This window comes from Paraburkholderia largidicola (genome assembly GCF_013426895.1).
Classification (GTDB): Bacteria; Pseudomonadota; Gammaproteobacteria; order Burkholderiales; family Burkholderiaceae; genus Paraburkholderia; species Paraburkholderia largidicola.
In genome coordinates this window covers 1,373,398-1,428,526 of sequence record NZ_AP023175.1, presented here as the reverse complement: position 1 = coordinate 1,428,526, position 55,129 = coordinate 1,373,398, and the positions used below count along the sequence as shown (strand labels likewise).

The 55,129-nt window shown below is 62.7% G+C and carries 56 protein-coding genes and 1 tRNA gene (2 of these 57 running past the window's edge); 37 read left to right on the top strand and 20 right to left on the bottom strand.

Going from position 1 to position 55,129, the window contains the following annotated elements:
• From PPGU16_RS23040 to PPGU16_RS22995, 10 genes are all read left to right on the top strand, one after another.
• Positions 1-926, top strand: partial view of a circularly permuted type 2 ATP-grasp protein gene (locus tag PPGU16_RS23040; protein WP_180722727.1) — the 3' end only. It extends 1,687 nt beyond the left edge of the window; only the last 926 of its 2,613 coding nucleotides appear in the window; its start codon lies off the left edge, out of view; it ends in the stop codon at positions 924-926.
• A complete protein-coding gene (locus PPGU16_RS23035; RefSeq protein WP_180722726.1) occupies positions 923-1,813 on the top strand; it encodes a transglutaminase family protein in 891 nt (296 codons plus the stop codon). Before PPGU16_RS23040 ends, PPGU16_RS23035 begins: the two co-directional genes overlap by 4 nt.
• Before the next feature lie 74 nt (positions 1,814-1,887).
• Positions 1,888-2,310, top strand: a complete 423-nt coding sequence (locus tag PPGU16_RS23030) for a MarR family winged helix-turn-helix transcriptional regulator (RefSeq protein ID WP_007747272.1) — start codon at positions 1,888-1,890, stop codon at positions 2,308-2,310.
• 60 nt (positions 2,311-2,370) lie between these two features.
• Positions 2,371-2,814 carry a MarR family winged helix-turn-helix transcriptional regulator gene (locus PPGU16_RS23025; protein WP_180722725.1) on the top strand — a complete coding sequence of 148 codons (444 nt, stop codon included), beginning with the start codon at positions 2,371-2,373 and terminating at the stop codon, positions 2,812-2,814.
• Positions 2,815-2,894: 80 nt separating this feature from the next.
• Positions 2,895-4,010: an HlyD family secretion protein gene (locus PPGU16_RS23020; RefSeq protein WP_180722724.1), complete on the top strand. Its 1,116-nt coding sequence runs from the start codon at positions 2,895-2,897 to the stop codon at positions 4,008-4,010.
• Between the two features lie 21 nt (positions 4,011-4,031).
• Positions 4,032-5,612 carry a DHA2 family efflux MFS transporter permease subunit gene (locus tag PPGU16_RS23015; RefSeq protein WP_180722723.1) on the top strand — a complete coding sequence of 527 codons (1,581 nt, stop codon included), beginning with the start codon at positions 4,032-4,034 and terminating at the stop codon, positions 5,610-5,612.
• 58 nt (positions 5,613-5,670) lie between these two features.
• Entirely contained in the window at positions 5,671-7,131 is a 1,461-nt protein-coding gene (locus PPGU16_RS23010) for an efflux transporter outer membrane subunit (protein WP_180722722.1), read from the top strand.
• A 76-nt stretch (positions 7,132-7,207) separates the two neighbouring features.
• Positions 7,208-8,392, top strand: a complete 1,185-nt coding sequence (locus PPGU16_RS23005) for a thiolase family protein (protein ID WP_180722721.1) — start codon at positions 7,208-7,210, stop codon at positions 8,390-8,392.
• 124 nt (positions 8,393-8,516) lie between these two features.
• A complete protein-coding gene (gene panE / locus PPGU16_RS23000; RefSeq protein ID WP_180722720.1) occupies positions 8,517-9,455 on the top strand; it encodes a 2-dehydropantoate 2-reductase in 939 nt (312 codons plus the stop codon).
• 70 nt (positions 9,456-9,525) lie between these two features.
• A complete protein-coding gene (locus PPGU16_RS22995; RefSeq protein ID WP_054932832.1) occupies positions 9,526-9,825 on the top strand; it encodes a hypothetical protein in 300 nt (99 codons plus the stop codon).
• A gap of 789 nt (positions 9,826-10,614) precedes the next feature.
• Here the strand turns inward: PPGU16_RS22995 and tsaD are convergent.
• A complete protein-coding gene (tsaD, locus tag PPGU16_RS22990; protein WP_180722719.1) occupies positions 10,615-11,640 on the bottom strand; it encodes a tRNA (adenosine(37)-N6)-threonylcarbamoyltransferase complex transferase subunit TsaD in 1,026 nt (341 codons plus the stop codon).
• A 123-nt stretch (positions 11,641-11,763) separates the two neighbouring features.
• On the opposite strand from tsaD, the gene PPGU16_RS22985 reads away from it, so the two are divergent.
• The 4 genes from PPGU16_RS22985 to dnaG all read left to right on the top strand — a co-directional run bounded on the left by PPGU16_RS22985 (position 11,764) and on the right by dnaG (position 16,063).
• Entirely contained in the window at positions 11,764-12,981 is a 1,218-nt protein-coding gene (locus tag PPGU16_RS22985; RefSeq protein WP_180722718.1) for a BaiN/RdsA family NAD(P)/FAD-dependent oxidoreductase, read from the top strand.
• 108 nt (positions 12,982-13,089) lie between these two features.
• Positions 13,090-13,302, top strand: coding sequence for a 30S ribosomal protein S21 (gene rpsU, locus PPGU16_RS22980; RefSeq protein ID WP_035997875.1), 213 nt, complete (start codon positions 13,090-13,092; stop codon positions 13,300-13,302).
• Between the two features lie 321 nt (positions 13,303-13,623).
• Positions 13,624-14,070 carry a GatB/YqeY domain-containing protein gene (locus PPGU16_RS22975; protein WP_180722717.1) on the top strand — a complete coding sequence of 149 codons (447 nt, stop codon included), beginning with the start codon at positions 13,624-13,626 and terminating at the stop codon, positions 14,068-14,070.
• Between the two features lie 106 nt (positions 14,071-14,176).
• Positions 14,177-16,063 carry a DNA primase gene (gene dnaG / locus PPGU16_RS22970; RefSeq protein ID WP_180722716.1) on the top strand — a complete coding sequence of 629 codons (1,887 nt, stop codon included), beginning with the start codon at positions 14,177-14,179 and terminating at the stop codon, positions 16,061-16,063.
• A gap of 31 nt (positions 16,064-16,094) precedes the next feature.
• Here dnaG and PPGU16_RS42705 read toward each other — a convergent pair whose 3' ends face one another.
• The gene (locus PPGU16_RS42705; RefSeq protein WP_224030608.1) at positions 16,095-16,442 is read right to left on the bottom strand and encodes an RNA polymerase subunit sigma; all 348 of its coding nucleotides are present in this window, start codon (positions 16,440-16,442) and stop codon (positions 16,095-16,097) included.
• A 61-nt stretch (positions 16,443-16,503) separates the two neighbouring features.
• Between PPGU16_RS42705 and rpoD the strand changes: the two genes are divergently transcribed.
• The 4 genes from rpoD to PPGU16_RS22950 all read left to right on the top strand — a co-directional run bounded on the left by rpoD (position 16,504) and on the right by PPGU16_RS22950 (position 21,890).
• Positions 16,504-18,549 (top strand): RNA polymerase sigma factor RpoD, encoded by a 2,046-nt coding sequence (gene rpoD / locus PPGU16_RS22965; RefSeq protein ID WP_224030607.1) that lies wholly within the window; start codon positions 16,504-16,506, stop codon positions 18,547-18,549.
• A gap of 182 nt (positions 18,550-18,731) precedes the next feature.
• Positions 18,732-18,819, top strand: a tRNA-Ile gene (locus PPGU16_RS22960).
• An 84-nt stretch (positions 18,820-18,903) separates the two neighbouring features.
• A complete protein-coding gene (locus tag PPGU16_RS22955) occupies positions 18,904-19,917 on the top strand; it encodes an AraC family transcriptional regulator (protein ID WP_180722714.1) in 1,014 nt (337 codons plus the stop codon).
• Between the two features lie 182 nt (positions 19,918-20,099).
• Positions 20,100-21,890, top strand: coding sequence for an acyl-CoA dehydrogenase (locus PPGU16_RS22950; RefSeq protein WP_180722713.1), 1,791 nt, complete (start codon positions 20,100-20,102; stop codon positions 21,888-21,890).
• A gap of 113 nt (positions 21,891-22,003) precedes the next feature.
• On the opposite strand, the gene PPGU16_RS22945 is transcribed toward PPGU16_RS22950, so the two are convergent.
• Positions 22,004-22,345, bottom strand: a complete 342-nt coding sequence (locus PPGU16_RS22945; RefSeq protein ID WP_180722712.1) for a helix-turn-helix domain-containing protein — start codon at positions 22,343-22,345, stop codon at positions 22,004-22,006.
• Between the two features lie 99 nt (positions 22,346-22,444).
• Between PPGU16_RS22945 and PPGU16_RS22940 the strand changes: the two genes are divergently transcribed.
• The 3 genes from PPGU16_RS22940 (at position 22,445) to PPGU16_RS22930 (ending at position 24,071) form a co-directional block, all read left to right on the top strand.
• On the top strand, positions 22,445-23,242 hold the full coding sequence (locus tag PPGU16_RS22940; protein WP_180722711.1) for a hypothetical protein: 798 nt from the start codon (positions 22,445-22,447) through the stop codon (positions 23,240-23,242).
• Between the two features lie 259 nt (positions 23,243-23,501).
• A complete protein-coding gene (locus PPGU16_RS22935; RefSeq protein ID WP_007732479.1) occupies positions 23,502-23,732 on the top strand; it encodes a hypothetical protein in 231 nt (76 codons plus the stop codon).
• 81 nt (positions 23,733-23,813) lie between these two features.
• Positions 23,814-24,071, top strand: coding sequence for an H-NS family nucleoid-associated regulatory protein (locus PPGU16_RS22930; protein ID WP_180722710.1), 258 nt, complete (start codon positions 23,814-23,816; stop codon positions 24,069-24,071).
• A gap of 13 nt (positions 24,072-24,084) precedes the next feature.
• On the opposite strand, the gene PPGU16_RS22925 is transcribed toward PPGU16_RS22930, so the two are convergent.
• Both PPGU16_RS22925 and PPGU16_RS22920 read right to left on the bottom strand, forming a co-directional pair.
• Positions 24,085-24,834, bottom strand: coding sequence for a response regulator (locus PPGU16_RS22925; RefSeq protein ID WP_180722709.1), 750 nt, complete (start codon positions 24,832-24,834; stop codon positions 24,085-24,087).
• Complete coding sequence (locus tag PPGU16_RS22920; protein WP_180722708.1) at positions 24,827-26,344, bottom strand: ATP-binding protein; 1,518 nt, start codon at positions 26,342-26,344, stop codon at positions 24,827-24,829. Before PPGU16_RS22920 ends, PPGU16_RS22925 begins: the two co-directional genes overlap by 8 nt.
• A 249-nt stretch (positions 26,345-26,593) precedes the next feature.
• Here PPGU16_RS22920 and PPGU16_RS22915 point away from each other — a divergent pair, with 249 nt between their 5' ends.
• Entirely contained in the window at positions 26,594-27,415 is an 822-nt protein-coding gene (locus PPGU16_RS22915; RefSeq protein ID WP_180722707.1) for a response regulator, read from the top strand.
• Positions 27,416-27,499: 84 nt separating this feature from the next.
• Here PPGU16_RS22915 and bamA read toward each other — a convergent pair whose 3' ends face one another.
• Positions 27,500-29,809 (bottom strand): outer membrane protein assembly factor BamA, encoded by a 2,310-nt coding sequence (bamA, locus tag PPGU16_RS22910; RefSeq protein ID WP_180722706.1) that lies wholly within the window; start codon positions 29,807-29,809, stop codon positions 27,500-27,502.
• A 266-nt stretch (positions 29,810-30,075) separates the two neighbouring features.
• Between bamA and PPGU16_RS22905 the strand changes: the two genes are divergently transcribed.
• The 7 genes from PPGU16_RS22905 (at position 30,076) to PPGU16_RS22875 (ending at position 37,221) form a co-directional block, all read left to right on the top strand.
• Positions 30,076-30,255 (top strand): hypothetical protein, encoded by a 180-nt coding sequence (locus PPGU16_RS22905; RefSeq protein WP_180722705.1) that lies wholly within the window; start codon positions 30,076-30,078, stop codon positions 30,253-30,255.
• Positions 30,248-30,652 carry a hypothetical protein gene (locus PPGU16_RS22900; protein ID WP_180722704.1) on the top strand — a complete coding sequence of 135 codons (405 nt, stop codon included), beginning with the start codon at positions 30,248-30,250 and terminating at the stop codon, positions 30,650-30,652. Before PPGU16_RS22905 ends, PPGU16_RS22900 begins: the two co-directional genes overlap by 8 nt.
• A 140-nt stretch (positions 30,653-30,792) precedes the next feature.
• Positions 30,793-33,051, top strand: a complete 2,259-nt coding sequence (locus PPGU16_RS22895; protein WP_180725186.1) for an LPS-assembly protein LptD — start codon at positions 30,793-30,795, stop codon at positions 33,049-33,051.
• Positions 33,052-33,159: 108 nt separating this feature from the next.
• The gene (locus PPGU16_RS22890; protein ID WP_180722703.1) at positions 33,160-34,014 is read left to right on the top strand and encodes a hypothetical protein; all 855 of its coding nucleotides are present in this window, start codon (positions 33,160-33,162) and stop codon (positions 34,012-34,014) included.
• Positions 34,015-34,254: 240 nt separating this feature from the next.
• Complete coding sequence (locus PPGU16_RS22885) at positions 34,255-35,157, top strand: glycosyltransferase family 9 protein (RefSeq protein WP_180722702.1); 903 nt, start codon at positions 34,255-34,257, stop codon at positions 35,155-35,157.
• A 1-nt stretch (position 35,158) separates the two neighbouring features.
• Complete coding sequence (locus PPGU16_RS22880; RefSeq protein ID WP_180722701.1) at positions 35,159-36,076, top strand: glycosyltransferase family 9 protein; 918 nt, start codon at positions 35,159-35,161, stop codon at positions 36,074-36,076.
• A 71-nt stretch (positions 36,077-36,147) separates the two neighbouring features.
• Positions 36,148-37,221: a glycosyltransferase gene (locus tag PPGU16_RS22875; protein WP_180722700.1), complete on the top strand. Its 1,074-nt coding sequence runs from the start codon at positions 36,148-36,150 to the stop codon at positions 37,219-37,221.
• A gap of 19 nt (positions 37,222-37,240) precedes the next feature.
• Here PPGU16_RS22875 and PPGU16_RS22870 read toward each other — a convergent pair whose 3' ends face one another.
• On the bottom strand, positions 37,241-38,575 hold the full coding sequence (locus PPGU16_RS22870; protein WP_180722699.1) for an MFS transporter: 1,335 nt from the start codon (positions 38,573-38,575) through the stop codon (positions 37,241-37,243).
• A gap of 242 nt (positions 38,576-38,817) precedes the next feature.
• Between PPGU16_RS22870 and PPGU16_RS22865 the strand changes: the two genes are divergently transcribed.
• Together PPGU16_RS22865 and PPGU16_RS22860 are read left to right on the top strand one after the other, a co-directional pair.
• A complete protein-coding gene (locus PPGU16_RS22865; protein WP_180722698.1) occupies positions 38,818-39,708 on the top strand; it encodes an alpha/beta fold hydrolase in 891 nt (296 codons plus the stop codon).
• Between the two features lie 85 nt (positions 39,709-39,793).
• Positions 39,794-40,681, top strand: coding sequence for a ketopantoate reductase family protein (locus PPGU16_RS22860; protein WP_180722697.1), 888 nt, complete (start codon positions 39,794-39,796; stop codon positions 40,679-40,681).
• 51 nt (positions 40,682-40,732) lie between these two features.
• On the opposite strand, the gene PPGU16_RS22855 is transcribed toward PPGU16_RS22860, so the two are convergent.
• The 3 genes from PPGU16_RS22855 to PPGU16_RS22845 all read right to left on the bottom strand — a co-directional run bounded on the left by PPGU16_RS22855 (position 40,733) and on the right by PPGU16_RS22845 (position 42,597).
• Positions 40,733-41,488: an acetoacetate decarboxylase gene (locus PPGU16_RS22855; RefSeq protein WP_180722696.1), complete on the bottom strand. Its 756-nt coding sequence runs from the start codon at positions 41,486-41,488 to the stop codon at positions 40,733-40,735.
• Between the two features lie 116 nt (positions 41,489-41,604).
• Positions 41,605-41,955: a VOC family protein gene (locus PPGU16_RS22850; protein ID WP_180722695.1), complete on the bottom strand. Its 351-nt coding sequence runs from the start codon at positions 41,953-41,955 to the stop codon at positions 41,605-41,607.
• Between the two features lie 21 nt (positions 41,956-41,976).
• Entirely contained in the window at positions 41,977-42,597 is a 621-nt protein-coding gene (locus PPGU16_RS22845) for a glutathione binding-like protein (protein WP_180722694.1), read from the bottom strand.
• 73 nt (positions 42,598-42,670) lie between these two features.
• Here PPGU16_RS22845 and PPGU16_RS22840 point away from each other — a divergent pair, with 73 nt between their 5' ends.
• Complete coding sequence (locus PPGU16_RS22840; RefSeq protein WP_180722693.1) at positions 42,671-43,354, top strand: TetR/AcrR family transcriptional regulator; 684 nt, start codon at positions 42,671-42,673, stop codon at positions 43,352-43,354.
• Between the two features lie 94 nt (positions 43,355-43,448).
• Positions 43,449-43,787, top strand: a complete 339-nt coding sequence (locus PPGU16_RS22835; RefSeq protein WP_180722692.1) for a DUF4148 domain-containing protein — start codon at positions 43,449-43,451, stop codon at positions 43,785-43,787.
• A 70-nt stretch (positions 43,788-43,857) separates the two neighbouring features.
• Here the strand turns inward: PPGU16_RS22835 and PPGU16_RS22830 are convergent, their stop codons facing one another.
• A complete protein-coding gene (locus tag PPGU16_RS22830; protein WP_180722691.1) occupies positions 43,858-44,925 on the bottom strand; it encodes a hypothetical protein in 1,068 nt (355 codons plus the stop codon).
• Positions 44,926-45,092: 167 nt separating this feature from the next.
• Between PPGU16_RS22830 and PPGU16_RS22825 the strand changes: the two genes are divergently transcribed.
• Together PPGU16_RS22825 and PPGU16_RS22820 are read left to right on the top strand one after the other, a co-directional pair.
• A complete protein-coding gene (locus PPGU16_RS22825) occupies positions 45,093-45,281 on the top strand; it encodes a hypothetical protein (protein ID WP_180722690.1) in 189 nt (62 codons plus the stop codon).
• A 37-nt stretch (positions 45,282-45,318) separates the two neighbouring features.
• On the top strand, positions 45,319-45,495 hold the full coding sequence (locus tag PPGU16_RS22820) for a hypothetical protein (RefSeq protein ID WP_180722689.1): 177 nt from the start codon (positions 45,319-45,321) through the stop codon (positions 45,493-45,495).
• A 114-nt stretch (positions 45,496-45,609) separates the two neighbouring features.
• Here PPGU16_RS22820 and PPGU16_RS22815 read toward each other — a convergent pair whose 3' ends face one another.
• Both PPGU16_RS22815 and PPGU16_RS22810 read right to left on the bottom strand, forming a co-directional pair.
• The gene (locus PPGU16_RS22815; RefSeq protein WP_180722688.1) at positions 45,610-46,128 is read right to left on the bottom strand and encodes a phasin family protein; all 519 of its coding nucleotides are present in this window, start codon (positions 46,126-46,128) and stop codon (positions 45,610-45,612) included.
• A gap of 130 nt (positions 46,129-46,258) precedes the next feature.
• Entirely contained in the window at positions 46,259-46,510 is a 252-nt protein-coding gene (locus tag PPGU16_RS22810) for a hypothetical protein (protein ID WP_243460604.1), read from the bottom strand.
• 709 nt (positions 46,511-47,219) lie between these two features.
• On the opposite strand from PPGU16_RS22810, the gene PPGU16_RS22805 reads away from it, so the two are divergent.
• A complete protein-coding gene (locus PPGU16_RS22805) occupies positions 47,220-48,137 on the top strand; it encodes a LysR family transcriptional regulator (RefSeq protein WP_180722687.1) in 918 nt (305 codons plus the stop codon).
• Positions 48,138-48,191: 54 nt separating this feature from the next.
• Here the strand turns inward: PPGU16_RS22805 and PPGU16_RS22800 are convergent, their stop codons facing one another.
• On the bottom strand, positions 48,192-49,019 hold the full coding sequence (locus PPGU16_RS22800) for an SDR family oxidoreductase (RefSeq protein WP_180722686.1): 828 nt from the start codon (positions 49,017-49,019) through the stop codon (positions 48,192-48,194).
• A 110-nt stretch (positions 49,020-49,129) separates the two neighbouring features.
• Here PPGU16_RS22800 and PPGU16_RS22795 point away from each other — a divergent pair, with 110 nt between their 5' ends.
• On the top strand, positions 49,130-50,167 hold the full coding sequence (locus PPGU16_RS22795) for a LacI family DNA-binding transcriptional regulator (RefSeq protein ID WP_180722685.1): 1,038 nt from the start codon (positions 49,130-49,132) through the stop codon (positions 50,165-50,167).
• Here PPGU16_RS22795 and PPGU16_RS22790 read toward each other — a convergent pair.
• From PPGU16_RS22790 to PPGU16_RS22770, 6 genes are all read right to left on the bottom strand, one after another.
• Positions 50,164-51,027, bottom strand: coding sequence for a sugar phosphate isomerase/epimerase family protein (locus tag PPGU16_RS22790; protein WP_180722684.1), 864 nt, complete (start codon positions 51,025-51,027; stop codon positions 50,164-50,166). The genes PPGU16_RS22795 and PPGU16_RS22790 overlap by 4 nt on opposite strands.
• Entirely contained in the window at positions 51,024-52,271 is a 1,248-nt protein-coding gene (locus PPGU16_RS22785; RefSeq protein WP_180722683.1) for an NAD(P)/FAD-dependent oxidoreductase, read from the bottom strand. Before PPGU16_RS22785 ends, PPGU16_RS22790 begins: the two co-directional genes overlap by 4 nt.
• Positions 52,268-52,615 (bottom strand): Rieske 2Fe-2S domain-containing protein, encoded by a 348-nt coding sequence (locus tag PPGU16_RS22780; protein ID WP_180722682.1) that lies wholly within the window; start codon positions 52,613-52,615, stop codon positions 52,268-52,270. The genes PPGU16_RS22785 and PPGU16_RS22780 overlap by 4 nt, the downstream gene beginning before the upstream one ends.
• 41 nt (positions 52,616-52,656) lie before the next feature.
• Positions 52,657-53,691 (bottom strand): fatty acid desaturase, encoded by a 1,035-nt coding sequence (locus PPGU16_RS22775; RefSeq protein WP_180722681.1) that lies wholly within the window; start codon positions 53,689-53,691, stop codon positions 52,657-52,659.
• Between the two features lie 167 nt (positions 53,692-53,858).
• Complete coding sequence (locus PPGU16_RS43100) at positions 53,859-53,993, bottom strand: hypothetical protein (RefSeq protein ID WP_007731897.1); 135 nt, start codon at positions 53,991-53,993, stop codon at positions 53,859-53,861.
• A gap of 180 nt (positions 53,994-54,173) precedes the next feature.
• Positions 54,174-55,129 carry the 3' portion of a porin gene (locus tag PPGU16_RS22770; RefSeq protein ID WP_180722680.1) on the bottom strand. 181 nt of this gene lie beyond the right edge of the window, so 956 of the gene's 1,137 nt are visible here — the last part of the coding sequence; its start codon lies beyond the right edge, outside the window — the gene reads right to left on this strand; the stop codon is at positions 54,174-54,176.

Below are 55,129 nucleotides of genomic sequence, written 5' to 3'. Positions count from 1 at the left end.
TGGAAAGCAACGGCGCGGACACCATGTTCGGCACGCTCGCCGAACTCGCGCTGCAATTCGGCCTCGTGCAACCGGGCGATATCGTCGCAGGCCAGTCGCTGCGAGCATTCGAGCGCACGCTGGTCGCGAATCTGCACGAGAACACGGGCGCGTACAGCATCGGCCAGAATCTCGCGAGCCAGGCGCGCGCGAGCGGCGAGATTCGCGGGCGGCTCTCGAACGATCACTGGCGCATCACGCTCGCCGCGCGCAACGACTTCCGCGACGCGCTGCATGACCTGACGCCGGCGGCCGCCGTCTCGTCGAATGCGTCGTCGCGCGGCAAGGCGCGCTACAACCGCGTGTCGCTGATGAACGCGCTCGAACATCTTTCCACGCAACTTGCGGCGATCAGCGGCGCGCAAGGCGACCGCATGACGCGCGACGAAGCGTGGCGCCTGATGTTCGCGGGCCGGCATATCGAGCGCGTGTGGGCGATGACGTCGATACTGCGCGTCGTGGCGACGCAGCGCCAGCTGGCGACGCCCGCCGCCTTCGACCTGCTGCTGCAACTGTTCGACAGCACGCTCACGTATCGCTCGCTGTATCCGGGGCGCCTCGAAGTGCCTGCGCTGATCGATCTGCTCGTGATCGAGCCGACCAATCCGCGCGGACTGTACGGCGTGTACGCACGGCTGTGCTCGAAGCTCGACGATATCTCGATGGCGGCGGGCAACACGCGTCACCGGCGGTTCAACGACCTGCTGCCGGACGTGAGCACGCTGCCCTCGCTGGAGCAGTTGTGCACGACGGACGACAGCGGCCTGTACGCGGAACTGATCGCGCTGTGCGACCGCCTCGGGATGAGCATGACGGCAGCGGCGAATGAAATCAGCGCGCGCTATTTTAGCCACGCGAACACGCTGGCCGCGCAGGTGTCGTCATGAAAGACGCGCAGACGTTGCTGTCCGTGTCGCATCGCACGACCTATCACTATTCGACGCTCGTCGAAACCGCGCAGCATCTCGCGACGATCCGCCCGCTCGCATGTGCGTGGCAGCGGGTGGTCGCGCATACGGAGCGCATCGAGCCGTCGCCTTCGTATCTGCATAGCCGCATCGACGCGTTCGGCAATGACGTGCTGTATTTCGCGCTCGATGCGCCGCACGAACGTCTGCAAATGGTCAGCGAAACGACCGTGCAGCTCACGCCGCGGTGGCGCGATCTCGATCCCGGCGCCACGCCCGTGTGGGAAGACGTCGCGGACTCGCTGCGGTTTCGCGCGGGCGGCGTGTGTCATCCGCAGGTCGAGTTCTGTTTCGGGTCGCCCAATGTCGCGCTCAAGCCTTCGTTGCGCGACTACGCGCTGCGCAGCTTCCGCCCCGGCACGCCGATCGTCGCGGGTGCGATCGATCTGATGCATCGCATTTACGCGGATTTCGACTACAAGCCGTCGGCGACGATGTTCGATACGCCCGCCGAACGTGCGTTCGATATGAAAAGCGGCGTCTGCCAGGACTTCGCGCAGGTGATGATCGGCTGCCTGCGCGCGCTCGGGCTGCCCGCGCGCTATGTGAGCGGCTATCTGCGCAACGATCCGCCGCCGGGTCAGCCGCGCCTGATCGGCGCGGATGCGTCGCATGCGTGGGTGTCGGTGCATTGCCCGCAAAGCGGCTGGATCGATCTGGACCCGACCAACGACGTGCTCGCCGACATGGACCACGTGACGCTCGCAATCGGCCGCGACTATAGCGACGTGTCGCTGCTACGCGGCATGATTCTTGGCGGCGGCGCGCATCGCGTCGAGGTCGCCGTCAGCGTGCTGGCGTTATGAGCAACAATGAATTTCAGTCAGCGCACCGCATCGCGATTTGACAGCGTGCATACGCACATATAGACTTCCTTCCCATGAGCAAGCCTATTTCTCACGACGATTGCAACTGTTTCGCGCTGCGGCAGGCGGCGCGTTTCGTCACGCAGATCTACGAACGCCATCTCGGCCAGGTTGGCCTGACGGCGGCGCAGTTCACGATCGTCGCGAAGCTCGCCCGCAAGCCTGGCCTGACCATGGTGGAGCTGGCCGACACGATGGTGATGGAACGCACCACGCTCGTGCGCGCGCTGAAGCCGTTGCAGCGCGATGGTCTTGTGCTCAGCGAGCCGTCCGAGCATGACGGCCGCACTTATCAGTTCAGCCTGTCGAAAGCGGGCAAGGAAACGTTCGAGCAAGCCGCCATCGCGTGGCGCGCCGCGCAGGACGAATTCGAAAGCAAGTTCGGCCGCAGCCGCGCCAAGGCCTTGCGCGCCGAGCTGTTCAATCTGACCTCGTAATCCCGTTGTTTCTTGCGCGTGGCATCGCGCGTTCGACGAAATCGATTTCATGGTGTGCATATGCACGTAGAGACTGACACTGAAGAAATACAGGTTTCACCCGACGACGACTGCTTTGCGATCCGGCAAGCGGCGCGCTATGTGACGCAGCTTTACGACCGTCATCTCGGGCAGGTGGGCCTCAAGACCACGCAGTTTTCGATCATGTGCCGGCTGCGCCGCCGTAAGTGGATGACGATGAAGGAACTGGCTGATTCGATGGTGATGGAACGCACCACGCTGGTCCGCGCGATCCAGCCGCTGCAGCGCGACGGTCTCGTGTTCACGGAAGCGTCGCGCAGCAATCGCCGCGTGTTGACGGTGATGCTGACGACGGCAGGCGAAGAACGGTTGCAGGCGGCGCGTGACCACTGGTTCGCGGCGCAGGAAGAATTCGAGCAACGTTTCGGACCGCAGCGCGCAGCGAACCTGCGGGATGAGTTGTTCGACATGACGAAGCGCTAACGCTCACGATTTCAGGCAACAAAGCGGGCGCTTCCAGGCGCTTTTTTTCAACGTTTCCCAGTGCATACGCACATTAGGCCATGTCTACAACTCCTTCTATTGCTCCGCCGAGCGTCGCCGGCGCCGCGAAACAGACGCGCAGCATTCCGTGGATGCTGCTGGCGGTGATCACCGTCGTCGTCGTCGTGGCGGCGGCCGCATCGTACTGGTTCTTCGTGGGCCGCTTTGTCGAAACCACGGACGATGCCTACGTGGGCGGCGACGTCACGGTGCTCGCGCCGAAGGTGAACGGCTTCGTCAACGACGTGCTGGTGCAGGACAACCAGTATGTGAAAGCGGGGCAGGTGCTGATCCGCCTCGATGCACGCGATTACGATGCGCGCCTCGCGCAGGCCAATGCCGAAGTCGCGAGCGCGGAAGCGGCCGTGACGGAGCTCGAAGCGAAGAAGTCGCTGCAACTCGCGACGATCAACGAGCAATCCGCCGAAGTGCGCGCGTCGGGTGCGGAACTCACGCGCAGCGCATCGGATTCGGTGCGTTACCGGCAACTCGTAAAGGACGATGCGGTGTCGAACCAGGTCGTCGAACGCGCGGATGCGGACCTCGCGAAAGCGCATGCCGCCGTGGATCGCAGCAGCGCCGCGCTGACGGCGGCACAGCGTCAGCTGCCCGTGCTCGATGCGCAGATCAACGATGCGCACGCCCGCGTCGCGACGGCCCTGGCGGCGCAACGTGTCGCCGCGCTCAACGTCGAGTACACGACGATCCGTTCGCCCATCGACGGCTATGTCGGCAACCGCACGGCGCGTGTCGGCGTGCTGGCCAATGTGGGCGTGTCGCTGCTGACGGTGGTGCCCGCCAGCGGGTTGTGGATCGACGCGAACTTCAAGGAAGACCAGTTGAAGAAGATGAAGGTCGGTGACACCGTCGATGTCGATCTCGATGCATCGAGCCGTCGCATCGAAGGGGTGGTCGAGAGTCTTGCGCCGGCGACGGGCGCGACCTTCAGCGTGTTGCCCGCGGAAAACGCGACGGGCAACTTCACGAAGATCGTGCAGCGCGTGCCTGTGCGGGTGCGACTGTCGGTGCCGAAAGAGATGCAGGGCGTGCTGCGCCCTGGCCTCTCCGCGACGGTCAAGGTGCATCTGCGCTCCGACGCAGACGCAAGCCACGACGCAGCCCGCTCGGCTTCCTAACCCACGGACGCCGCGACCATCATGAGCAAGACGACATCCGCCCCCGTGAACCCGGCCGATCTGCCGACCGCAACCAAAGTCTTCGCGTTCTCACTGCTGTGCCTCGGCTTCTTCATGGCGACGCTCGATATCCAGATCGTGGCGTCGTCGCTGAAGGATATTGGCGGCGGCCTGTCGGCGAGCCAGGATGAACTCTCCTGGGTGCAGACCGCGTACCTGATCGCCGAGATCATGGTGATCCCGATGTCCGGCTGGCTCACGCGTGTGTTCTCGACACGCTGGGTGTTCGCGGCTTCCGCGCTCGGCTTCACCATCACGAGCATGCTGTGCGGGCTCGCGTGGGACATCAACTCGATGATCCTGTTTCGCGGCCTGCAAGGCGCAGCCGGCGCGGCGATGATTCCGACCGTGTTCACGACGGCCTTCATGCTGTTTCCCGGCAAGCAGCGGATCATCGCCGCGACGACGATCGGCGCGCTCGCATCGCTCGCACCGACGATCGGCCCCGTGATCGGCGGCTGGATTACGGATCAATGGTCGTGGCACTGGCTGTTCTATCTGAACCTCGTGCCGGGCGTGCTCGTGACGGTGCTCGTGCCGCGCTATGTCAACGTCGATCATGCCGATGTCTCGCTGCTCAAGACGGGCGACTATCTGGGCATCCTGCTGATGTCGGGCTTTCTCGGCTGCCTCGAATACGTGCTCGAAGAAGGGCCGCGCAAAAACTGGTTCGGCGACACGACGATTCTTTTCTGCGCATGGATTTGCGCGATCTGCGGCTTCCTGTTTCTCGTGCATGCGTTCACGGCGAAAGAACCGATCGTCGATCTGCGGGCGCTTGCGATCCGCAACTTCGGTATCGGCAGTCTGTTGTCGTTCATCACGGGTATCGGCTTGTTCTGCACGGTGTTTCTGACGCCGGTGTTTCTGTCCCGCGTGCGGGGTTTCGATTCGCTGCAGATCGGTATCGCGCTGCTGTCGGTCGGGTGCGCGCAACTGGTGGCGCTGACAGCGTACTCGTTCCTTGCACGCAAGGTCGATATGCGGTTGCTGATGGTGTTCGGCCTGCTGTGCTTCGGCGTCGGCTGCTATCTGTATGTGCCGCTGACAAACCAGTGGGGCTGGCAGGAACTGCTGATTCCGCAAGTGCTGCGCGGCGTCGGCCAGCAGTTCTGCGTGCCGCCCATCGTGACGATGGCGCTCGGTTCGCTGCCGCCTTCGCGGCTCAAGTCGGCAAGCGGTCTCTTCAATCTGATGCGTAACCTGGGCGGCGCTATCGGTATTGCCGTGTGCAGCACGATGCTCAACGACCGCCTGAACCTGCATTACGAACGGCTCGACGAACACGTGACGGCTGGCCGTCCGGTCATCGAAGCGATGCTGCGCAATCAGGCCGCGCACTTCTCGGCCGTCGGCGGCGACATGCTCAACGGTGCGTCGGCGGGTCTTGCATCGCTGCATGCACTGCTGATGCGCGAAGCGCTCGTGCTGACGTTCTCGGACACGTTTCTCGCGGTCTCGCTGTGCTTCGCGGTGGGCCTGATCAGCGTGCTGTTCTCGCGGCCTTTCGGTCTTACCGCGCCGCCGCCCGACGCGCACTGAACCCGCGCACTGAATCACGCGAAAGACATCAACACATTCGATGATTGGAAGACCCGAAATGAAAACGATCGTAGCCAAAGCGCTCGCCGTTGCCGCCGCCTTGACGCTCGCCGCGTGCGCCGTGCAGCCCGAGACGCACGCGGACCTGCCGCAGACGGTGAAGACCGTCGCCCCGGACGCGTGGAGTGTCGACGCGCCGAAAGACACCGTGGATGCCGACCAATGGTGGTCGCAATTCGGCGACCCGACCATGCACAAGCTCGTCGACATCGTGCTCAACGACAACCTCGACGTGAAAGCTGCCGTCGAGCGCGTGAAGCAGGCGCAGGAGGTCACGAAGCAGCAGCGCGCGGCGCTCGCGCCGCAACTCGATGCGGGCGCGACGGCCGCGTATGAGCGGCAGAACACGCCGCCGCCGCTCGGCTATGTGAAGCAGGCGGGCGTCGGCTTGACGGCTTCGTGGCAGCCCGATGTATTCGGCGGCGAACGTCTCGCGGTGCTCGCGGCGCAGGCGCAGGTGTCGGGTCGTCAATCGGCGCTGAACGAATTGCGGCTCGCGCTGGCGGCGAACGCAGCCGCTGCGTATATCGACTTGCGCTGGGCGCAATCGCAATTGCAGATCGTCAACGACAACGAGGAAATCCGCGCTCGCGCGCTGAAGCTCACGCAGCAGCGCCTGAAATACGGGCTGTCGACGCAACTCGACGTGGCGCGCGCGCAGAACCAGTTGCAGGATCTGCAGGCACAGTTGCCGAAGATCCGCTCGGACATTCAGCACGATATGAGCCTGATTGCCGTGTATTCGGGACGCACACCGGAAAGCGTCGACACGCTGCTGCTCAGCGACGCGAAGCCGATTCCCGTGCCCGCGCAAAGCGTGCCGCAGACGCTGCCGTCCGAAGCGCTGCTGCGCCGCCCCGATGTGCGCACCGCCTACGCGACCGTCGAGCAACGCGCGGCCGAAGTGGGGGTCGCGCGCGCGGACCGCTATCCGAAGTTCAATCTGAGCCTGAGCGACGGCATTCTCGCGTCGTCGTATCTCGGCCTGCCGACGCTGACGGACAACCTCTTCAGTGCGGCGTTGAACGCGACGAGCCCGATCTTCAACGCAGGCCGCATTACCGCGCACATCGAACAGAACGAGAGCCGCATGCGCGAATCGCAACTCGGCTTGCAACAGACGATGCTGAGCGCGCTGAAGGAAATCGAGGACACGCGCAGCGATCTCGTCAACGGCGACGCACAGGTCGAGAAACTCGGCGGCGCGCTCGGCGCGTCGGGTCAGGCGCTGAAGCTTTCCACCGAGCTGTACAAGGGCGGTGCGTCGAGCTTCCTCGATGTGCTCGATGCGCAAGAGGCCTATCTGCGTGACGCGGAATCGTTGAACCAGGCGAAGCGTGAGCACGCGCAGGCGGCCGTCGCGCTGTATCGATCGCTGGGTGGCGGCTGGGACGTGCCGGCCAATAGCGATGTCGCGAAGACGAAGGCGAAGTCGTCGACGGATGTCGCGGCCAATTAAAGCGAAGTGAAGCTGAATGAAAGTGCCTCGTTGGTGCGAGGCACGCAAGCGTAGTCCTTCAACCTGAGGAATAGCGATGAATGCTCGCGATATTGTGATTGCCCATCCCGTCCGCACGCCGATTGGCGCATTCGGCGGGTCGTTGAAAGAAGTGCCTGCCGTGCAACTGGGCGCGGCTGTCGTGCGCGAGACGTTGCGGCGCGGCTGGCTCGATGCGAAGGCGTTGTCGTCGGTGGTGATGGGCAACGTCGTGCAGGCGGGGAACAAGATGAACCCTGCGCGCCAGGCAGCGATTGGCGGTGGCGTGCCCGTGTCGGTGCCCGCGCTGACGGTGAACCGCGTGTGCGGATCGGGCGCGCAGGCGATCGTGTCGGCGGCGCAGGAGATCGCGCTCGGACTCGGCGACGTGGCCGTCGCGGGCGGAATGGAGAACATGGACCGCGCGCCGTATCTGCTCGAAAGCGGACGCTGGGGCAGCCGCATGGGTAATGCGCAGGTGCACGACAGCATGCTGCGCGACGGCCTCCTCGACGCGTTTTCGAACGAGCACTCCGGCTGGCATACGGAAGACCTCGTGAGCAAGGCCGAACTGACGCGCGCCGCGCAGGACGAATGGGCGGCGCGCTCGCAGCAGCGCTTTGCTGCCGCACAAGAGCGCGGTGTGTTCGACGCGGAAGTGGTTGCGATTGAAATCGCCGGGCGCAAGGGCGCCGTGCAGTTTGCGCGCGACGAGCAGCCGCGTCCCGACACGACGATCGAGACGCTCGCGAAGCTGCGCCCCGCGTTTCGCCCTGAAGGCACGATCACGGCGGGCAACGCGCCGGGCCTCAATAGCGGTGCAGCGGCGATGATCGTCGCAGGGCGCGACTATGCAGAGGCGCATGGCATCGAAGCGTCTGCGCGTCTGGTCTCGTTCGGCATCGCGGCTGTGGAGCCGGGCATGTTTGGACTCGGCCCTGTGCCTGCCGTGCAGATCGCGCTCGAACGCGCGGGCTGGAAACTCGGCGACGTCGAGCGTGTCGAGATCAACGAGGCGTTTGCCGCCGTGCCGCTCGCCGTCGCGCAGAAGCTCGGGCTCGCGCACGACATCATCAATGTGGAAGGCGGCGCGATTGCGCACGGTCATCCCATCGGCGCAACGGGCGCGATTCTGACGACACGCCTCATTCACTCGATGCGTCGCGACGGTCTCAAGCGCGGCATCGTGACGTTGTGCATCGGCGGCGGGCAGGGCATTGCGCTCGCGCTGGAAATCGTCTGACGCCGATTTCGTTGCCGTACTGATGCCCGCAGCGGGACCCGCAAGCCCGCTGCGGGCATCGTCGATTTGCGACATACTTGCTGGCGCATGGCGCAGGCCACGCAAACGGATCAATGGAGGAGCAATGCGAATTCTCGTAGTGGGCGCGGGTGCTGTAGGCGGGTACTTCGGCGGACGTCTTGCGCAGGCGGGCCGCGATGTCACGTTTCTCGTGCGCGAAAAACGCGCCGAAGAACTGCGGCACTTCGGGCTCGTCATCAAGAGTCCGCGCGGCGATGTGACCTTGCGCGACGTGAAGACCGTACTCGCGAATCAGATCGCGCAGCCGTACGACCTCGTGCTGCTGAGCTGCAAGGCGTACAACCTGGACGACGCGATCGAATCGTTCGCCTCTGCTGTCGGCGAATCGACGATGATCCTGCCCGTGCTGAACGGCATGCGCCATATCGATGTGCTCAAGCAGCGATTCGGCGCGTCGAAGGTATTGGGCGGCCAGTGCGTGATCGCCGCGACGCTCAATCGCGAGCGCGAGATCGTGCATCTGAACGACATGCACTCGATCGGGTTCGGCGAACTCGGTGGAGGTATCAGCGAGCGCGTGCAAGCCGTTGCATCGACATTCGATGGCGCGGGTTTCGACTCGACGGCGTCCGACAACATCCTTCAGCAGATGTGGGAGAAGTGGGTGTTTCTCGCGACGCTTGCGGCCAACACCTGTCTGCATCGCGCTGCGATCGGCGACATTCTGAAGACACCGGACGGACGGCGCGTGATCGAAGGCATACTGGCCGAATGCAAGGCCGTCGCGGCGGCGAACGGCTATGCCATTGGCGAGGCGTCCAATGCGCGTGCGCAGACCATTCTGTTTGCGGACGGCTCGGCGTTGACGGCGTCGATGCTGCGCGATATCGAAGGGCAGTCGCGGATCGAGGCCGATCATATCGTCGGCGATCTGATTGCGCGTGGCGGCGACGCGCAGAAAGAGGGCGTACTGTCGTTGCTGCGTATCGCGTACAGCCATTTGAAAGCCTACGAGGCGAGGTTGGCGCGGCTATCCGCGTGACGACACCGAGGGGCCAGAACGCCGCGAAGCTGAAGTAGAATCGACGGCACTGAATCACGCGAGGTGGATCATGCCCACTCCCCAGGGATCGGTGGCGGCGCTCTGCACGGCTTCGGCGACGACGTTCTCGATCGGCATTATCTTTCTCGGCTATTGGGGCCTGCAGGAAGGAGGCGACTGGACGCTTGCGGACAAGTTCGTTGCGGGGCTAGCGATTGTTGGGTTTGCGTTTCTCGGGCTCGTGCCGTGGGTGGCGACCAGTCCCGTCGAGCCCGATACGAATGATAAGAAAGTGCGCTCCGCGCGGGGTATGTTTTTGGTGGGGATGATTGCGGTTTGGTTGTCGATTGTGGTGTCTGTAGTGTTTTGATTTTTTTTGTTGTCTGCGACGCTGGGTGGTTCGCTTGTTTTTGCGCTGGCATCCGCGTTTTGCTTCTGGTTTGCTAGTGTTGCCCCTGTGCGGGGCGGCACCTACTTTTCTTTGCCGCCGCAAAGAAAAGTAGGCAAAAGAAAGCGGCTCACACCGCCAGTGCTAGTTCCTGCCTGAGGGCCCCCACAGGTTCTTACACTTCACACGGCAACCACGTGACCCACGTTCGTTGCCAGCGCTCTTGCGGTGCGCCTCACCCGCTTCACGCTCCCCCACTACAGCACGCCGTGCCAGACAGTCCACAGCCGCCCAGGTGGCAAACTGTGTGCAGGTTGTCGCGTCGTATAGCCTAGGGCTCTTACAGCTTGGGGCGCGTGCGGTATCGGTCCGGAGTGAGGCGTGTGGAGTACTTGGGCCTACACACAGTTTGCCACCTGGGCGGCACATACCATTCGCTGCCGCTTGCCCGAGTACGGGTATTCGAAGGGGGTGAGGCGTTCATTCGAAGCGTTGGCGACGAGCACCAGCCAGGGCGCTGCCGTGTGAAGGGTGGGGACGTTGGGGGTCCGTGGATAGGCACACGTGCTGGCGGTGTTAGCCGCTTTCTTTTGCCTACTTTTCTTTGCGGCGGCAAAGAAAAGTAGGTGCCGCCCCGCACAGGGGCGACGCCTGAAGCACGCTAACAAAACGCGGATGCCAGCGCAAACACAAGCAAACCAAACCAAACCAAACCAAACAAGCCACGCCGAAGGCATCAATCCAAACCGCCGTCGGCAGACAAAAAAAACCTCACCGCGCCAGCGAACCCAAATCCCACCGTGGCTTAACGGTAAAAGCATAGTCATTCCCAGCCTGCGCGGGCCAGCGCTCGAGACGAAGCGCACCAGCAAGCGCAATCATCGCCCCGTTATCGGTGCACAGCGAGAGATCCGGATAGTGCACATGAAAGCCGCGCTTCTCCGCGGCCGCAGAGAGTGCCTCGCGCAATTGCCGGTTCGCGCCAACACCACCCGCGACAACCAGCCGCTTGAGCCTGGTCTTCTTCAGCGCCGCGAGCGATTTAGCGGCCAGCACATCGACGGCAGCGTCGACAAAACCACGCGCCAGATCAGCCTTAGCCTGCTCGCACACATTGCTGCCAAGCTTCTTCACATGCGTCAGCACAGCCGTCTTCAACCCGCTGAAGCTGAAATCGAGATCACCGGAATGCAGCATCGGCCGCGGCAGTACGACAGCGCCCGGCGTGCCGAACTCCGCAAGCCGCGACACTTCCGGCCCGCCCGGATAACCGAGCCCAAGCAGCTTCGCGGTCTTGTCGAAGGCTTCGCCGGCGGCGTCGTCGAGCGTCTCGCCTAGCGTCTCGTAGACGCCCACATCCGTGACCCGCATCAATTGCGTATGACCGCCCGACACGAGCAACGCGACAAACGGAAACGGCGGCGGCTCATCGACCAGCAACGGCGACAGCAAATGCCCTTCCAGATGATGGATGCCGATGGTCGGCTTGTTCCACGCCATCGCCAGCGCATTGGCGATACTCGCGCCGACCAGCAGCGCGCCCGCCAGCCCCGGACCCTGCGTGTAGGCAATCGCGTCGATCTCGCCGCGCGCGGCGCCCGAGCGCTCCAGCACCTCTTCGAGCAGCGGCAGCGCGCGCCGGATGTGGTCGCGCGAAGCCAGCTCCGGCACCACGCCACCATATTCGCGATGCATCGCGATCTGCGAATGCAGCGCATGCGCGAGCAGCCCACGCTCCGTGTCGTAGAGCGCGAGTCCGGTTTCGTCGCAGGAGCTTTCTATGCCGAGAACGAGCATGATTTCGACCGTCGATCGGGCGCCTGACGTGCCGCCCGAAACATCAAAAAGGAACCTGAAAGTATAGCAGCGCGAGCACGGCGCCGCCGGCCGCCCCAGGTGCGGCGGTTACAATGCAGCCCCATGGAATCCTTCGATATCGCCGTAATCGGCGCGGGCGCGGCGGGCATGATGTGCGCATCGGTGGCGGGGCAGCTCGGCCGGCGCGTCGTGCTGATCGACCACGCGGCGCGGCTCGCCGAGAAAATTCGCATCTCGGGCGGCGGCCGCTGCAACTTCACGAATCTGTACGCCGGACCGAACAATTATCTGTCGGCGAATCCGCATTTCTGCCGTTCCGCGCTGGCGCGCTACACGCCGCGCGATTTCATGGCGCTGCTCAAGCAGTACCGGGTGACGTGGCACGAGAAGCACAAGGGACAACTCTTCTGCGACCAGTCGAGCGACGCCGTCATCGACGTGCTCAAGAGCGAATGCGATGCGGGCAACATCGCATGGCGCCGGCCGCTCGCTGTCGAGCAGGTGCGTCACGCCGATTCCGACGGCTTCACGCTCGACACCCGCTCCGGGCCGATCCGCGCCCGCGCGCTGGTGATCGCGACAGGCGGTCTGTCGATTCCGAAAATCGGCGCAACCGATTTCGGCTACCGGATCGCGAAGCAGTTCGGCCACAAGCTGATCGACATGCGCCCGGCGCTCGTACCGCTCACGTTCGCTCCCGCCGACTGGCAACCGTTTGCGGAACTGTCGGGCGTGTCACTCGAAGTGCATCTGGCGACGGGCGCGAAGAAAGCGGGCGGCGAGTTCGTCGAGGACCTGCTGCTCACGCATCGCGGTTTGTCGGGCCCCGGCGTGCTACAGATTTCGAGCTACTGGCAGCCGGGCGAGCCGGTGCACGTCAATCTGCTGCCCGAGCAGGACGCCGTCGCCGCGCTGCTCGAGGCGAAAAGCGCGACGAAGCGCCAGATCGGCAACCTGCTCGCCGAATGGGTGCCCGCTCGGCTTGCACATGTCTGGTTGCAGACTCACGGCGTACCCGCTGACGCACGGCTTGCCGATCTGCCCGACAAGTCGCTGCGCCGGATCGGCGAGGCGCTGTCACGTTGGACGCTCACGCCGAACGGCACGGAAGGCTACAAGAAGGCCGAGGTGACGCGCGGCGGTGTCGATACGCGCGAACTGTCGTCGGCGACGATGATGAGCGCGCGCGTGCCGGGCCTCTATTTCATCGGCGAGGCCGTCGATGTGACGGGCTGGCTCGGCGGCTATAACTTCCAGTGGGCGTGGGCATCGGGCGTGGCGGCCGGGCAGGCGGCAGCGGAATTCGCGGCTGTCGGGTAGCCCTTAAAATCGGGCGCTGACGCCCGCCAAATGGGGCTTGACACCTTTATGCGATTGTGCGAAACAGCTGCTATACTTTCCCATCTTGCCAAGCTCCGTTATTGAAAGATGACGACGATCCGCTTAAAAGAAAACGAGCCTTTTGAAGTTGCGATGCGCCGCTTCAAGCGCACGATAGAAAAGAACGGGCTGTTGACCGAACTTCGTGCGCGCGAGTTTTACGAGAAGCCGACATCCGAGCGCAAACGGAAGAAAGCAGCGGCGGTGAAGCGCCATTTCAAGCGCCTGCGCAGCCAGCAGCTGCCCAAGAAGTTTTACTGATTCAACGTGAAGTCGCGGCTCTCGCCCGGTCTCTTGAGCGATAGCGAAAGCGGCGGCTCACACAAGGTGACGGCGCGGGAGCATGCCGGCGCTTGCGGTAACTGGCTGCACATGTGGCCGCTCATGTGGCCGCATAGGGGTCCGGTCTCGCCGGAAGGCGCGACGGGCCGCTTCGGTCAACGCTCCGCAAGGCCGTATCCAGGTGCACGGTTCACCGCGTATTTGGCACTAACCCGCTTGAGGAACGATCCCAAGCGGGTTTTTGCGCTCTGCACCGCGTCTTCACCCGTATTTCAAACCCTCCACGCATTCAGGTGAAAGATGAGTCTCAAAGTCCGAATCAACGACGACATGAAAGCAGCGATGCGCGCGCGCGAAACCGAGCGTCTCGGCACGATCCGTCTGCTGCTCGCCGCCATCAAGCAGCGTGAAGTCGACGATCGCGTGGAACTCGATGACGCCGCCGTGACAGCCGTCGTCGACAAGATGATCAAGCAGCGCAAGGACTCGATCTCCCAGTTCGAAACGGCCGGTCGCACCGATCTCGTCGACAAGGAGAAGGCCGAGCTGGACGTGCTGAGCGCCTATATGCCCGCGCAGCTGTCGGACGCGGAAGTGGCAGCCGAAGTGCAGGCCGCCGTCGCGCAGGTCGGCGCCGCTGGTCCGCAGGACATGGGCAAGGTGATGGGCGTGCTCAAGCCGAAGCTCGCCGGCAAGGCCGACATGACGGCCGTGTCCGCGCAGGTCAAGGCCGCGCTGTCGAAGTAAGCTCCTGATCGTTTTCCGCCGTGCGCGCCCTCCGTTCCGGCGCGGCGCGCATGGCTGGGTGCTTCGCGCACCCTTGCCTCATCCTTTTTAAGGCCGCGTCTGCATTGTGATCCCGCATTCCTTTCTGCAAGACCTGCTGAACCGCGTCGATATCGTCGACGTGGTCGGCCGGTATGTGCAGCTGAAAAAAGGCGGCGCGAACTTCATGGGACTCTGCCCGTTCCACAACGAGAAGAGCCCTTCGTTCACCGTTAGTCCGACTAAGCAGTTCTATCATTGTTTCGGCTGTGGCGCGCACGGCACGGCCATCGGTTTCCTGATGGAGCACGCGGCGCTTTCCTTTCCGGAAGCCGTCAACGAACTGGCGCAATCCGTTGGTCTGACCGTGCCGCAAGAACCGTCGCCGATGCGCGGCGGCGTGGGAGCCGGCGGCTCCAGTGGCGGAGAAGGCTATGCGCCCGCCGTCTCGAAGGCGGTGACGACGGCGCTGTCCGACCTGATGTCGACGGCCAGCGACTTCTACAAGGCGCAGCTGCGCGGCGCGCCGAACGCCATCCAGTACCTGAAGAAGCGTGGCCTGACGGGCGAGATCGCCAAGCGCTTCGGCCTCGGCTACGCGCCCGACGGCTGGCAGAACCTCGAAACGGCCTTCCCCAACTATCGGGACGACGCGCTCGTCGAGGCGGGCCTCGTGATCGTCAGCGAGAAGGCCGATGCGCAGGGTCAGAACCGCCGCTACGACCGCTTCCGCGAGCGGGTGATGTTCCCGATCCGCAACGTGAAAGGCCAGGTCATCGGTTTTGGCGGACGCGTGCTGGACGGTGGCGAGCCCAAGTATTTGAATTCGCCCGAAACGCCTTTATTTAACAAAGGCAGCGAGCTGTACGGCCTGTTCGAGGCGCGGCTTGCGATCCGCGAACAGCGTTACGTGCTGGTCGTCGAAGGGTATATGGACGTGGTTGCGCTGGCCCAGCTGGGTTTCGAGAACGCGGTTGCGACGCTCGGCACCGCCTGCACGCCGATTCATGTGCAGAAACTGATGCGGCAGACGGATACGGTGGTATTCAGCTTCGACGGCGATTCGGCCGGCCGGCGCGCCGCGCGCCGCGCGCTCGACGCCTGCCTGCCGCATGCCGCCGACAACCGCACCATCCGCTTCCTGTTCCTGCCCGCCGAGCACGATCCCGACAGCTATGTCCGCGAATTCGGCACGGAGGCCTTCGCGGACCAGGTGCGCCGCGCGATGCCGTTGTCGCAGTTCCTGCTCAATGAAGTGCTGGCAGGCAAGGAACTGGACCAGCCGGAAGGCCGCGCGCGGGCGCTGTTCGACGCCAAGCCGCTGCTGCAGATGCTGCCCGCCAACGCGTTGCGCGCGCAGATCATGCATATGTTCGCCGACCGGCTCGATGTGCCGTTCGAGGAAGTGGCCGCGTTATGCGAAGTCGACGCGCGGATCGCCGCCGTAGCACGCAGCGCGCCTGCCCGCAAAGACCGGCGCAGCGTGACGGGGATCGAGCAGCGGGCGCTGCGCAATCTGGTCATGCACCCGCGCATCGTCGCGGTGCTTGGCGAAGAAGAAGAGCAGGCGCTGCTGACGGTCACGCGGCACGGCGAACTGTTCGAGGAAGTGACGACGCATGCCCGTGGACTGGGCGACACGGCCGAGTTCCAGTTGCTGTCGGACCTGTTGCGAAACGGGGCTAACGCCCCCACCTTCGAGGAAATCTTCCGGGAAATTCTGGACTATGATGAAAACGTTCGGGATCTGCTGTTGAAGAATCCCGAAGACGCGACGGTCGCCGAGGAGCGCCGTGAACACGAGCGCCTCGCCGGGGAAGAATTGAAAGCGGCCATTCTGAAGATGCGTTATGACGCTTATAGCGAACGGCTGGATCAATTGTCGCGTCAGTCGAGGCACACCCCGGAGGAGTTGCTGGAGTATCAGGAATTGAGCAGGACGTGCGCTGACATGAAGCGTCAGCGCGGGCAGTGAAAGGGAAGCGCTGAAAGGCCGAATGCTATAATTAAAAGATTTCAGCGGTTTTGTTTTTCTCCAGGCAAAGGCGATATAAGGCGATTGCAATGGTAAAGACTACAGGCGGAAAAAAGGCGACAGGCAGCGGCTCGGACGAGCCGAAAACGACCACCAGGGTCAGCGCAGCCAGGTCGGCTCCTTCCGCACCGAAAAAGTCTGCCGAAACCGCTGCTACGCCGGTTGTCCGGAAAAAAGCCTCGACCGCTCCGGTCGCGCGAGCGGCATCGGTGACATCGAAGTCGGTGACATCGGTCGCGAAGCGGCAGGGCGTCAGCAGCGAAAGGGAAGCGGATGTCGCGCAGGACGATGCGGCTCCCCGCGAGTCTTTGGTATCCACGGTTCAACCGGCTGTCGTCCAGCAGCCGGAAGTCGAGACTACAGCCGGTATGGCGAACTCCATGACGAAAAAGCTGAACGAAGTATCCGTCGATGACGACGCATCCCCGAGCGAAGAAGCAGCCGCCACACCCGCTGCGGGCAAGGTCGAAAAGGTCAAGGCACGCGACCGCCGCGCAAAGGAGAAGGCGCTGCTCAAGGACGCGTTCGCGTCTTCGCAGCCCGGCACCGTCGAGGAGCTCGAAGAGCGCCGCTCGAAGCTGCGCGCGCTGATCAAGCTCGGCAAGGAGCGTGGCTTCCTGACCTATGGCGAGATCAACGACCACCTCCCGGACAACTTCACGGAAACCGAGGCGATCGAAGGCATCATCAGCACGTTCAACGACATGGGTGTCGCCGTCTACGAACAGGCTCCCGATGCCGAAACGCTGCTGCTGAACGACAACGCGCCCAACGCTTCGTCGGACGACGAAGTGGAAGAGGAAGCCGAAGTCGCGCTGTCCACTGTCGATTCCGAATTCGGCCGCACGACCGACCCGGTGCGCATGTACATGCGCGAAATGGGTACGGTCGAGCTGCTCACGCGCGAAGGCGAAATCGAAATCGCCAAGCGCATCGAAGACGGCCTGAAGCACATGGTGATGGCCATCTCCGCCTGCCCGACCACGATCGCCGACATTCTCGCGATGGCCGAGCGCGTCGCGAATGAAGAGATCCGCATCGACGAACTGGTGGACGGCCTGATCGACGCGAACGCCGAAGATACCGACGGCTTCTCCGAACAGGAAGCCGAAGCGATCGAGAACGAGGAAGAAGAAGAGGAAGAGGCGGACGAGGAAGAAGAGGAAGACGACGATGGCGCCGCGCAAGCGACGGCCAACGCCGCCCAGCTCGAAGAACTGAAGCGCATGTCGCTCGAAAAATTCGCGATGATCAGCGAATGGTTCGACAAGATGCGCCGCGCGTTCGAAAAGGAAGGCTACAAGTCGAAGTCCTACCTGAAGGCGCAGGAAACCATTCAGGAAGAGCTGATGATGATCCGCTTCACCGCGCGTACGGTCGAGCGGCTGTGCGACACGCTGCGTGCGCAGGTGGACGAAGTGCGTCAGGTCGAGCGTCAGATCCTGCACACCGTGGTCGACAAGTGCGGCATGCCGCGTGCCGAGTTCATCGCGCGTTTTCCGGGCAATGAAACGGACCTCGAATGGGCCGACAAGATCGTCGGCGAGAATCACGCGTACAGCGCGATCCTGTCGCGTAACGTACCGGCCATCCGCGAGCAGCAGCAACGTCTGCTCGACTTGCAGGCGCGCGTCGTGCTGCCGCTGAAGGACCTGAAGGAAACCAACCGTCAGATGGCGGCGGGCGAACTGAAGGCGCGTCAGGCGAAGCGCGAAATGACCGAGGCGAACCTGCGTCTCGTGATCTCGATTGCGAAGAAGTACACGAACCGTGGCCTGCAATTCCTGGATCTGATTCAGGAAGGCAACATCGGGCTGATGAAGGCCGTGGACAAGTTCGAATATCGCCGCGGCTACAAGTTCTCGACCTACGCGACGTGGTGGATCCGTCAGGCCATCACGCGTTCGATCGCGGACCAGGCGCGCACCATTCGTATCCCGGTTCACATGATCGAGACGATCAACAAGATGAACCGCATCTCGCGTCAGATTCTGCAGGAAACCGGTCTCGAGCCGGATCCCGCGACGCTGGCCGAGAAGATGGAGATGCCGGAAGACAAGATCCGCAAGATCATGAAGATCGCGAAGGAGCCGATCTCGATGGAAACGCCGATCGGCGACGACGACGATTCCCATCTGGGCGACTTCATCGAGGACACGAACACGGTTGCGCCGTCGGACGCCGCGCTGCACGCCAGCATGCGCGATGTCGTGAAGGACGTGCTCGATTCGCTGACGCCGCGCGAAGCGAAGGTGCTGCGCATGCGTTTCGGTATCGAAATGAGCACGGACCACACGCTCGAAGAAGTGGGCAAGCAGTTCGACGTGACGCGTGAGCGGATCCGCCAGATCGAGGCAAAGGCGCTGCGCAAGCTGCGTCACCCGAGCCGCTCGGACAAGCTGAAGTCGTTCCTCGAAGGAAACTGATCGAGCCTGCTTGCTGGCCGCGTGACGTAGCAGATCATCAGGGCTTCCCGATCGTTTTGTTCAGCGAAGCGATCCCGGAAGCCCTGTTTTCGTGTAGTATGTCGGCCAATCGACAGACAGGCCCGGCCTTCGGACCGGGTCTTTTTGTTGGTTCTCTCCAGCTTCCGTCGCGAAGCATCGTTGGGCCGGACGCCGTGCTGGTTGCAGGCAGCGGACTCATAATCCGCCTCCGAAAGGACACCGTGGGTTCGACTCCCACCCGGCCCACCAAAACCGCCAAGGCGTGCTTCGCTGCAATGCAGACCGACAGCGCACGCCATCACGCATGAAGTGGCCACCGAGACCGGATCACGAATGCAAGCGCCCAGCGCCACTGTCCCCATCTCCCTCGTTAACGGCTTTCTCGCCGCCGCCGACGCGCAGCCCGACGTCATGCAGCGCTATCTCGAGCAAGCGGGGATCACGCCCGAACTGCGCAGCGCAGCCGGCGCACGGGTGACGGAAGAGCAGTTCTCCACGCTCTACCGCACGCTCGCCATCAAACTCGACGACGAAATGCCCGGCATCTTCAGTCGTCCGTTTCGCAGCGGCACGCTGAAGTTTCTTTGCCTCAGTCTGCTCGACGCACCCAACCTCGAAACCGCGCTGCACCGCTTCGGCCAGTTCTTTCATATCGTGCTCGACGACTTTCACATCGGGTCTCGCCGTGACGACCTGATGGCGCAGGTCGAACTGCGTCCAAACCCTGCGTACGGCAGCATCGGCCCGCTCGGTCAGGAACTGATGCTCAAGCTCGCGCACGGCGTGTCTTCGTGGCTGATCGGGCAGAAAATCCCGCTGCTGCAGGTCGATTTCGCATGTCCGCAACCGCCGCATGCGTTCGACCACCGCTACTTCTTCTCCGGTCCCGTCCGCTTCGGCTGCGACGCCACGCTGATGCGATTCAGCGCGGCCTTTCTCGACATGCCGATCCGCCAGAGCAAGCGCAATCTGCGCAAATTTCTCGCCCGTTCGCCGGGCGAGTGGATCTTCGAAACGTTCAGCGAGCAGCGAGTCAGCCATCGCGTGCGGCAGTATCTCGCGCAAGAACTGCCGGACCTGCCGACCATCGACCAGGCCGCCAAAAGCCTGCATTGCTCGGTGCGCACGCTGTGCCGGCGTCTGTCGTCGGAAGAGACGACGTTTCAGTTGCTCAAGGACGAGTTGCGGCGCGATATCGCGATCCAGCGCCTCACCGATACGCACGACACGATCGCCGTCATCGCCGGCGATATCGGATTCGACGATCCCAGCGCCTTTCACCGCGCATTTCGCCACTGGACGGGCAGTACACCGGGCACCTATCGACGGCCCTTGCAGGCTGGGTAACCCAGGGTGGGTGGGGAATACCCCCCATCCGGCGTGGCCAGATTTGTCAGTACCCGGGCCGGTTTGGACAGTCGAATCGCGGGATATACCGTTAGGATCGACAGGTATCGTCACCGCTTGGCCTTCGCTTCTATCGGGCGCCGTGGCAGTGATCCATTGAACGCCTGATTGGAAGATCGACCATGAGTTACATCGCCCCGGTTAAAGACATGCTTTTCGTGCTCGAGGAATTGAGCGGCATCGACGACATTGCGAAGCTGCCCGGCTTTGAGGAAGCAGGTCTCGAAACCGCACAAGCTGTGCTCGAAGAATCCGCGAAGCTGTGCGGCGAAGTGCTGGCGCCGCTGAACGTCGAAGGCGACCGCAACCCGAGCAGCTGGAAAGACGGCCACGTGACGGCGACGCCTGGTTTCGCCGATGCGTTCCGCCAGTTCGCCGCAGGCGGCTGGCAGGGCGTGCAGCATCCCGTCGAATACGAAGGCCAGGGCCTGCCGAAGCTGATCGCGACGGCGTGTATCGAGATGCTGAACGCGTCGAACCTGTCGTTCGCGCTGTGTCCGCTGTTGACGGACGGCGCGATCGAGGCGCTGCTTACCGCTGGCAGCGAGGCGCAGAAAAAGACCTATGTGCCGAAGCTGATTTCGGGCGAATGGACGGGCACGATGAATCTCACCGAGCCGCAAGCGGGCTCGGATCTCGCGTTGGTGCGCACGCGCGCCGAGCCGCAGGGCGATGGCTCGTTCAAGCTGTCCGGCACGAAGATTTTCATCACGTGGGGCGAGCACGACATGGCGGACAACATCGTCCATCTGGTGCTCGCACGCACGCCGGATGCGCCTGAAGGCGTGAAAGGCATTTCGCTGTTCGTCGTGCCGAAGTTCCTCGTCAACCAGGACGGCTCGCTCGGCGAGCGCAACGACGTGCACTGCGTGTCGATCGAACACAAGCTCGGGATCAAGGCGAGCCCGACGGCCGTGCTGCAGTTCGGCGACCACGGCGGCGCGATCGGTCATCTGATCGGCGAAGAGAATCGCGGCCTCGAATACATGTTCATCATGATGAACGCGGCGCGGTTTGCGGTGGGCATGCAGGGCGTGGCCATATCGGATCGGGCTTACCAGAAAGCCGTCGCGTACGCGAAAGACCGCGTGCAGAGCCGGCCAGTGGATGGTTCCGCAAAGCAGTCCGTGTCGATCATTCACCATCCGGACGTGCGCCGCATGCTGTCGACGATGCGCGCACTCACCGAAGGCTCGCGCGCACTGGCGTATGTCGCGGCGTCGCATAGCGATCTCGCGCACCGGCATCCCGACGAAGCGAAGCGTGCGGAGCATCAGGCGATCTATGAATACCTGGTGCCGATCGTGAAGGGCTGGAGCACGGAGCTTTCCGTCGATGTGACGAGCCTCGGCGTGCAGGTGCATGGCGGTATGGGCTTCATCGAAGAGACGGGCGCGGCACAGTACTATCGCGACGCCCGCATCCTGCCGATCTACGAAGGTACGACGGCCATTCAGGCGAACGATCTGGTCGGGCGCAAGACGGTGCGCGACGGCGGCGCAGTGGCAAAAGCCCTGCTTGCCCAGATCGCGCAGACAGTCGAAGCACTGAAACAGCACAAGGGCGCAGCGTTCCAGTCAATGCAAAAACATCTGTCGTTTGGACATGATGCGTTGCAGTCGGCCGTGGCGTTCGTCGTCGCGAACACGAAGAGCGATCCCAATGCGGTGTTCGCAGGCAGCGTGCCGTATCTGAAGCTTGCGGGCATCGTGCTGGGCGGCTGGCAGATGGCGCGCGCGATGCTGGCCGCGCAACAGAAACACGCGCAGGACCCGTCGTTCTACGGCGCGAAAATCGCGACCGCGCAGTTCTTCGCGGAACATCTGCTGCCGCAGGCGGTGGCGCTGGAAGCGTCGATTACCAGCGCGAAGGGCGGCGAGGGCGTGCTCGCGCTGTCCGAAGACCAGTTCTAAGCACACCAACTACCCGCAATCCCACGGCGGGCTTCGACTGAACGCGAAGCCCGTCCGCTTCAAACCTGCTTCAAACCCGCCTCAACCCCTCCGCATACCCGCGAGCGCGCCGCTCACTCCACTTTCGCGCTCAACCCCTTCAAGCCCTTGATCACGACGAGCAACGCGCGGCCGTGCTCCTCCGAGCCGTCCCATGCGTCGACGATCGCGTTGCGCAGCAACTCGTTGTAGCCCGTCGCCCGGCCGCCCACATGGCGCGCTTCCACGCCATAGAAACTGCATAGCTTATTGAATGACGCGCTCTTGCGCACACGGCGTCCTTTCGACAGCCGAAGCCGCGACACCGTAGGTTGACTCACCCCAGAAAGTCGCGCAATTTCGCTGGACGAGCGCACGTCCGCCATCAAGCGGCGCAACAGGTCCTGCACGGGAAAATCGCTCATCGGGGCTTCCATTCCATGCATTATATCTATACATTAACGCTTGTTGAATGGCTGACCATTTCGCCAATCGCTCGCATGTCGGCGAGCCGAACGGCAGTCCCGAGGAAGTTGATGACACTGAAGCACCTACCGCCCACGTTCTGCTGGACCAAGACAGGCACCGAATCCAGCGAGGAACTTCCCAGCATCGTTCTCCAGAAAGAATGGGAGCGGAGGCTGGGTGGCGGGCGTTTTCTGTGGGGCGTCGGTCAGTCGCTCGGCAATAGCGCGCAGATTGCGGCGCATCGCACCGGCTCGCTGCTCGCGCTGTTTTCGCCGGCGTCGAGCAAGCCGCGGCAAGGTGGACGCAAGCGCGAGGACATGCTGCTGTGGAATGCGTGGATCGACAGCACGGGCCAGGTGCGTCAGCTGCCGCCGCATGCGTTCATCGTCAGCCGCACGGTGTTGCCTTCGGGGCGGCGCAGAGAACAGCACTACGCGCTGGTGTGTTCGTCGCCCACCGAACTGAGCATGGGCACGCGGCTGCACATTTACCCGGAGCACCTGCGCAGCGTCAGCACGGGCAAGGCGCTCGGTCCCGCGCAAGGCACGGCCGTCGTCGATTGCACGTCGCGCGCGGGCGAATTGAGCGGCAAGCGCTATCCCGTTGCGCTTGCCGTCGAGCTGGAGGCGCCGTATTTCGTGCGGCTCACGCAACCCGTCGTGCTCAAGGCGCGTGACTTCGCGGAGGTCAACAAGGCCACGCGCGACGGCGACTTCGCGGCCTTCATCGAACTGGTTGGACGGTTGCGCACCCGGCCGCCGCAGGAGCGCATGCGCGGTTTCACGCGCGATCTGTTCGACATGCCGCCCGTCGAGGCGATGGCGGCGTTCAACGCGGCGCAACCGCAGGCCAGTTTCGCGTTATGACAGACGGGGATCGAAAGCAGGCGTCCGGCGCATGAAACCTGGGAACACTGAATAACGGGTATTTGTGTCTTAAACCGCACGCTGTTGCAATTCAGACCTGGCGCTTCGCACCGAGCGGAGCGAAAATCGGCAGCATGCCGCAGTCAATTCGTTTTGTAGCGCTGGCTCGTCTCGACAGCCATCGGCGCGAACCGCACATGGGCGCGCCGCACGCATCGCACGCTGAATATCCGAATCGAAACCAGATGGGGGAACGCTTATGTCGGCAATGATGCAATCACGGCAGGCTCAGGCCGCACAGCGTTTTGTCGAAGCGACACGCAATGTCGATCTGGCTTTTCGCGCCGTGCGCGCCGACCCGGAAGACGCCGCGTCGACGGCCGGGCATGCCGCTGCCGTCGCGCAACTGGACCGCGCGCTGGACGAACTTGCGCGAGCCCAGGCGCTGTTCGACTCGGTCGTTCGCATCGACGCGCGGCGGCGTAATTGAGCCCCTCAGTTCTGGTTTCGCCCGTACGAATGGATTGCTGATCTCTCCACACTACGAATCGCACTTCGAATCGCACGAGCAATGTCTACTTCAATCGCAAAACTCGACGGCCAGGCGCGGGAGCGCCTGATCGCGTGGATCCAGAATCGAATGAACGAATTCGGCATCACGTTCGACGCGCTGGAACGCTCGTTCGCCGAAGACGAACGGAACGCACGCGCCATCCGCTATCAGGACGCGTCAGGCCATGTCTGGGACGGCCGGGGCGATTTGCCCGAGTGGCTGCGCCGCGCAGTCGCCTCGGGCCAGAACATCGATTTCTTCCGCTGCGAAGGCTAGCTGGACCGGTCCATCAGCCCGGATCGCCATCGTCGCGGCTCTCGGGCGGCACGACGTCCAGCCGATACCCCACGCCGTAAATCGAACGGATCATGTCGTGATCCGGCCGCACATTCTGCAGCTTGCGGCGCAAATTCTTCACATGCGAGTCGACCGTCCGGTCGGCGACCACCCGATGATCGTCATACAGTTGCCGCAGCAGATGGTCGCGCGAATAGATTCGGCCGGGCGTGGAGTGCAACAGCGCGAGCAGCCTGATTTCAATCGGCGTGAGATTCAGGTCTTTTCCATCGAGCGACGCGACATGCCTGTCGAGGTCGATTGCCAGTCCGCCCGAAACAGGTTCCGCGCCGGCGCGCGCTGCGCCCGATAACGACTCGATGCGCCGCAGGATCGCCTTCACGCGCGCCACGACCTCGCGCGGACTGAACGGCTTGCACACGTAATCGTCGGCGCCCAGTTCGAGGCCGAGCAGACGGTCGATCTCGTCGACGCGCGCAGTCAGGATGATCACGGGCACATCCGAAAACGTCCGCAATTCGCGGCATATCTCCAGCCCGCCACGTCCCGGCAGCATCAGATCGAGCAGAATCAGCGAAGGCGGATGCGCGCGCACCGAGGCGATCACCTCGCGGCCGTCTTCGATCACCTGAGTGTCGAAGTTCTCGGCGCGCAGATAGTCGGTGAGCAGCGCCGACAGCTTCGGCTCGTCTTCGACGATCAGTACGGAAGCAGGCGAGCGGGCAAGTGAAGAGTCAGTCATCTTTGGTTTCTAACGTAGCGAACCGGACCGCGATCCACAGTCCTCCCAGCGGCGAGCGCAATGCGTCGATCGTGCCGCCATGCTGGCCGACGATATGTTTGCACAGCGCAAGCCCGAGGCCCGCGCCGCCGCTTTGGCGGCTGCGCGATGCATCGACGCGAAACAGCCGGTCGAACAGATGCGGCAGCAAAGGTTCGGGCACGGCGGGGTGCGTGTCCTGCACGTCGATCCGTATCTCATGCTCGTGCTTCGCGACGGCGACGCGCACCTTGCCGCCCGAATCGGTATAGCGCAACGCGTTTTCGAGCAGGTTCTTCATCAGCTGTGTGAGCCGATACGGGTCACCGAGCATGATGACGCTCTCGGCGTCGATATCCGTTTCCAGCGCGATCTTCTTGTCGGCGAGCCGGTCCTTGAACGAGTCGGCGGCGGCTTCGACGATGGGCGCAACATCGAGCCGCACCTTCTCGAAAGAAAGTTCGCCGATATCCGCGAGCGACAGTTCATACAGGTCGTCGATCAACTGGCTCAGCAACGCCACTTCCGCCTGCAGCGACGCGAGCGTCGCGCGGTCGGGCTTGCGCACGCCGTCTTCGATCGCTTCGAGTTCGCCGCGCAGCACGGCAAGCGGCGTGCGCAACTCATGCGAAATATCCGCGATGAGATTGCGGCGCGAACGTTCGGCGTTGCCCAGCGAGATCGCGAGCCGGTTGAAGTCGGCGGCGAGATCGTGCAGTTCGTCGCTGCCCGCATCGGGCACGCGAATCGAATAGTCGCCGCTCGCGAGCCGATGCGTCGCCAGCACGAGACGCCGCACGGGCGCGAGCAGCAAACGCGCGAGCACGACGGCAACAGCGGCGGCCAGCAATGCGGCGAACCCGGCGATGATCCACGTTGCGCGAACCTGTTGCGCCTGAAACTGCCGGTCGGCGGAATGGAACATCACTTCGGGCCCGGCGACCACCAGCCAGCCGATCACCTTGCCGTCGACGGTCAACGGCAGGCGCGGCGCATCGGGCGGTGGTGGCGGTCCTTTTTGCAGCACGCTGCGCATGTCCGTGTCGTAGACGCGGAACGGCGGGTGGCGGTTGGCCTGTGGCCCCGGGCTTTGCATATCGCGCATGTCGAGCGGAGCGCCCGCGTCGCCGGGCGGCGGGCCCGGGTCCCCGCCGATACCACCCGGCGCGCCGTCAGGCGGCGGGCCGTCGTGCGGCGCGCTCATGTCGGGCGGCCCGGACGGACCCGGCGGCGGCACGCCTGCGCCGACTGCGTCGGGAATCGCTGTCGCTGCCGCCGCCGGGTCCTTGATGAACTCCCAGCTTCGATGCTTCGCCCACGCGGCTTCGAGTTCCTGCTGCAGGCGCAAGGAATGCGTTTGCGACTGGTGTTGCAGATAGCCGAGGAAGCCATGCTCGAAGCTCCAGCGCACGGCGACGCCCATGGTGACGGCCACGAGTATGCACGCCGCCGAAATCGCGACGAAGAGCTTCGACGTAATGCCGATTCTCATGGCGAGACCCCGCGGCCGCCACTTTTCATGCTTGCCACCCTGTGTTTTCCCTGTCGGCATGCGTTGGCCGGGCCGCACGCATGCCAGTTGCTATCGATATGCCGTCATGGCGCTATTTTGACCCGACGTGCGCGGCGACGGACGACCGTTCGGCAATCTCCACACAATCTCCATTATTTTCACCGTCTTGCCTGCACAGTTGCTCTCTATCATGGTCCTCCATTCAAATGGGAGAAGGACGGAAACTTCATGACCATCCATCTGCTCGTCGTCGAGCCTGACCAGGCAAGCCGCGACATGCTTCGGGCCCATGTGCAGCAGCACAAGATCGAGATGTCCGTCCTGTACAACACCGACTCGCTCGAACGGCGCCTGGAAGTCGAGGTTCCGTCGCTGATCGTGATGCGTCACGGCTTGCCCGAAGTGGACGGTCTGGCGGCATTGCGGCGTATCCGTTCGCTCGGCTACGACCTGCCGGTGATCATCGTCAGCCGGTCGGACGATGTCGTCGACAAGGTGCTCGCGTTCGAACTCGGCGCGAACGACTATGTCGTCGATCCGCACGATCCGCGCGAAATGATCGCACGCGTACGCAACGCATTGCGGTCAGGGCCGCCGTCGCACGTGCCGATGCATATCGAGCGCGAGCCCATCGCATTCGACGATTTCGAAGTGGACGTTGCCGACCGCGTGCTTACGCGTGGCGGCGTGGAAGTGCCGCTGCGCAGCACGGAATTTGCGCTGCTCGTGGTGCTCGCGTCGAATCCGATGAAGGTGCTGTCGCGCGTACGCATTCTCAACATGCTGCGGCGGCATTGCAGCGTGACGGAACGCGGGCTCGATGTCGTCGTGTTCAGGCTGCGTGCCGCGTTGAAGCTGTCGCCAACGGGCCGGCAATACATCAAGACCTTGCGCGGCGAAGGCTATATGTTCGCGCCCGACGACGCGCTGCCGCGCCATGGCGCAGCGGACGATCGACATGACGCGCATGCGTCGATGCTCGACGTTGCCGCGCCCATCGTGGCCGAAGAGCGCATGCGTTTCGATAATGCGGCGCGGAGAGTTCAGTAGCGCATGCATTGCGGGCATTCGAGAAACGCCAGGTCAAAAGCAAAAGAGCCCGCTTCAAAGCGGGCTCTTTTTTCGTCGGTCGGTTTAGAAAGACGTACCGATCTGAAACTGAAAAACCTGGTACTTGTCGTCCGCATGCCTGACGATCGGAAACCCAACCGACAGCTTAAGCGGCCCAATCGGCGAAATCCATTCAAGGCCCGCGCCATAGCTGTATCGCAAGCCGTTGGCGCCTGTACTATTGCCTTCGTTGCCCCACACGTTGCCCGCGTCGACGAACGTGAAGACGCGCAGCGTGCGGTCCCAGCCACTGCCAGGCAGCGGAAACGTCATTTCGACGTTCGCGACCACCATCTTCGAGCCGCCGATCGAATCGCCCGTCGACGAATCGCGCGGCCCAAGCGAACTCGACTCATAACCGCGCACCGAACCGATACCGCCCGCGTAGTAGTTCTTGAAGATCGGATACGCCTTGCCTGCGAAGCCATTGCCATAGCCCGCCTGCAGGTTCATGCCCAGAATGAAGCCGCGCGCGAACGAGTAGTAATACTGGCTCTGCACGTCGGTCTTGTAGTACTCGGTTTCGCCTGCGGGCGTGCCGACCTCGCCGTTGACCTGCAGCATATAGCCACGGCTCGGCACGAGCGCACTGTCGCGCGCATCGCGCGACCAGGCGGCCGTCAGCGGCACGTTGTTGACCACGCGGCCGAACTCGCTGACATAGTCGAGATAGGCTTGCGGCGTCGATGAATCGGTGTTGAAGCGATCCTGCTCGATGCCAAGACCAAAGTAGACCGTATCGACTTCCGAAAACGGAATACCGAACTTCAGGTCCGCGCCGAGCGAGACGATACGAAAGCTCTCGTCGTTGCTGTAGTACAGCGGATAGCTGGTGCGATAGTAGACATCCGAAATACGTTTGATGCCATCGACAGTGAAATACGGGTCCGTCTGCGTAACCGACAGCGTGCGATACGTCTTCGCCGTATTCACATTGACGCCGAGGCTCGTGCCCGAGCCGAACACGTTGTCCTGCGTGACGCCCGCCGACAGCACGACCTTGTCCGACGAAGAAAAGCCCGCGCCGAGCGTGATTGCGCCCGTCGGCTTTTCCGTGACCTTGACGTCGACATCGACCTGATCGTTCGATCCCGCGACGGGCACGGTCGTCACGTCGACGTCGGTGAAATAGCCAAGGCGATTCACGCGTTCCTTCGAAAGCGAAAGCCGGTTCGAATCGAACCACGCGCTTTCGAGCTGACGCATTTCGCGTCGTATCACTTCATCACGTGTGCGGGTGTTGCCTTCCACATTCACCTGGCGCACGTACACGCGCCGTCCCGGATCGACTTGCAACGTGAGATCGACAGTGTGTTTGTCCTGATCGATCTGCGGCACCGCATTGACGGCGGCGAACGCATAGCCGTATTCGCCGAGCCGGTCCACGATCGCTTTCGTCGTTGCTTTGAGCCTGTCTTCGGAGAAGGTTTCGCCGGGCTTGATGCCGAGCAGCGGTTTCAATTCCGCTTCGCGATCGAGCAGATTGCCCGCGAGCCGGATGCCTGTGATCGTATAGGGCTCGCCTTCATGGAGGTTGAGCGTCAGATACATCTCCTTCTTGTCTGGCGTCAGCGAAACCTGGGTCGAATCGATCCTGAACTCCAGATAGCCGCGATTCAGATAGTACGAACGCAGGCGATCCAGATCGGCGCCGAGCTTCTCTTTCGAATAGAGATCGTTCTTCGTGTACCAGGAAAACCAGTTCGGCGTCGACAGTTCCATTTCGTCGCGCAGCGTGCTTTCCGAAAACACGCGATTGCCGATGAAATTGATCTGCCGGATCTTCGCATTCGGACCTTCGATGACGGAGAACAGAACCGATACCCGTCCGCCGTCGACGGGCGTCGTCGTGGTTTCCACTTGCGCGGCGTAGTAGCCGCGTGTGAGGTATTGGCGCTTCAGTTCCTGTTCGGCCTTGTCGATGAGTGCCTTGTCGAAAGGGCGGCCACGCGACAGACCGACGGCGCGCAGCGCCTTCGTCAGATTGTCCTTCTCGAACTCATGAATGCCGGAGAAATCGATCTCCGCAATCGCAGGCCGCTCGACGACGTGAACCACCACGACATCGCCTTCGAGCGACACGTTGACGTCGCTGAAGAGACCCGTGTCGTAGATCGCGCGCACGGCTTGCGAGGCCTTGTCGTCCGTGAAGACATCGCCGCGTTTGATGGGCAGGTTGGCGAGCAGCGTTCCCGCTTCAATGCGCTTCAAGCCGTCGAGCCGGATGTCCGCGACGATCACGGAGTCGCCGGCATGGGCCGTCGATGGCGTCAGTGACGCGGCGCACACTGTGATCGCACTGGCGAGACAGATAGTTGATGCTCTTTGTTTCATCGAGGATCTTGTTGAGAGCGGGACGCGACTCACTATGGAAAGCCGCGAGTATAGGAATGGGCTTCTTGCGCAGGGTTACGCCAAACTTTCTGTTTATTTGTTGCGTGGGGTAAGGAATAGCGCAGCGGTGAATAGCGGCGCGCGCTGCACGGGCGATATCGTGCAAAGGCGGAAAGATGCAGCTAAGAATCGGTAGGGTCGTGGTAACGCGATGGGAGCGAAGGTGGCGGTATCGTGCCGACTCCATCCACCTCTGGTTCCTCGCCATGCTCGAACATATCGATCCCGTCGTACTGGTTGCTGTGTTACGCGCCAGCTCCGCGCCGCTTTTTTCCGCCTGGATGGCCCGGGCGTCTTCTTATGAACCGTGGGTCGAAGACACGCGCACGCATCGCGAGCCTGACGCCGACGCGCAACGAGGCGCGAGCGAGGTGCGCCATGTCTGAGCGCGAGACACAGGTCGTCGATTCGATTGCCGATCTGCAGATGACGGAGGACGGTCTCTATCTGCTGCTGCACGGCAATCAGGCGACGACAGCGATCCATCGTTCCGTGCTCGACCAGTTGCTGGTTGCATTGCCGAACGCGATCGAGCATTCGGACAGGATCATCAACCAGAACGAGCACATGGCCTTTGCGTTTCAGAGCTACGGCTGGGAGCTCGGGCGCCTGAACGGCACGCAGACGGCCGTCATTCGCTTCAGGCTGGCGGGCAACATGGGCATTTCGTTTTCGTTGCCGTGCGAGCAGATTGCGCCGCTGATCGAAGCGCTGAGCGGCGTCGCTGCGTCCGCTGGCGCCGCCATTGCTCAGGTCACGAGCGATGCCGTGACGTTGCAGTAAGACGCTCGGGACGCATCTTCATTCGGGCCGGCGTCCGCCCGTCAATCAGACGCCACGATTCCGCTTTGATATTCCGCCGAGAAGTCCAGGGCCTCGCTATCAGGCCTATTGCCGCATGGGTGCTTTGCCTGCTTGCGCCGATGCAGGTTCACGCGCAACTCGCAGGCGACGCGGCGAGTGCCGAACGTCTTTCCGACGCGTGGAGCTTGCGGGTCGCGCCGCAACTCAGCGAAACGCCCAACCCGCCCAATGCGAAACCGGCAACGATCGCATTGGGCAATTCCATCACAGGTACTGTCGATACCGACGTGTCGCTAAAGGGAGCCGCCGAACTGCGCCGCTATGGTTTCGTCGTGAAAGGCGATGCGCTGCACTACGACGCCGATCGCGATATGGGCGATGCGTATGGACGCGTCCGCATTGTTTCGAAGGGCGACGTATTCGATGGACCGTTCAGCCAGTTGCGCGTGAACGCGAGCGAAGGCTTCATTGCGCAGCCCAGATACCACTTCTATCTGAACGGCGGATGGGGCAGCGGCAAACGTGCCGATCTCGTCGACAACGAGCGTTCGAAGATCGAAGACGGCACATACAGCACCTGTGCGTGCGAGACGAATCCCGCGTGGTATATCCGAGCGTCTCAATTCACGATGGACCGTGGCGCCGACGAAGGCGTCGCCCGCAATGGCGTGCTGTTCTTTCAGAACATTCCATTGCTCGCGAGCCCGTGGTTGTCCTTTCCGCTCGACGGCGCGCGCCGCAGTGGTCTGCTGTCGCCGACGTGGTCGATGAGTTCGAAGAACGGCGTGGACATCACTGTCCCTTACTACTTCAACATCGCGCCGAACTACGACCTGACCATTGCGCCGCGCTACATGTCGAAGCGCGGCGAAATGCTGAGCGCGGACTATCGGTATCTGACGAGTGCATCGTCCGGTTCGCTTTCAATTGCATGGCTGCCCAACGACATGACGACACACGAGCGCCGCTATTCGATCGATCTGGATCACGTGTGGACTATCGGCTCGGGCTTCGGCGCGTACGTCAATTACAACCGCGTGTCGGATGCAAATGTGTCGACCGATCTCGGCTCGGGCAGCGCGTTTCCGACCAGTTCGACCACGCTGTATCAGCAGGAAGCCGGCCTCACCTACAACAGCGGACCGTGGTCGGTGCTCGCACGCGAGCAGCACTGGCAATCGTTTTCCAGCGATACGACCTACAACCGCGAGCCACAGCTCAACGTGCGCTACAACCGTTACGACGTCGGCGGCTTCGACTATGGTTTCGAAGCGGACGCGACGCGCTTCACGCTTGCATCGGACGATGCGACGCAAGGCACGCGTTTCGTGTTCAATCCTTTCGTCAGCTATCCGATCGTGCGGCCCGGGTGGTTTTTCACGCCAAAGATCAAATGGCATTTCGCGTCTTACGATCTGACTTCGATTGCGTCGGACGCGCCCGCAGGGCAGCCGCGCACTGTGAACGTGAATATTCCGACCTTGAGTCTCGACTCGGGCATGACGTTCGAGCGCGCCGTGCGCATCTGGGGAAGCTCGTATATCCAGACGCTGGAGCCACGGCTCTTCTACGTCTATACGCCTTATCGCAATCAGACCTACGTGCCGCTCTTCGACACGACGGAAGCTGACTTCGGACTAGGCGAACTCTTCAGCGATAACGCATTTGCCGGCAATGATCGCGTATCCGACGAAAGCCGTTTGACGGCCGCGCTGACCTCGCGCCTGATCGACGCCGCGACGGGCGACGAACGCGCGCGCTTCGTGCTCGCGCAGCGTTATGATTTTCGCCAACCGCGCGTGACGCTGTACGACACGGAAGACACGGCGAACGTCGCACGAACGAGCCTGATTGTCGGCAGTTCGATCAAGATTGGCGCGGGCATCAATGTCGAGGACGCGTTGCAGTACAGCCAGGCGAACAACTATCTGACGCAAGGATCCGTCGGCCTTGCGTGGTCGCCGGCGGCGGCGCATGTGCTCAATGTCGCGTACCGGTACACGCGCGCCAACACGACGCTGGACTTTCAGCCCGTGAACCAGTTCATCGTGTCGGGGCAGTGGCCGCTCGCAAAGAACCTGGCGAGCGTCGCGCGCGTCAATTACGACATGAGCACGCACCGTCTGATCGCGGGCCTTCTGGGGCTTCAATACGACGCGCAATGCTGGTCTCTCGCGCTCGCGCTGGAAAAGTACACGAACGCAACGAGCAGCACGTCGTCGCCGAGCACGGGTACACGCGTGCTGATGCAGCTTCAGTTGAAGGGCCTGTCGCGGACCGATCGCGGTCTGCTCGACCAGTTCAAGGCGGACGTGCCCGGCTATTCATCCGCGCCTGCCGAGGAAGAACCTGTATCGCGCTTTAGCGAATATCAATGACGGCGCGCAGGAAGGGAAATATTGTGTAAGAAGCGCGCGATGAACAGGCGCGAAATTCCATTCGAATTTGATGCAGTATGTGACGCTTCGTGAAGACGCCATTCCACCATGCAAGTCGTCGTTTGCCTGACCTCGTTCAATCGCACGGATTGCGCGCGTATTTCGATGGAGATCATCAAGCTGAACTGGCCGCGCAAGTGGCCAGTCGTGCACGCGTGCGCGGATTCGAGCTATACGCGCTATATCGAAGACATTCTGGTCATGCGCGAGCCGAAGCCATTGACACGCGGTGCGCACGATCTGCTCGTGGCGTCGATCGAAGCGGCCGTCACGAAGCTGAAAGCGGATTACGTCATTCATCTCGAAGCCGACACGTGGATCTTCGATCAGAGCGTGATCGTGCGTTATCTGGAGAAGCTCGAAAAATCGCCGCATGCGCTTGTGGCGGCATCGTCATGGAGCACCGATCGCGTGCCTGAATGGAGCCGTTCGGATGACATACGAAGAAGGCTGCGCGCACGCCTCGCGTTGTGGTCGAGGCGGTACGGATCGCGTTACGGCATACGTGATCGCAAATCCCTGTCGACCCAGTTTTTCATCGCCAAGAGCACGCCCGCGATGCTCGACGTCATCCGTTCATTGCATCCCGGCGATAAAGACGTCCTCGAAAAGAGGCTTTACGAAGGCGTGATCCGACGCTTCGGGCGACGCGCCGTGCTCGGCATGGCTGAACGCGAACCCGTGCACCCCGATTTCAGGGATGTTTGCGAGCCATTGAGTCTCGTCTGTCATCACTGGCCGAGTGCGGCTGACGCGCCCCGTCACGATGCGCTCGACCGCTTGCTTGGCAAAAAGGAATGGCTGCAAGCCGCCAACCTGCGCACGCACGGACCGCACATGAAGCGTCTTCTGTCGGAAACGGACCTGGGCTACTACAACGGCGATGCAAAGCGGACGGGCTGAACATGCACGCCGTTTGCACACGCCGCTCAGGCTTTCAGATTCTTTATCGCGTAAGGCATGTGCGGGCCCCGCGTGATTCGATTGCACGCCACACAGGCGCTTGCGACACGCGATGCTTCCCGCGTAATAGTCGGAAAGATTACACAAATCCTGTGTGACAGGCCCAAACCTATAATGCGCTGCGATCGTATGCGTCGACGCGCGACGCCAGATCCACGTCATTCATTGAGAGCAACAACCATGCAGCACGCCAACGATTCGGCTTTGAACGTAGCGGTGACGACGTCGCCGGCGTTGGGCGACTCGCTGCTGCTGATGACCGTCGCGCGCAATCTGCAATTGAGCGGCAAGACGGTCACCGTGTTCAGCCAGCAAATGCGTGCGTTGCGCGACTGGTTTCCCGGCATCGATATCCAGCCCGCCTTGCGCGAAGACGATGCCGACGCGCTGCTACGCCCGTTCGATTCCGTCATCCAGCTTCACGCCGATCGTCCTGTGTCGCGCCTCGCACAGCGCCATCCCGATGCACTCGTGCTGGAGCATCTGTGCCGCGCACCGTCGACGGAATCGATGGCGGGACGCCTCGCGCAGTTTTGCCGTGAGTCGCTGCGCCTGCATCACGCGGACACGAGCAATGGCCTCGCGGTTCCAGCAGGGCTGATTCATCGCAAGCACCGTTTGCGGGTGGCAATCCATCCGACGGCCAGCACGCCCGACAAGCGCTGGCTCGCGCCGCGCTTCGTGCGCCTGGCGCTGGCACTGAAAGCGAAGGGCTTCGAGCCGCATTTCATCGTCACCGACGACGAGCGCGCCGATTGGGAACATGTGCAACGGCACGGCATCGGTTTGCCGCGCCTCGGATCCCTCGATAACGTCGCCGCGTGGCTCGTGGAATGCGGCTGGTTCATCGGCAACGATTCGGGCATCGGTCATCTTGCGTCGTGTCTTCAGGTGCCGACGCTGTCGCTCTTCATGCGCAAAGGCATCGCGCGCACATGGCGTCCGGGCTGGGGCGCGGGCACAGTGCTGGTGGGCGGCGCATGGCTGCCGACGGGCCGCCTCAAGGAGCGCTGCTGGAAGTACGCGCTGTCGGTGAAGCAGGTGTTGCGCGCATTTGACCAACTGCAGCGCGAGGCGGCCTGACGTGGACGCGACGTTGCCCAAGAGCGTGCGCCTCGCTTCGATCAGGCGAGTCGCATTCGTGATGTCGAATGCGATCGGCGATTCGCTGGTGTCGATGGTGATCGTGCAGAACCTGCGCGCGAGCGGTATCGACGTCTGCGTGTTCGGCACGCCGATTTACGCGCTGCGGCACTGGTTTCCTCATGTCGAGATTCACCCGCTGCCACGCGAGGCGGATTGCGCAGCACGCCTCGAACCATTCGACGCCGTCTTGCAGATGCATCGGCATCAGCCGTTTGCGCAACTCGCGGGCGCGCATCCTCATGTGATCGATCTGCACGATATCGAGTATGCCGATGCGCACGGCTGCATGGCGGAACGGTTCGTGCAGTTTTGCCGTACGCGCTTCGGGATCGTCACCGGCACGACCGAGAACGGCATCACGGCGCCCGCGACGTTAAAGCATCGGCGGTATCGGCATCGCGTCGTGATTCATCCCGAAGCCAGCACCGACGACAAACGCTGGTCGCGCGCGCGTTTCATCGCGCTGGCGAGGCGCCTGCAGGCGCTCGGCTACGAAGTGTGCTTCGTGATCGCGCCCAGCGAGCGCGCACGCTGGTCCGAACTCGAAACACTCGGCATCGCCGCGCCCGCATTCGACGATCTGCATGCGCTCGCGTGCTGGGTTTACGAATCTGGCTGGTTCATTGGCAACGATTCAGGCATCGGCCATCTGGCATCGAACCTGTCCGTTCCGACCATCAGCCTGTTTCGCCGCAGAGCCGTGGCCGAGCGCTGGCGGCCGGCGTGGGGCACCGTGCGCGTCGTATTGCCGTGGCAATGGCTGCCGACGTCGCGGCTGAAGGAAAAGTTCTGGCGCGAGGCGCTGACGTGTCGACGCGTTGTCGCTGTGTTCAGGCAATTGGCGGAGCAGGGCTAAAGAACGCGCGATGTGTCCTGACATCGGAAGCGCGATGACTTGCCAGTGCCGTTTGGTAATCGAACAAAAGCATGAAAATCGGATTGTCGTGCAATGCACTGAAGTACAGCGGGGGCCTCGAACGCTATGCGATCGAGGTGACACGGGGACTCGTGGCGGCTGGGATCAAGCTGGCCGTGTTCGGCCGCGCGTTCGATCCGAAGCTGCCGGAAAGTCGCCTCGTCGAGCCGCACCGGATCAACGTGTCGTTCCTGCCCGGGAAGTGGCGGGACGAATGGTTTTCGCGGCGCCTGAGCGCGATGCGGCGCGATGCGAAAGTGGATGTGCTGATCGGCTGCAATCGCGTCGAGGCTTCGGAGATCGCGATTTGCGGCGGCACGCATCTGGGCTTTCTGAGCGCGACGGGACGCACGCCATCGTTTTTCGATCGCCGGCAGATCGCGCTGGAGCGCCGTCAATATCGGCGCGCGCGCTTCGTCGTCGCGCATTCGCCGCAGATGCGCGATGAATTGCGGCTGCTGTACGGCGTCGACGACGCCAAGATCCGCGTGCTGTATCCGCCTGTCGACAACGGCCGCTTCTCGCCCGTCGCCGACGATGAGCGGCGCGCATTGCGCAAGCGTCTCGGTTTCGCTGACGACGAAATCGTGCTGCTGTTTCCGTCGAGCAGTCACGAGCGCAAGGGACTGCCGCTGATCGAAGCCGCATTGCGCGATCTCGATCTGCCCGTCGTCGTCGCGGTGGCGGGGCGTCCGCCCGAACGCACGTCGCAGCGGCTGCGCTATATCGGCTACGTGAACGCGATCGAAGACGGCTACCGCGCGGCCGACTATACGATCCTCGCGTCGAGCTATGAACCGTTTGGCCTCGTCGGTGTGGAATCGGCGATGTGCGGCACGCCCGTGATCCTGTCGTCGAATATCGGCTGCCACGATGTGATCGCGCCGCAGGCGAAGCTCGTGTTCGCGCCGAACGATGTCGACAGCTTGCGCCGCGTGCTCATGCAGGCCGTGCATCGCGCACGTGAAGCACCGCATGCGCGGGGGACCTTTTCAAGCGACGCGGTGCTGTACGACGCGTGCATCGCGCGGCATGTGTCGGATCTGCTTGCGTTGGCGGATCAGGTGGGATCGGCGGAGTTTTAAGGCCACGGTGCGGGCCGGACTAGCGCGCATCCGCGACGCGCCGTGCAAGCGCCGTCGTGCGCAGATTGCGTAATGTCAGCAGCGCGAGCACGCCCATGACGAGCGCCGTGAACAGATAGAGACCGGCGGGCCCGGCGAGCGCCATCATCGCCGACGCGAGCGTCGGGCCGCCGCTCGCGCCGAGCGAAAAGATCAGCAGCAGACCGGCGCTGACGGCGATGCGTTCGTCGGCGGGCACGCAGTCGTTCACATAGGACGTGACGACGCCATACATCGAGAACGCGACGGCGACATACAGATAGCCGAGCGCTTCGATCAGCACGCCATCGTGCAGCATGAACAGCAACACGCTCAGCGATCCGGCGAGCGCCGCGAGGCACAGCAGCACCTTGCGCCGGTCGAACAGATCGGCAAGCCTGGCGACGGGCCATTGCGGCACGAGCGCCGCGAGCAGCGCGAAGCCCATGAAGTGCGACACGTCCGGCACCGAATAGCCGACGCGCCGCATGAACACCGGCTGCATCGTGTAGAACGCGCTGTTGAGCAGTCCCGCCGCGAGGCATGCGACGACGCCGAGCGGCGCCCAACGGTAGATAGTCTGCAAGCCCGACAGGCCGCGCGCGAGCCGCGCGCCGCAGGAAGCGCTCGCATGGGTGTCGTGCGCGGCGATCGGGCCGGGCGCCGTGCCCGCCAGCGCAACGGGAATCAGCGACGCGGTGAACAGCGCGGCGACGGCGCTGAACAGTTCGAAGCCCGCCGGGTCAGCGAGGCCGATCAGAAACTGGCCGATGCCGACGCCGAGATAGTTCGTGATCAGATACGCCGAGAACACGCGTCCCCGCTGCGCATTGCTCGCGACCTGATGCAGCCAGCTTTCGACCACCGTGAAAATACCGACGAGGCAAAAGCCCGTGATGAAGCGCAGCGCCACCCACACAGCGTCCGCTTCCCACACCGCGTAGCCGAGCGCGCAACAGGCGGATGCCGCCGCGAAGGTAACGAAAGCGCGGTGATGGCCGACGCGCCCGATCAGCGAGCCTCCGTACAGGGCGCCCATCATGAAGCCGACGTAATACGCGGACTGCACGATGCCGACGACGATCGACGGCGCCTGCTGCTGGATGAGCCGCAGCGAGATCAGCGTGCCGAGCAGGCCGTTGCCCGTGATGAGAATCGCGTAGCCGAGCAGCAGGATCGCCGTGGCGCGCAGGCTGCCAGCGGGAGGCGGCGCGGACACGGGTGCGACAGGGGCGCCCAGAGCCGGGCCGCTGTCGACGAAATCGGCGAGGGGCTGCGAGGTGTGCAGAGGGAATGCGCCGCACGGCTGGGTCGCCGGATCGTGTGCCTGTTTCATGCTTGCTCGGTCTGGTTCGTCTCTCGCGGCACCCGGATGGCGACGGTTTACGGGCTTCGTCTGGTCGAATGTAGCGGGCCGCCGAACGGCTGGCATGGCAAGAATACGACATCGGTTTGCTGTAAAACGACTTTCTTTTGCGCGAGGCCAGCGGGCAGCGCGATTCCCACGACGGCGCTACCATACACGCTCGCTGCGCCCCGAACGTCGTCTGTCGATCGCCTGAAAAGGAGCCGCCGGTCATGCCGAAGCACGTGAGCACCGAACTGCTGGATATCGCCTATGAGGAGTCGGGCCACTTCGAAGGTTGGCCCGTCGTGCTGCTGCACGGTTTTCCCTACGACATACGCGCCTACGACGAAGTCGCGCCGCTGCTCGCCGCGCAGGGCGCGCGCGTGATCGTGCCGTATCTGCGAGGCTACGGGCCGACACGCTTTCTTTCCGCCGACACGCCGCGCTCGGGTCAGCAGGCAGCGCTCGGTGCCGATCTGCTCGCGCTGCTCGACGCGTTGCAGATCGAACGGGCGTTGCTGGGCGGCTATGACTGGGGCGGGCGCGCGGCGTGTATCGTCGCCGCGCTTTACCCGCAGCGCGTGCAGGGCCTCGTCACGGTCAATGGCTACAACATCCAGGACATCGCGGCGTCGGGCAAACCTGCGTTGCCGGAAAACGAACTGCGCCACTGGTATCAATACTATTTTCACGGCGAGCGCGGACGCGCCGGCCTCACTGAAAATCGCCGCGCGCTGTGCCGTCTGCTCTGGACGCTGTGGTCGCCGAGCTGGCGTTTCGACGACGCGTGCTACGCGCGCACAGCGTCATCGTTCGATCACCCGGATTTCGTCGATGTCGTGATTCACTCGTACCGGCACCGCTATGCACTAGTGGCCGGCGATCCGCGCTATGACGCAATGGAACGGCAACTCGCCGCGCAGCCGCCCATCTCCGTGCCGACGATCTCGCTCGACGGCAGCACCGACGGCGTGATGGGAATCGGCGGGACCGCGCATCATGCGCCGCATTTCACGGGGCCATACGAGCACCGCGTGATCGACGACGCGGGACACAATCTGCCGCAAGAGGCGCCTGCCGCATTCGCCGATGCGCTGCTCGCCGTGCGAACGCGCGGCTGAAGAATGCCCGCGTTGCCTTCAACGCATCCGCATGCCCGCTGTGGTAACTTTTGAGGCTTCAATTCCAGATACAAGAGCGTTGCCTATGAAAGTCGCGGTTATGGGCGCGGGCGCGGTGGGCTGCTACTACGGCGGCATGCTGGCGCGCGCGGGACATGAAGTGGTATTGATCGGACGCCCGCAACACGTCGAGGCGATCGGGCGGAACGGCCTGCACCTCGAAGCGCAATCGTTCGACGAGCACATCCCCCTCACCGCGAGCATGCAGGCGAGTGCGGTGCAGGGCGCGAAGCTCGTGCTGTTCTGCGTGAAATCGACGGATACGCAAAGTGCGGCGCTGGAAATCAAGCCGTTTCTCGCGCCCGATACGCTCGTGCTGTCGCTGCAGAACGGCGTCGAAAACGCGGATGAAGTGCGCAAGGTCATTACGCAGCCGGTGGCGGCCGCCGTCGTCTATGTCGCGACGGAAATGGCCGGGCCGGGGCACGTGCGCCACCATGGGCGCGGCGAACTGGTGATCGAGCCGTCCAGCGCGAGCGCGGACGTCGCGCAGGCGCTGATCGCGGCAGGCGTGCCCACTGAAATCTCCGATAACGTCCGCGGCGCCTTGTGGGCGAAGCTGATCCTCAACTGCGCGTATAACGCGTTGTCGGCGATTACGCAGTTGCCTTATGGCCGGCTCGTGAAGGGCGAGGGCGTGACTACCGTGATGCGCGATATCGTCGACGAGTGTCTCGCGGTCGCGAAGGCCGATGGCGTCACGATTCCGGGTGACGTCGACAAGGCCGTGCGCATGATCGCCGAGACGATGCCGGGGCAGTATTCATCGACGGCGCAAGATCTGTCGCGCGGCAAGCGCAGCGAGATCGATCACCTGAATGGGCTGATCGTGCGGCGCGGCGACGCGCTCGGCGTGGCGACGCCGTCGAATCGCCTGTTGCATACGCTCGTCAAGCTGATCGAAAGCAAATAGCGAATAGCGAAGCGAAAGGCGCGTGCCGTGCACGCGCCGTTTGCCACCTTGCTACCCGGCGTTCGCGAGATAGTCGAAGGCAACTTCACCGATATCGAGCGTGAGATTGGCGACGACCTGGCGCGCGCCGACCACGCGCCGCACGGGCAGATCCGCGACGGGCGCGAGGGCATGGTGCCGCAACTCGAGCGCGGCCGGTCCCGCCCACGCGCCGAGCACCGTCACGTCGCGCAAGAAAAAGCGTACCAGTTCGCACACGCGCGCGGTCCCGTCCACGTGCGGGATCACCTTCAACAGATAGTTCGGCGTGTCGGCGAGTTTTGCGCGCTCGGTTTCCACGTCGAGCGTCCAGTGCTTGTAGCCCATCGTGCCCGTCGCGATGCGTTGGGTGCCGTAATCGAGCGTGCCGAGCAACGTGTCGTTGCCGTCCACGCTGATATGCGGACGTGCGAGTTTCTTCGGGAAGCCCCAGATTTCGCGGCCCGCCGCAATCGGGCCTTCGTCGTCCAGATACATCGAATGCGTATAGTTGCCGAGCCGGCCGTCCGCGTCGCGCACGGAAATGACCTGGCCGCTTTCGGTGTAGTCGCCGAACCCCGACGAATCGGGCATGCGAATGAACTCGTAATGCACCAGCGCGTTCTCCGGCTTGAGCGGCGCCGGCACGGCAGCGGCGATCGCATCAGGATCGGATTCGTAGGAAATAATGAAGTACTCGCGATTCACAAAACGAAACGGCGGACGCGGAAAAGCGGGATTGTGTACGGGCATCGCAAAAGCGTTCTTGCGGATCGAATCCAGGTCCATGGACGTTCTCCCGGTAGGCAGCGCACACTGCGCGCGTCAATAGTAAAGCGATTACGCGCGCAGCGGTGTGTCCGTTCGATGGCAATGTGCGGCTGTTCTTCGCCGTGACCCGCGTGCTAGCGGTGCGCGAGAATGTTGACGAGTTTGCCGAACGGATCGCGCACATAAAAGCGCCGCACGCCCCACGGTTCGTCGACGGGGCCGTATTCGATCGCAAAGCCTGCGGCTTGCATCGCTTCACAGGCGGCGTCCACGTCGTCGACTTCGATCGACAGGTCAGGCACCGGCGTGCCCGAGCCGCCTTGCTGCGCGAAACTGATTTGCACCGTCATTGGCTGGTCCGAACCGTAGGTGCGAATCCAGCCGTGATCCATTAGCAGGTCGAGGCCGAGAATGTCCCGATAGAAATGCTGTGCTTGCGCCGCGTCCTGCACTTCGATGTTCGAGACGATACGGTTGACCTTCATCGGCAAACCTCGCGTGATCCGTTATTGAAGCGCCTGTTCTTCACGATACAACGCAATCTCTTCGGCCAGTGCTTTTGCCACATGCGGACGCTGCACGATGCGATGGTAATACGCGTCGACGGCGGGCCATTGCGCAAGATCGACGTCGCAATGCTTTGCCCAGTTCAGCACGGTCGTCAAATAGGCATCTGCAACCGTGAAGCGCTCGACGAGGTATTCGTGCGCGGACAGATGCAACTGCAGATAGTCTATCCGCCGCGCAATCTTTTGACGCGCGTAATCGTGCGGCGCGGCGGGATCGAGCAGCGGCACGAAGATGCCCTTGTGCAGTTCGGTGCTGATAAAGCCGAGCCATTGTTGAAGCTGCGCGCGTTGCGCGGTGCCTGGCAGAGGCGCCAGTTGTGCTGCCGGAAACTGGTCCGCGACGTACGGCAGGATAGCCGTGTTCTCGGTCAACAGCCAGCCTTCGTCGGTGCGCAACACGGGCACCTGGCCGAGCGCGTTGACGGGATAAAAATCGGAACCGTCGCGTAGCTTCTTCGTTTTCGTGTCTACCTGAATAAAGCCAGCGTGCGCGCCGGCTTCGTACAGCGTGATGCGTGTGGCGAGCGAACACGCGAGCGGCGAAAAGTATAGATCCATAGCAACGTCTCCCCCCTATCGATGGATGGTTTTTGTACTATAGTGGACAAAAATCGGAGATGCCAATATTTATATGCGAAACAGTACAAAAAATGAGAGGCGCGCACGCGGACGGCCGCGCGCCTACGATGCGGACGATGCGCTCAGCAACGCCACCAATGCATTCTGGCTCGGCGGCTATTCGGGCACATCGCTCGATACGCTGAGCGATGCGACGGGCATGAATCGCCCCAGCCTGTACGCCGCGTTCGGCGACAAGCATGCGCTTTATCTGAACACGCTGGACCGTTACGTCGAAGCCGGCGTGCAGGGCATGCACGTTGCGTTACGCGACGACATTCCATTGGCGCAGGCGTTACAGCGGGTCTACGACAGCGCGCTCGCGCTTTATCTGCCCACTGGCGGCGAGCCACGCGGATGCTTTCTGATCGGCACGGCCGTGGTCGAATCGAAAGTCGATGAAGCCGTGCGCACCAGATTGGCGCAAGGCCTCAAATCGTTCGATCGCGCATTCGAGAAACGCATTCGGCGGGCGCAAACAGACGGCGAGCTTTCAGCCGACGCGGATGCCGCCGTGCTTGCGCGCGTCGCATCGGCGATTCTGCATAGCCTTGCATTGCGTTCGCGCGCGGGCGATTCCCGCGCCTCGTTGCGAGCGACGGCTGCCGAAGGTGTCGCGCTGATTTGTGGTGCACGCAACGACCCCACGCCAAAAGCTGCATCAATGACAGGCGCTCGAAAACGTTTAGAGAAATAATCGACGCGGCCTCGCGTGATAACCGTTCAGATGGAGTTGGCGGGTACAGCGCTTGCACCGTTAAGCGTGTACTACCTACTTCACGGAGGAAGTCATGAAACTGCTCAAGCACGCTGCCATTCTTGCCGCCGTCATGGGTGTTTCCGCCACGGCCTTTGCACAAACGACTGTCCAGCCGAACGAGCCCGCCACGCGCGGCGAAGTGAGGCAGGACCTGAAGAACGTCGAGAGCGAGGGTTATCGTCCGGGCGATGGCGACCGCACGAACTATCCTGCTAACGCGCAAGCCGCGGAACGTCGTCTGTCCGAGCAGCAAGGCCAGGGCGAAAGCTATGGCGGCGTTGTGAACGGAACGGGCGCGTCGGGTATGGCAACCCAGCCGATGGGTTCGCGCTCCAATGACGGCACGAAGGGTGTTTACTTCGGTCAGTAACCAAGGTTGCGTGAACACATAAGTACGGGCGGGTTGCAGACTATGCCCCCCGCCCGTTTTATCGTCCGCGTCAGTTCGCAGGAATCGTTACGACGGGCGCTTTGCTGGCCGTGTCGGCTTCCGCAAGCGCCATCAGGTTCTGCACGACCGTGAACGCATACTTCGAGTCGAAGTCGTTGCGGTCGACCCAGTAGGTCGTGGCGCCGTAGCGCACGGCGACGTACGCATCGGCGGGTGGTTTGGCGCCGTTTTGCACGACGATCGTCGGCCGTGTTTCGCCACCGACGAGCGTGACGGTCGGCTTGGTCGAACCGTCATTGATCGTGTCGTGAGGCACCTGCACCTGGGCGCCGAGGTCGGTGAGAATGCCGAGCACCGAGCGCGTCAGGATCGCAATCTGGTCGCCGCCGTGCGACGACTGCCCATACACAATTTCAAAGTTGCCCGCGTTGCTCTTCAGATGCAGGAGCTTGCGCACGATCATCAGGTCGGGCACGGCATTGGCCTCGCCCGATGTCGTCGCCGTCCCCAGCACGAGATACACATGCTGCTCATTGTTCTCGGTTCGCGATTCGACGTTCAGCTCGCCCGCCATCTGCAGACGCCGAAGCGCCTGTATCAGCTGGAAGAACTGCGGTGAACCCGCGCTGTCGTCGCCGCCCAACGCGGTGCCGTTCTGCAATCCGCCTATCGATTGCGCGGAGATGCGCAACAGCAGGTCGATCGGGATGCCGCCTTCGGCGAGCGGCAGCACCAGCGACGGCGCTAGCGGACGGATATACGCCTGCGCATACGCTTCGCCTGTGGTCGGCGTGAAGGTGAAGGTCGGGTGGTTCGAATACGACATCGTCCCCGTGGCCAACGCATAGTTCGGCATGCTGCCCGAGCCTGCGTTGAGCGTCGACGACGCGGACGCGTCGACGTTATAGGCCGCGATGATCTGGCTGACGGTCAGGAAGGACGGCGCATCGGCATAACGCAGGCCAACGACGGCCGCGAGTATCTCCCGCTTTTTTGCTTCGCCGAGCGCGCGGGCGTAGTCGACCTGATCCGCTTTCAGACGCGTGGGGCCCACGCTGGTACATCCCGCGAACAAGGTGAGCGCGCAACAGGTGAGCAGGCCATGAAGTCTTTTCATCGTAGTAGAAAAATGTGCAGGGTGGTGTGATCGAATGGGTGGTCCCGGTAAAGACGTCCGTGGCGAATCAGCACGTTGCATGCCTCGCGTTGCAGTCATGCGGCGGGCAGGCGTGGGAATACGCGTTGCTCGTTGAAAGTGGCTAACACGAGAGGAGGGAACGCGACATGGGACAGACGACCAGGGAGCAACCGAACACGATGGACGAGCCGGGCGGACCGGAAGCGCCGCTGCCCGCAGACAATCAAGGCGACGGAAGCAAACGAAAGGACAAAGCGGCGCATGGCGCGCCGACGGACGCGGATTTCGAGCCGCCTGTCGTGCCCGGCGAATCGAAGGACGCGCCACGCAAGTAGCGCCGTCAGGTATTGAGAGCAAAGCAGGGAGCAAAGCATGCAAACCGATCCAACTGTCGATCCGTTCGCGGATCCCGCCAACCAGCCGCTCGACGAGCCAGGCGACCAGCCGCGTCCCGCGCCCGGCATTCCCCCCGACATGGACCCGCTTGCGCCGGAGCCGTCGCCGGATGAAGAAGGCGCGCCCCGCGACGACAACGCGCATTTCCAATAGCGTCGGCGACACAACGCGGGACCAAAAAAAAGCCCGCTCGAAAGCGGGCTGAAAATGCGCCTGACGCGGGGATCGCGTCCGGTTTCCTACAACTGTATGTCGCGCGTCGCCCGTTCAGGCGGCGTGCGAACCACTCGTCGCGCTGCGTGTCATCACGTTCACATTGCTCTCGGCCGTTTGGACCGCCTGCTGAACCGTTTTCCAGACACTTTCATAAAATGCGTTCGCTGCCGTGATGGCCGAATTCATCGCCGTCACCGCGACTTCGGCGCCTGCGGGCGCGCGCTGCGCGGCGTCGCCCAGCTCCGCCTGCACCGTGCCGATCTGCTTTTCATACTGCGCCGTCGCATGCCGGACGATGGCGGCCTGTGTACCGGCAAAGATGTCGAACACCTGGCGGTTATAGAGCGCAGCGCGTTCGATAACCGACAGATCGCCGCGGCTTGCGGCAGCGATGCCCGGCGCTTCGCCATTGGCGAGCGCGTCCATCGCGCGCTGCGTGCCGTCGCGCAAGACGCGCAGGTTCAACTGCGCGAGCTTCTCAAAGCCGCTCACCGCCTCGTTCGTCATCGCGAAGAGCGTTTGAACTCCGGCTTTCTGTGCAGCAGTCAGTTCGTCGATGGTGGTGAGCATCGAGTGGCCTCGCAAGGTTGAATGCACGAAACGGGCGGCGCGCGTCGATGTGATCGTAGATCGACGCCCGCTGGTCAAATAGAGGTTGCCGCTGACCGCCTGTCGCCTGTCTGAGCGTGACCCGGCAGCGTCATTGGGGCGCAGCGCCCAGGCGCGCGAGCAGCGCGTGTCCGCGGTCCGTCAGACGAGGCGTCACGCTGGCCTGGGGCCGGTCGATGACGATGAACTCGCGGTCGGCCAGCGCGAGCAGATCGGCCTGATCGAAATCGGACTGGGAGGTCGCGTTTTTGATCAGCATGAGCGTCGAAAATTCGTGTGGGCTCAGCACGGGTATCTCCTGAAAGGCGCAGCGCCTGCGCTTGCCAGCATCAATGATCTGCAAATGCCTTTGCAGCCAGCAAATATGTTTGGAAGTTTTTAGCCCGAACAATGCTTATGGCATCGACGGGGTTCTCATCCTAATGCGGCGATTTTTAAATTTCAATCGGAATTAACAGTATGCCGCAAAGTACTTTTGTCGGAGGGAAGTGCAGCAAGTATTTCGTGTCTAAATCAGGCGTCCAGGAAAATACTGCTGACATGCTTGCCCGTTACTGGCGGTTGAGCGCTAGTCCTTTGCCGACAAGGGTGGGCGGGGTATCTGCAGCGCATTGATACGTACGATCATGCTTTAAAACGTTTTCCACGCAGCGCGCTGGGAACGCAAATCATAGATAAAATCCGGCTTTAAAGATGAACGACCTGGGTGCGGCCCGAATAAATAATATTAATCATACGTGGCCGGGTAATGATTGATCGAATTGGTTAATCACCTCGCGTTTGTCGAGCCGTCTTTGGTGTCGGTTTTTTTACGCGGGCGCGCCGGTAGCATCACCCGATCCTCTGCGCAACGACTACCGCAGCGCCCCATAAAGCCCCGCCGTTCGCGCCCTTTCTCGTACGTGGCGATATTCTCCGTGCTATTTTTCTACCCGTCAGGCTGCGCGCGAGATGCAGCCGGCAGTCGGAACGCGCTGACGCCGTTCCGTTCGATTGGGCAACGTCTGTCGCAGCAGCGGGTGTTGCCGACAAACAATGACAGGGCACAGGAAATGGACCGCTTTGAGGCAATGGAGATCTTCACTCGCGTGGTGGACGCGAACAGCTTTTCGAAGGTATCGGAAATGCTCGATTTGCCGCGCGCAAAGGTGAGCAGGACAATTCAGGCGCTCGAGGAGCATGTCGGCGTGCGCCTGCTGAACCGTTCGACGCGGCAGGTGAGCGTGACGGAAGACGGCGCGCTGTTCTATGAGCGATGCGTGCGCATCCTCGCGGAAGTAGCCGATGCGGAATCGTCGCTGTCGAACAAGCGTGAAAGTCCGGCGGGCACGATTCGCGTCGATACGTCGGGCACGCTTGCGCGGGCGCTGCTGCTGCCTTCGCTCGACGATTTCTATCAACGTTTTCCGGAGATCGACGTGCGCCTCGGTCTCGCGGATCGCAATATCGATCTGATCCAGGACGGCGTGGATTGCGTGATCCGCATGGGCATGCTCGAAGAATCGAGCCTGGTTGCCAGGCGCATCGGCAGTGCGCGCATCATCACGTGCGCGTCGCCCGCCTATCTGGAACGGCACGGCACGCCGAAGACGCTCGAAGAACTCAGCGAGCATCAGGCCGTGAACTACGTATCGGCGCGCTCGGGCAGAACGTTTCCGTTCGAGTACAACGTCGGCGGCGAAGTGGTGAAAGTGCAGATGAAGAGCGTGCTCGCCGTGAACGACGGCTCGGTCTATATCAACGCGGGTGCACTGGGCCACGGCATCATCCAGCCGTCGCGGTTCATGGTGTCCGAGTTGATCCGGCAGGGCGCGCTGACCGAAATCCTCAGCGACTACGACAGCCCGTCGACGCCGCTCTCGGTCGTCTACCCGCATCGCCGCAATCTCAGTTCGCGGCTGCGCGCGTTTGTCGATTGGGTATCGGAGATCGCGCACAAGAATCCCGATCTGCGTAGCAAGCAGGACTGATCCGGGTGTTTTTTGCCTGCTGCGTTCGCCGGGAGCGTAGCAGGCAGGTCGAATTCAAACGTTCTTCATGGGCTCGGCGGGATGTGGTGCATCTTCATACGCGCCCCAGATCGACTGATCGAAGTTGACGATCGAGCCCGTCATCAAGCCCGATTCGCTGCTCGCGAGAAATGCGACGGCGCGTGCCGCCTCGGCCGGGTCGATCAGACGGCCGAACGGTTGCGCGGCGGCGGCCTGCTTTAGCCAGTTATCGTCGGCGCCATGAAACTCGCGTTGAATGCGGTCTTCGCCGTCCGATGCCATCCAGCCCAGATTCAATCCATTCACGCGAATGCGATTGCGCAACAGCGCATACGCGGTGTTTTGCGTGAGCGTCGCGAGCGCGCCTTTCGATGCGCAATACGCGGAGATGAACGGCTGCCCGGCCATCGCCGACATCGAGCCGATATTGACGATCGTGCCTTCTATCCGCTCGCGCAGCATCACGCGTATCGTCTCCTGCATCAGAAAGAACGGCGCGCGCACATTGGTGGCGAACATGCGGTCGAACAGCGCGGGATCGGTATCGAGTATCGTGCCGCGATCGGTGAGCGCCGCGGCATTGACCAATACATCGACGCGGCCGAAGCGCTGATCGGCGGCAGCGACGACCTTGCGGCAGTCGTCGACATTCGCGAGATCCGCCTGCACGAACACGACCTGTGCACCGCGCGCCTCGCCAAGCCGGCTCAACTCGCGCGCTTTCGCTTCGCCTTTTTCTTTTGCGCGTCCGCAAATGACGACGCCGCGCGCGCCGCGCTCGACGAACACTGCGGCAATCGCCGCGCCTAAGCCTTGCGATCCGCCCGTGACGATCGCGACCTTCGAATCGAATTGCGCCATGCACTCTCTCCTTCAACGATGTACTGCGATGGATAGTGGATATCTCGGCTTGCTGCGCGCGCGGCGACGATGCGATCATGGCGCGTATGCCGACTACAACGAAGCCAGCCATGTCCGAGACGCGCCGCCGCAAGACGAGCATGACTGACATTGCCCGTGCAGCGGGTGTCAGCGAGGCGACAGTCGATCGGGTATTGAACGGGCGTGGCGGCGTCTCGCGCGAGAAGGAAACGCGAGTGCTCGAATGGGCGCGCAAGCTGAAGATCGATCGCGCGCTCGAAGCAGTGTCGGTGCGCTGGCTGCGTATCGCGATCCTGTTGCAGCAGCCTGTTGCGCAGTATTACGTGCATCTGAAGCAGGGCTTCGAACTCGCACAAAAGAACTTCGAAGCGCAACGCGTGATCTGCGCCGTTACGTACTTCGACAGCCTCGAGCCGCAGGCCGTCGTCGAGACGATCGAGCGCGCGACGCGCAAGGCCGATGCGCTCGTGATCGTCGCGTATGAGCATCCGGATATCACGGCGGCGCTGCGTCACCTGAGCCACAGAATGCCCGTCGTGACGCTCGCGAGCGATCTGCCCGGCACGGGCAGGCTCGCCTATGTGGGCATCGACAATCGCTGCGCGGGACGCGTCGCCGGCGAACTGATGGGCCGGTTTCTGGGCGATGCGGGCGGCAAGGTGCTCGTGATGACGGGCATGCATGACTTCCTCGGCCATGAAGAACGCGAAAGCGGGTTTCGGTCTGTGCTGCGGCGGCGTTTTCCGAATTGCGACATCGTCGAGACCGTGGAGAGCCGCGAGCAATCGTCGATCACCGAAAGCCTCGCGCGCGACGCGTTTCGCCGCTATCCGGATCTGCGCGGCATCTACAACATCTCGGTGGGCGACGAGGGTATCGGCAACGTGCTGCGCGCGCTCGATCGCGTGCACAAGACGGTGCTGATCGGGCACGAACTCAACGACACGTCGCGGCGTCTGCTGATCGAAGGCGTGCTCGACGCGGTGCTCGACCAGAACCCCGTGGGCGAAGCGCTGCATTCGATCGAAGTGATCCTGCGTCACTATCATCGCGATCCCGGCGTGACGTTGTCGCAGCAGATTCCCGTGACGGTGCTGCTGCGCGAGAACCTGCCGCTTACGGACTAGCTGGCGTCGAGCGCAACCGCTTCCTGCTGCGCCACGTCGTTCCACAGTTCGCGTATCCAGTCGCGCATCAAGCGCGATTCGGCCCAGCGGTCGGTCGTGTCGTTGCCGTCGCGCCCGATGATCGCGTAAGGCTTCGGCCCGAGTTCGCAGGTGAAGACGAGCGTATCGTCGGGGCCGGCGCGCTTGCGCCACGACACGAATCCGTCGCGCCACCAGCGCAGGAACAGATCGACCCACATGCGGTGCGGCTCGAAAGAAATCTCGATCTGCACCTGCTCGCGACTCGCGACTCGTCCATGAAACGCCCACGAATGATCGATGATCCGTTGCATCGCGGCTTCGTTTTCTTCGTTCACGGGCCACGCGAATTCGCGGCCCACGAGGTAATGCGACAGATCGCCGAGCAGTTGCAAATCGGGCCGCGCGTCGAGCAGATCGAGCGTGAAGTGCAGGTCGGTCGTCATGCGGTCGCGATGCGTTTCGATGTAGACGGGGATGTCCACCTGCTCCGCGAGCCGCTGCCAGCCGTCGATCAGTTCGAGCGCATCGGCAACGCGGCGTGGCCGCACGTCCGGTTGCAAGTCGATATGATGCGCGCCGAATTCGACAGCATGTTCGAGAATGGGGCACAGGTCTTCGACGGTGCGCGGAAAGCACTGAGCTTCCGCTTGCAGACCATGTTGCGCGAGTACTTGCGAAAGACGCCGCACGTCTTCGCGCGACGCATACGATGTGCTCACGCCTTCGAAGCCCGCTCGCGCGATCATCGCGACGTTGTCTTCCAGCGAGCGCTCGAAGCCATCGGTATGACGCCGCTCCATCGCCCACAGCGACTGATACACGGCAAGCCGTTGCGTCATAGCGCCTCCGCGGCGACGAGTCCCTTCAGCTTGACGCTGCGATCTTCGAGCAATGCAGGCTCGATGCAGGCGCGCTGCCCGATCAGAGTCTGCGCAACGCGCACGTCGCGTGCGATCTCGCTGACCTTGCCGACGCCGCTTGCACCGACCAGCACGCCATCGCGATCGAGCGCGAAGAAAATGCGGGACGTGTCGCCCGTTTCGCGCACCACGCTCTCCACGCCGAACGCGGGCATGCCGGCAATCTGGATCGTCATGTCGTACTGATTCGACCAGAACCAAGGCACTTCCGAATACGTCTCGCCGCGCTCCAGCATGTTGCGCGCGACGATGCGCGCGTGATCCTCGGCATTCTTCCAGCATTCGAGCCGGATGCGCCGCCTGAACAGACGGTGCGGAAACGAGCACACGTCGCCCGCCGCGAAGATATGCGGGTCGTTGGTGCGCAAGGTGTCGTCGACGGCGATGCCGTCCGCGACATCGATGCCTGCGGCTTCAGCGAGTTCCGTGCGCGGCTTCACGCCAATGCCGACGACGACGCAATCGCAGTCGATCTGCGTGCCGTCCTTGAGCCTGATGCCCGTCACATGCGTGCTGCCCAGCAGCCGTTCGATCTGCGCGGCGAAATGAATCTTCACGCCCATCTGACGGTGCCTGTCGATCAGATAGCCCGCCACGACTTCCGGCACCGCGCGCATCAGCGCACGGGCGCCCGCTTCGATGACGACCACTTCACAGCCGCGCGCCACGGCCGATGCCGCGACTTCGAGGCCGATGAAGCCCGCGCCGACAACCGCAATGCGCCGAGCAGGCTGCAATACTTCGGCAAGCGTATTGGCATCGTTTGCGGTGCGCAGCAGATGCACCCCGTCGAGATGCGCGCCCGGCACGTCGAGCCGTCTCGGCTCGGCACCCGTCGCGATCAGCAGACGCTGATAGTCGATCGTGCGCGCATTGCTCAACACGACCTTGCGCGCGGCACGGTCGATCTGCTGCACGCAGGCATCGACGCGCAAGTCGATGCGCTGGTCGCGATAGAACGCGTCATCGTAAAACGCGCATTGTGCGGTGCTGCGTTCGCCGAGCAGCACGGCTTTCGACAGCGGCGGCCGGTCGTACGGCGGCGAGCCTTCGTTGCCGAGCAGCGTGATCTCGCCGTCCCAGCCGTTCTCGCGCAGCGCGGCTGCCGTGCGCACGCCGCATTGGCCAGCGCCGATGATCACCATCGCGGCCTGTGTGCTCATGATGCGTCCTGCACGGGAAGGCCGAGCAGCACTTCGCCCTCTTCGACGCGCACCGGATAGGTTTTCAGATGCACGCAGACGGGCGCGCTCTTCGCCTTGCCGCTGGGAATGTCGAAACGCCCCTGATGCAACGGACATTCGATCTCGCGATTGACGACGAAGCCATCGGCGAGATGCGCATGCTCATGCGTACACCAGCCATCGGATGCGTAAAAGCCTTCCGCGATGCGATAGACCGCGTAGCTCGCGCCGTCGTGATCGAAGCGCATGACATCTTCTTCGTCGATATCGTCGGGCGCGCAGGCCGCAATCCAGTGGATCTTTGCATTCGTTTCGACGCTCATGGCTATCTCCTCCAATCTTCTTTGTGCGTGGGTCGCGCCCATTACGCAGCGGGAATGGCCCGCTCGATCACGTGCGCCGGGTCGGTGCGCTGCTTCCACAATGCGGGCAGCATCTCGCGATACGCGGCATACACGCTCGGGTACGCGGGCGGTAACTGGTCCTTGATCGCTTCGTGAAGACGCGGCAGCGCATGGAACGGCACCATCGGCAGCAGATGATGTTCGAGGTGATAGTTCATGTTCAGATACAGAAAGCGGAACACGAAGTTGGTGTACACGGTGCGCGTGTTCAGCCGATGGTCCTTCACGTTGACGGCGAGCCCCGCATGCTGCGTGAGACCGAGCAGTTGATGCAGCCAGCCGCCGTAGAAGCGCGGCGTCCATACGAACATCAGCGGCAGGAAGCTGTGCAGCGCGATGGCGAGTGCAATCGTACCGATCACGACGGCCAGATAGATGCGGCATGACCAGATCATTTTCGGTTTTTCACTTGCGGGCAGAAACGCGTCGGTGGTGGCATCGACGCGGCCGAACGCATGACGCACGATCTTGCCGATTTCGAGCGTGCAGCCGACCAGCCCCACGAAATCCACGACGATGGGCAGCACTTTGGTCGGGCGCGTGACCTGAATCTCCGGGTCGCGCGTCTGAAAGTACGTGTGGGTGTGATGACGCGCATGGCTCCAGCGCCACCAGTAGCCTTCACGGATCGTCATGAACGACGACAGGTGATAGAACGCGTCGTTGATCCAGCGCGTCTTGAACGGCGTGCCGTGCGACAGTTCATGCCAGCGCGCGTCGCTGGACGAATAGATCGTGCCGTAGACGAAGAATGCCGGCACGGCCCACCATGTGCCCCATGTGAAGGCGGCGACCGCACCTGAAGCGACGAGTAACGCGAACCACGGAATGAAATTGCGCAGGCCCGCCGCATCGTCGCGCTTCATCAATTCCTTGAGCACGGCGCGCGGAATGCGCGGCTGATACCACTGCTCGGCGATGCGTGCGTCGAAGGAGGGATCGGTGAGACCGGGCGCGGCAGTGCTGCCGCCGTCGACGGCAGAGCTCGAGGACATGAGTCGTCTCCTTCTTTGTGATTGCGGGAATCCCATCAGCGCGACGCTTCAGGTACACATTCCATTTGCACAAAGATAGTTGAAGGAGAGCGAAGCCTCACGCCGAAAAATGATGGTTTTCCATCAAGTAGCGGCAAGCGCGCGACGGCGCGCGGTGGAGCGGGGATTTAGGGGCGCAGCAGATCGTATCCGCCGAACACAACGACTCCGCTCAAGGCGATGAGCGCAACCGAGTGCTGGCCAAAATAAAGGAGCGCGGCGGCGGACCACGTCGTCAGACAAAAGGCGGCAATGCGTTTCATACGGGTACTGCTCTACAAAAAGATCACTGCAATTTTACGGGTTTTCCCTATATATCACAGTTGCGCCGGAGGCATCTTCTACGTCGCCCGAAATGAAAAACGGGCGACATGGTCGTTGATGCCATGCCGCCCGCTATCGCAATCACGCGCGCCTTGCAGCGCGCATATCGTCACGCCAAATCAGAAAATGGTGCGCAGACCGAGCGATACGCCCGTCTGGTTCGACGTGCCCGGCAGTTCGACCGTCGCCGCGCCCGTGACCTTGTTGAAGTCGACGGTGCCGTATACCTCGGTGCGCTTGGACAGCGAGTATTCGGCTACGGCCACGCCCGTGTAGCGATTGCCGCTACCCACTGCGCCGCCGCCGATCGCCGCGTTCTTCATGTGGTCGTAGTAGAACGCGCCCGTCAGCAGCAGCGCGGGTGTCGCTTGCCACGTCACGCCCGCGAACGGGCCGTCGTCCTTGCGGCCCGAGCCCTTCAGGATATCGACGCCGAGCGTCAGATCGCGCTGCGACAGCGTGCTGTCGACAAAGCCCGTGTCGTCCTTCGAATGGATATAGCCGACGTAGATCTTCGTCGTGCTGAAGGCGTAGACGGCATTCGCGTTGTAGATGGTCTGCTTGTGATTCGAGTTGTCGCTGTTCTGCTGCACGCCTGCGCCGACGCTCAGCGAACCAAACGCATACGAAGCCGTGAAGCCGTACATGTTGCCCGCGCCGAGGTGGCCCGGAACCTGGCCGGAGAAGCCGTCCGCGCCCGTCGACGTCGAGTTCGTGCCGAACGAGTACATCGCCTTGACGTTCAGGCCGCCGAACTTGCCGTCGTACTTCACTGCGTTATCCGCATAGAGGCCTGCGCCGAGCGCGACAGGCAGCCATGCGTTTTCGAAGTAATTGCCAACGGTCAGAGGATCGTACGTATCGCCGAGCAGATCGAACAGCGGCGTCTTCTGACGGCCGAGCGTCAGCGTGCCGTAGTTGCTCGACAGGCCGACATAGGCCGCGCGGTTGAACAGGCGCTTGCTATCCGATTGCGCGCCGCTTTGCAGATCGATGCCGCTTTCCAGCTGGAAGATCGCCTTCAGTCCATTGCCGAGATCTTCCGAGCCTTTAATACCGAAACGGCTGTTCGTGA

What these genes read in the sequence shown, in the direction of transcription:
- PPGU16_RS22915 (WP_180722707.1), top strand. Translation starts at nt 26,594, where the DNA reads ATGACCATCCATCTGCTCGTCGTCGAGCCTGACCAGGCAAGCCGCGAC.
- PPGU16_RS22945 (WP_180722712.1), bottom strand. Translation starts at nt 22,345, where the DNA reads ATGGAAGCCCCGATGAGCGATTTTCCCGTGCAGGACCTGTTGCGCCGC.
- PPGU16_RS22855 (WP_180722696.1), bottom strand. Translation starts at nt 41,488, where the DNA reads ATGGACCTGGATTCGATCCGCAAGAACGCTTTTGCGATGCCCGTACAC.
- PPGU16_RS22790 (WP_180722684.1), bottom strand. Translation starts at nt 51,027, where the DNA reads ATGACGCAACGGCTTGCCGTGTATCAGTCGCTGTGGGCGATGGAGCGG.
- PPGU16_RS22905 (WP_180722705.1), top strand. Translation starts at nt 30,076, where the DNA reads ATGCTCGAACATATCGATCCCGTCGTACTGGTTGCTGTGTTACGCGCC.
- PPGU16_RS22950 (WP_180722713.1), top strand. Translation starts at nt 20,100, where the DNA reads ATGAGTTACATCGCCCCGGTTAAAGACATGCTTTTCGTGCTCGAGGAA.
- rpsU (WP_035997875.1), top strand. Translation starts at nt 13,090, where the DNA reads ATGACGACGATCCGCTTAAAAGAAAACGAGCCTTTTGAAGTTGCGATG.
- PPGU16_RS22795 (WP_180722685.1), top strand. Translation starts at nt 49,130, where the DNA reads ATGTCCGAGACGCGCCGCCGCAAGACGAGCATGACTGACATTGCCCGT.
- PPGU16_RS22995 (WP_054932832.1), top strand. Translation starts at nt 9,526, where the DNA reads ATGCCCACTCCCCAGGGATCGGTGGCGGCGCTCTGCACGGCTTCGGCG.
- PPGU16_RS22890 (WP_180722703.1), top strand. Translation starts at nt 33,160, where the DNA reads ATGCAAGTCGTCGTTTGCCTGACCTCGTTCAATCGCACGGATTGCGCG.
- PPGU16_RS22830 (WP_180722691.1), bottom strand. Translation starts at nt 44,925, where the DNA reads ATGAAAAGACTTCATGGCCTGCTCACCTGTTGCGCGCTCACCTTGTTC.
- PPGU16_RS23035 (WP_180722726.1), top strand. Translation starts at nt 923, where the DNA reads ATGAAAGACGCGCAGACGTTGCTGTCCGTGTCGCATCGCACGACCTAT.
- PPGU16_RS22940 (WP_180722711.1), top strand. Translation starts at nt 22,445, where the DNA reads ATGACACTGAAGCACCTACCGCCCACGTTCTGCTGGACCAAGACAGGC.
- PPGU16_RS22845 (WP_180722694.1), bottom strand. Translation starts at nt 42,597, where the DNA reads ATGGATCTATACTTTTCGCCGCTCGCGTGTTCGCTCGCCACACGCATC.
- PPGU16_RS22800 (WP_180722686.1), bottom strand. Translation starts at nt 49,019, where the DNA reads ATGGCGCAATTCGATTCGAAGGTCGCGATCGTCACGGGCGGATCGCAA.
- PPGU16_RS23025 (WP_180722725.1), top strand. Translation starts at nt 2,371, where the DNA reads ATGCACGTAGAGACTGACACTGAAGAAATACAGGTTTCACCCGACGAC.
- PPGU16_RS22895 (WP_180725186.1), top strand. Translation starts at nt 30,793, where the DNA reads ATGCAGGTTCACGCGCAACTCGCAGGCGACGCGGCGAGTGCCGAACGT.
- bamA (WP_180722706.1), bottom strand. Translation starts at nt 29,809, where the DNA reads ATGAAACAAAGAGCATCAACTATCTGTCTCGCCAGTGCGATCACAGTG.
- PPGU16_RS22850 (WP_180722695.1), bottom strand. Translation starts at nt 41,955, where the DNA reads ATGAAGGTCAACCGTATCGTCTCGAACATCGAAGTGCAGGACGCGGCG.
- PPGU16_RS22870 (WP_180722699.1), bottom strand. Translation starts at nt 38,575, where the DNA reads ATGAAACAGGCACACGATCCGGCGACCCAGCCGTGCGGCGCATTCCCT.
- PPGU16_RS22865 (WP_180722698.1), top strand. Translation starts at nt 38,818, where the DNA reads ATGCCGAAGCACGTGAGCACCGAACTGCTGGATATCGCCTATGAGGAG.
- PPGU16_RS22900 (WP_180722704.1), top strand. Translation starts at nt 30,248, where the DNA reads ATGTCTGAGCGCGAGACACAGGTCGTCGATTCGATTGCCGATCTGCAG.
- PPGU16_RS23030 (WP_007747272.1), top strand. Translation starts at nt 1,888, where the DNA reads ATGAGCAAGCCTATTTCTCACGACGATTGCAACTGTTTCGCGCTGCGG.
- PPGU16_RS22780 (WP_180722682.1), bottom strand. Translation starts at nt 52,615, where the DNA reads ATGAGCGTCGAAACGAATGCAAAGATCCACTGGATTGCGGCCTGCGCG.
- PPGU16_RS22840 (WP_180722693.1), top strand. Translation starts at nt 42,671, where the DNA reads ATGCGAAACAGTACAAAAAATGAGAGGCGCGCACGCGGACGGCCGCGC.
- PPGU16_RS23015 (WP_180722723.1), top strand. Translation starts at nt 4,032, where the DNA reads ATGAGCAAGACGACATCCGCCCCCGTGAACCCGGCCGATCTGCCGACC.
- PPGU16_RS43100 (WP_007731897.1), bottom strand. Translation starts at nt 53,993, where the DNA reads ATGAAACGCATTGCCGCCTTTTGTCTGACGACGTGGTCCGCCGCCGCG.
- PPGU16_RS22920 (WP_180722708.1), bottom strand. Translation starts at nt 26,344, where the DNA reads ATGAGAATCGGCATTACGTCGAAGCTCTTCGTCGCGATTTCGGCGGCG.
- PPGU16_RS22885 (WP_180722702.1), top strand. Translation starts at nt 34,255, where the DNA reads ATGCAGCACGCCAACGATTCGGCTTTGAACGTAGCGGTGACGACGTCG.
- PPGU16_RS22985 (WP_180722718.1), top strand. Translation starts at nt 11,764, where the DNA reads ATGGAATCCTTCGATATCGCCGTAATCGGCGCGGGCGCGGCGGGCATG.
- PPGU16_RS22805 (WP_180722687.1), top strand. Translation starts at nt 47,220, where the DNA reads ATGGACCGCTTTGAGGCAATGGAGATCTTCACTCGCGTGGTGGACGCG.
- PPGU16_RS22785 (WP_180722683.1), bottom strand. Translation starts at nt 52,271, where the DNA reads ATGAGCACACAGGCCGCGATGGTGATCATCGGCGCTGGCCAATGCGGC.
- PPGU16_RS22820 (WP_180722689.1), top strand. Translation starts at nt 45,319, where the DNA reads ATGCAAACCGATCCAACTGTCGATCCGTTCGCGGATCCCGCCAACCAG.
- PPGU16_RS22930 (WP_180722710.1), top strand. Translation starts at nt 23,814, where the DNA reads ATGTCTACTTCAATCGCAAAACTCGACGGCCAGGCGCGGGAGCGCCTG.
- PPGU16_RS23020 (WP_180722724.1), top strand. Translation starts at nt 2,895, where the DNA reads ATGTCTACAACTCCTTCTATTGCTCCGCCGAGCGTCGCCGGCGCCGCG.
- PPGU16_RS23010 (WP_180722722.1), top strand. Translation starts at nt 5,671, where the DNA reads ATGAAAACGATCGTAGCCAAAGCGCTCGCCGTTGCCGCCGCCTTGACG.
- PPGU16_RS22935 (WP_007732479.1), top strand. Translation starts at nt 23,502, where the DNA reads ATGTCGGCAATGATGCAATCACGGCAGGCTCAGGCCGCACAGCGTTTT.
- PPGU16_RS22835 (WP_180722692.1), top strand. Translation starts at nt 43,449, where the DNA reads ATGAAACTGCTCAAGCACGCTGCCATTCTTGCCGCCGTCATGGGTGTT.
- PPGU16_RS23005 (WP_180722721.1), top strand. Translation starts at nt 7,208, where the DNA reads ATGAATGCTCGCGATATTGTGATTGCCCATCCCGTCCGCACGCCGATT.
- PPGU16_RS22975 (WP_180722717.1), top strand. Translation starts at nt 13,624, where the DNA reads ATGAGTCTCAAAGTCCGAATCAACGACGACATGAAAGCAGCGATGCGC.
- rpoD (WP_224030607.1), top strand. Translation starts at nt 16,504, where the DNA reads ATGACGAAAAAGCTGAACGAAGTATCCGTCGATGACGACGCATCCCCG.
- panE (WP_180722720.1), top strand. Translation starts at nt 8,517, where the DNA reads ATGCGAATTCTCGTAGTGGGCGCGGGTGCTGTAGGCGGGTACTTCGGC.
- PPGU16_RS22860 (WP_180722697.1), top strand. Translation starts at nt 39,794, where the DNA reads ATGAAAGTCGCGGTTATGGGCGCGGGCGCGGTGGGCTGCTACTACGGC.
- PPGU16_RS22955 (WP_180722714.1), top strand. Translation starts at nt 18,904, where the DNA reads ATGCAAGCGCCCAGCGCCACTGTCCCCATCTCCCTCGTTAACGGCTTT.
- PPGU16_RS22815 (WP_180722688.1), bottom strand. Translation starts at nt 46,128, where the DNA reads ATGCTCACCACCATCGACGAACTGACTGCTGCACAGAAAGCCGGAGTT.
- PPGU16_RS22825 (WP_180722690.1), top strand. Translation starts at nt 45,093, where the DNA reads ATGGGACAGACGACCAGGGAGCAACCGAACACGATGGACGAGCCGGGC.
- tsaD (WP_180722719.1), bottom strand. Translation starts at nt 11,640, where the DNA reads ATGCTCGTTCTCGGCATAGAAAGCTCCTGCGACGAAACCGGACTCGCG.
- PPGU16_RS22775 (WP_180722681.1), bottom strand. Translation starts at nt 53,691, where the DNA reads ATGTCCTCGAGCTCTGCCGTCGACGGCGGCAGCACTGCCGCGCCCGGT.
- PPGU16_RS22875 (WP_180722700.1), top strand. Translation starts at nt 36,148, where the DNA reads ATGAAAATCGGATTGTCGTGCAATGCACTGAAGTACAGCGGGGGCCTC.
- PPGU16_RS22925 (WP_180722709.1), bottom strand. Translation starts at nt 24,834, where the DNA reads ATGACTGACTCTTCACTTGCCCGCTCGCCTGCTTCCGTACTGATCGTC.